Source organism: Sulfitobacter sp. HI0040 (assembly GCF_001634885.1).
GTDB lineage: Bacteria > Pseudomonadota > Alphaproteobacteria > Rhodobacterales > Rhodobacteraceae > Sulfitobacter.
On the sequence record NZ_LWEX01000003.1, the window covers coordinates 1 to 48,357 of the forward strand.

A 48,357-nucleotide genomic window follows, 5' to 3' on the forward strand; every position below is an offset into this window, starting at 1 on the left:
GCGCCGCATGACCCGTCTTGCCGCGACACTCATTCGAATTAGCAAGCCGGCGCCCTGAATTCAGGTTGCGCCGGGTCCGGGCGCGCAGATGACGCGCCGTCCGTTTTTCTGAACATTTCCACTTTGCCGAAGGACGCTCCCCATGTGCGCCGACACGCCCCCCGACTATAAAAATACGCTGAACCTGCCGAAGACGGATTTCCCCATGCGGGCCGGATTGCCCAACCGCGAGCCGGGCTGGCTGGAGCGTTGGGAGCGGATCGGCGTCTATGACCGGCTGCGGGAGAAAAAGGGGCGGGAGCCCTTCACCCTGCATGACGGGCCTCCTTATGCGAACGGCAACCTTCATATCGGCCACGCGCTGAACAAGACGATCAAGGACATGATCGTGCGCAGCCATCAGATGATGGGACGGGATGCGCGTTATATCCCCGGGTGGGACTGCCACGGCTTGCCCATCGAATGGAAGATCGAGGAGCAGTACCGCAAGAAGGGCCGGGACAAGGATCAGGTCCCCGTCAACGAATTCCGCGCTGAGTGCCGCCAGTTCGCGGCCTCATGGGTCGATGTGCAGCGCGAGGAGTTCAAGCGGCTGGGGATCACCGGGAACTGGGGCGATCCCTATCTGACCATGGATTTCCACGCCGAGCGCGTGATCGCCGAGGAGTTCATGAAGTTCCTCATGAACGGCACGCTTTATCAGGGCTCCAAGCCCGTTATGTGGTCGCCTGTGGAAAAGACCGCGCTGGCCGAGGCGGAGGTCGAGTATCATGACAAGGAAAGCTTCACGATCTGGGTGAAGTTCAAGGTCGTGGGTGAAAGCGAACTGGCTGGTGCCCATGTCGTTATCTGGACGACGACCCCATGGACGATGCCTTCGAACAAGGCGGTCGTTTACGGCGAGGGTATTTCCTACGGGCTCTATGAGGTTACCGGCACGCCCGACGAATGCTGGGCCGAGGTGGGGCAGCGCTATTTGCTGGCCGATAACCTCGCCGCTGACGTATTCGCGCGCGCCCGGCTTGAAGAGGGCCAGTGGAAGCGGGTGCGCGATGTCCCGGCGGAGGCGTTGCAGGGCCTGCAGTTGATGCATCCGCTCGCAGGTGTCGACGGCGGCAAGGGCGAATGGGACGGGTTGCGCGATTTCCGCGCCGCCGATTTCGTGACGGACACCGAAGGAACCGGGTTTGTCCATTGCGCGCCCTCCCACGGTCTGGAGGAATACGAGCTTTACCGTGACCTTGGCATGCTGGGCGAGGTGATCACCTACAACGTCATGGAAGACGGCCGTTTCCGGGACGATCTGCCGTTCTTCGGCGGGAAGGCGATCCTGAAGCCCAATGGCAAGGAGGGCAATGCCAACGCCGCGGTGATCGACAAGCTGGCAGAGGTTGGCGGGCTGCTCGCGCGGGGTAAGATCAAACACTCCTACCCGCATTCCTGGCGCTCCAAGGCGCCGGTCATCTACCGCAACACCGCCCAGTGGTTCGCCGCCATCGACAAACCCGTGGGCGACGGGCTGGACATGCACGGCAAGACGATCCGTGAACGGGCGCTGACAGAGATCGACAACGTGAACTGGGTGCCCCGGTCCGGTCGCAACCGGCTCTATTCGATGATGGAAGCGCGCCCTGACTGGGTGTTGTCGCGGCAGCGGGCCTGGGGCGTGCCCCTGACCTGTTTCGTGAAGAAAGGCGCCCTGCCGACGGATGAGGATTTCCTTCTGCGCAACGAAGAGGTCAACGCGCGTATCGTCGAGGCCTTCGAGGCCGAGGGCGCGGATGTCTGGTACGAAGACGGTGCCAAGGACCGGTTCCTGAGCGGTATCGTGGACCCCGAGGCGTACGAACAGATCTTCGACATTCTCGATGTCTGGTTCGATTCCGGCTCCACCCATGCCTTCGTTCTGCGCGACCGGGAGGACGGGTCCGAAGACGGCATCGCGGATGTCTACATGGAGGGCACCGATCAGCATCGGGGCTGGTTCCATTCATCCCTGTTGCAGTCGGTGGGCACAATGGGGCGTGCGCCCTATCGCAACGTGGTGACCCACGGCTTCACGCTGGACGAGAAGGGCATGAAAATGTCCAAATCCATCGGGAACACCATCGTGCCCGACCAGATCGTCAAACAGTATGGCGCCGATATCCTGCGGCTCTGGGTGGCGCAGACCGACTATACAGCCGATCAGCGCATCGGGCCCGAAATCCTCAAGGGGGTTGCCGACAGCTATCGCCGGCTCCGCAACACCATGCGATACATGCTGGGGGCGCTTTCCGACTACAGCGAAGATGACCGCATCGCCCCCGAGGACATGCCCGAGCTTGAACGCTTCGTGCTGCACCGGCTGGCGGAGTTGGACAAGACGGTGCGCGAAGGCTATGCCCGCTACGATTTCCAAGGGGTCTTTCAGGCGATCTTCACCTTTGCCACGCTCGACCTGTCGGCCTTCTACTTCGATATCCGCAAGGACGTGCTTTATTGCGATGGCGACACGGTGCAGCGCCGGGCCGCGCGGACGGTGCTCGACATCCTGTTCCACCGTCTGACGACCTGGCTCGCGCCGATCCTCGTCTTCACGATGGAGGAGGTGTGGCTCGACCGCTTCCCTGGGGACGACAGCTCCGTGCATCTTGTGGATATTCCCGAGACTCCGAAGCACTGGCTGAACGGTGAACTGGCGGCGAAATGGACGGCGATCCGCCGTGCCCGGCGCGTGGTGACGGCTGCGCTGGAAGTGCAGCGGACGGAAAAGGTTATCGGATCATCGCTCGAAGCGGCGCCGATCGTGCATGTGGAGGATGGGGGGACTCTTGACGCCCTGCGCGACGTGCCCTTCGCGGATATCTGCATTACCTCCGACGTGCAGCTGACGCAAGATCCCGCCCCGGCGGAGGCGTTCCGCCTGAGCGAGGTGCCGGGGATCGGCGTGGTCTTCGAGAAGGCGCAGGGCGATAAATGCCAGCGCTGCTGGAAGATCCTGCCGGACGTTGGCACGCATGAGCATCCCGGCCTGTGCAAACGCTGTGACGACGCCGTCTCGGAGTGAGATTGCCCAAGAGATCGCGCGCCAGCTTTCGGCGCGCGGTCCCGGCAAGAGCATCTGCCCCTCCGAGGTCGCGCGGGTGCTGGCGGACGACTGGCGCGGGTTGATGGATGAGGTCCGGGCCGCCGCGGGCGAGATGATGCGCGACGGGCGTTTACGCGTTACGCAGGGCGATGCCGACGTGGACCCCGAAGAGGCCAGCGGGCCGATACGCCTGCGGCTTCCACAGGATGAACGGCGCCCATGACACCGGGCAGAGCGATAGCGTTCAGGCGGTAGCGTCGCGCGGCGGAATGATTTGTTGGGCGATGCCGGCGAAGATCAGGTAGATCGAGGTCACGACCAGACCCCAATGCGCCCAGCTTTGCGGATGGAAATCGACCCATGCGGCCCAGCCGGCAAAGAACGTCCAGGCCAGCGCCATTGGCAATGTCACTGCCCGCCAACGCTCCGTCCGGACCGGGTGGACGAATTTCAAAGGCAGGAACATCGTGATCGCAAGGAAGGTCACAAGGATGAGGCTGATCCACCATTCGGGCTTCAGCGCGAAGAGCACCAGCACGAGCATGTTCCAGCAGCCGGGAAAGCCGGAAAAGGAATTGTCCTTTGTCTTCATCCGGGTATCGGCAAAATAAAGCGCACTGGCGAAGGTGATGATGATGATCATCACCCAACCGCTCCAGCCGTCCATCAGCCCGGATTCGAACAGGGCAAAGGCCGGGATGAAGACGTAGGTGAGGTAGTCGATGATGAGGTCGAGCAGAACGCCATCGAATTCCGGCGCATATTGTTTGACGTCGTATTTTCGCGCCAGCGGTCCGTCGATCCCGTCCACGAAGAAGGCGATGACCAGCCACAGGAACATCATGCTCCAGTCCAGATTGACGGCAGCGAGCATCGCCAGCATCGCGAAGACTGCGCCTGTCGCGGTGAACAGATGGACGAAGAGAGCGGACATTTCTTTTGACATGTGCCTGCATCGCAAATCCGCCGCCGGTATGCAAAAGGAAAAGCACGCGTGGCGCTGCCTGTCCGGGTTGACGACTGCGGCGATTCCCACTAAAGCCAGCGGACGAATTCAGGGTCGCCGTGCGCGGCCCCCCTGCGCCATTGCCCGGATCGCCGGCAAGTGGCGATAGCAAAAGGATAAACCCATGTCGCGCCGCTGCGAATTGACCGGAAAAGGCCCGATGACGGGCAACAACGTAAGCCACGCCAACAACCGCACACGCCGGCGGTTCTTGCCCAACCTGAACGACGTGACCCTGCAGTCCGAAGCACTGGGTCGCAGCTTCAAGTTCCGCATTTCGGCTTCCGCGCTGCGCAGCGTCGATCACCGCGGCGGGCTGGACAAGTACCTCGCCAAGGCGAAGGACGCTGATCTTTCCGCCAACGCGCTGAAGGTCAAGAAGGCGATTGAGAAGTCGGGCAGCGAAGCCGAAGTGCTTTCCTGATAGGCGCCTCCCGCGCTTGAAAATTTCGATAGCCCCGGCTGGTTTCAGCCGGGGTTTTTCTTTGTTCCCGTCGCCATGTCTGGGCAGTAGGGCGAGGGGGAACGCAGGCGGGCAGGAGGGCTAGAACGGCAGGTCGGTTCGGGACGCTACCGTGCCCTGTGCCTTGCCGGTCAGTTCTTCCACCCAGCGGGCAACCGTCTGCGATGCGGGGCCGGTGCGATGCTCCGCGAACTGGTTGCCGATCACGGACCGTTCGAGGTTGAATTCGATGGTATGGGCCCCGGCGCGCCGCGCCTCGGAGACGAAGCCCGCCGCCGGGTATACATTGCCGGACGTGCCGATGGAGGCGAAAACCTCCGCCTCTGACAGATGATCGAATATCTCTTCCATCCGGTAGGGCATCTCACCGAACCAGACGATATCGGGCCGGGCGGTGGGCTGTGCGCAGCGGGGGCAGGCGTCGCCCACCTTCATGACCGAGGGGGCTTCCCAGCGGTGCCCGCAGGTGGCGCAGAGGGCTGATTTCAGGCTTCCGTGCATGTGGATGACAGCGCGGGAGCCGCCCCGTTCATGCAGATCATCCACGTTCTGCGTGACGACCAGCACCTCCCCGGGGAAAGCCTCCTCCAGACGGGCGAGTGCGCGGTGTGCCGCATTGGGTTCCGCCTTTGCCGCCTGAGCGCGGCGGGTGTTGTAAAAGGCGATGACCGTTTCGGGGTCGCGCGCATAGCCTTCGGGGGTGGCGACATCCTCCACCCGGTGCTGCGCCCAGAGCCCATCTTCCGCCCGGAAGGTTTCCAACCCGCTTTCGGCGGAAATGCCCGCGCCCGTCAGTATCACGATCCTGCTCATCCGATTGCCTTTCCGCCCGGTTCCATGCAATTCAACCAGCAAGTACCGGAGCGTGCAAGCGCCGCCCCACGCACCGTTTTCCGCCGGAGGCTTTCATGAAAATCGCAACTGCCGCCTATCCGCTCGACGTGCTGCAAAGCTGGTCGCACTACGAAGACAAGCTGTCCGGCTGGGTGGGGGAGGCTGCCAGGGAGGGCGCGGATTTGCTCGTCTTTCCTGAATACGGCGCGATGGAGCTTGCCACGTTGGCGGGACAGGAAGTCGCCGGTGATTTCGAAGCATCGCTCTACGCAGTGTCGGACCGTATGGCGGATGCCAATGCGCTGCACTTTAGGCTCGCGGCTGAACATGGCGTTCATATCGTCGCCGCCTCAGGGCCTGCAGCCACGACGGAAAGACCGGTCAACCGCGCCCGGCTGATCACACCCTCGGGCAAGATCGGTGTGCAGGACAAGCAGATCATGACCCGTTTCGAGCGGGAGGAATGGGGCGTTATCGGCGGCGGGCCACTGCAGGTCTTTGATACCGAACTGGGCCGCATCGGCATTCTGATCTGCTATGACAGCGAATTTCCCCTCTTGGGGCGGGCCCTGCGTGATTGCGATATCATCTGCGTGCCCAGCGTGACGGAAGCCATGGCGGGATACTGGCGCGTGCGCATCGGCTCGATGGCGCGTGCGTTGGAAAATCAGTGCGTTACCGCGATGTCTTCGGTTGTCGGACCGGCGTCATGGTCCGACGCGCTGGGGGATTCCTTTGGCGCGGGCGGCATTTTCTGCCCGCCCGACACGGGATTTCCCGAAACCGGCGTGCTGGCCGCAGGCGATATCTGTGTGCCCGGCTGGACCTTTGCCGAAGTGGACCTTGCGCAGGTTGCTCATGTCAGGGCAGAGGGGGTCGTGCTCAACCGGGACCACTGGGCCGACCAGACCGGCCGTGACGGGACGGCGATAAACGTCACCTTGCGTTGAATCGCACTTGAAATACCCCTTAAATGTGCCCATCTAGGCCTGCGCCCCGAGTCCGAGGGCGGATAGGTAGAAGGAGAAACCATGGCCAAGGAAGATACGCTCGAATTTCCCGGTGTCGTGAAGGAACTCCTGCCGAACGCGACATTCAGGGTCGAGCTTGAAAACGGCCATGAGATCATCGCGCATACGGCAGGCAAGATGCGCAAGAACCGCATCCGCGTTCTGGCAGGCGACAAGGTGCAGGTCGAAATGACCCCCTACGATCTGACCAAGGGTCGGATCAACTATCGGTTCAAGTAACCTCTTGTTCATCTTGGGGTCCGGCAGTCCGCGCCGCAAGGAATTGCTGGCGCAGATCGGCGTCGTGCCGGATGAGATCCGGGCGCCGGACATCGACGAAAGCCCGCTGAAACAGGAACTTCCCCGTCCCTACTGCGCGCGGATGGCCCGTGAAAAGGCCGCCGCGGTTCCATGTACTGCAGATGATATCGTGCTCTGTGCCGACACCACCGTGGCCTTGGGTCGGCGTATCCTCGGCAAACCGGAAGACGCGGCGGAGGCGGAACGTTTTCTGCGTCTGATGTCCGGACGTCGGCACAAGGTGATCACGGCGGTCTGCGTCAAGCGAGGCGAGGATGTCTGGGAGCGCGACGTACAGAGCACAGTGCAAATGAAAGTCCTGAGCGATAATGAGCTGCGCGGCTATCTGGCGACCGGCGATTGGCAGGGCAAAGCAGGCGGCTACGGTATTCAAGGACCCGCCGGCGCGTTGATCCCATGGATTTCCGGTTCTTTCACGGGGATCGTGGGGCTACCCCTGGCTGAGACTGCCGGGCTTCTCGAAGCAGCCGGCGTGGCGACATGGGGGAGACCGCAATGAAGGGGCGCACGATCGTTCTGGATCACCTTGGCAATGCCGAGGCTGCAGCCCTTCTTGTCGACGGGAAGCTGGAGGATCTGCTGATCGACGGGGACGCCCCGCGCCCGGGCACGGTCTATCGCGCCATCGCGGACCGACCGGTGAAGGGGCAGGGGGGCATGTTCCTCAAGACCCCGGACGGCCCTGCCTTTTTGCGGCAGGTAAAGGGGCTCGCCCCCGGGCAGGCGCTTCTGGTGCAGGTCAGCGGTTATGCCGAACGGGGCAAGGCCATTCCCGTCACCCAGAAACTCCTGTTCAAGAGCCGCTACGCGATCGTTACACCCGATGCACCCGGCCTGAACATTTCGCGCGCTATCAAGGATGAAGCGGAGCGCGACAGATTGCTGGAGCTCGCCCATGAGGCCGCCGGAGAGACAGCGCATGGCTTGATCCTACGCTCCTCCTGTGCGGGGGCCGAGGGCGAAGATATCGCCGAAGACATTACCGCGATGCTAAGGCTTGCGGATACCGTTCTGGGCGATGAAGATACCGGCATGGAAACCCTGACGGAAGGTGACGGCCCGCATGTGCTGGCCTGGCGGGATTGGACCGCGCCAGCCGAAGTTGTCACCGATCCCGGTGGCTTCGAAGAGCTGGGTGTGCTGGACGAGATCGACGCCGCCCGCGGAACAGAAGTTCCGCTCGGCAATGGGGCGTCCTTTTTCGTGGAGCCGACCCGGGCGCTGGTCGCCGTCGACGTCAACACCGGCAGCGATGCGTCGCTCGCCGCGGGCCTGAAGGCCAACCTGGCGTGCGCGCGCAATTTGCCTCGGGCGTTGCGTGTGCGGGGGCTGGGCGGGCAGATCACGCTCGATCTCGCCCCTATGCCGAAGAAGGATCGCCGGGCATTCGAAAGCGCGCTGCGGCAGGCGCTGCGCGGCGAAGATATCGAAACCGCCCTCGTCGGCTGGACGCCCCTCGGCCATTTCGAACTCCAGCGCAAACGAACCCGCCAGCCGCTGGCAGAGACCGCGCCTTGAGCTGTCCGATCTGCCATAAACCGGCGCAAAAAGCCTACCGCCCCTTCTGCTCACGCCGCTGCGCGGACCTCGACCTCGCCCGTTGGCTCAACGGTGCCTACAGCACCCCGTCAACCGATCCCGAAGACATCGAAGCCGCGCTAGACGCCGCGCTTCAGGCCCGCGAAACGGACGAAAAGCCACACTGACCGGCGCTGTCGTCTGACCCCGCAGGAAAGGCCCAAAAAGAGGCTGGACACCCCGCCCGAGACCTCCTAGAACCCGCTCACCCGACCACTTAGGTGGCCTCCCGTGCCCGGGTAGCTCAGGGGTAGAGCAGTGGATTGAAAATCCTCGTGTCGGTGGTTCGATTCCGCCCCCGGGCACCATTTTTGCCAAAAATGTCAGAGGAAGACGCTCGGTCTTTTTCGGCCTGTTGTCTCTGATTTGTCTCTCAGTGTCTCGCTATCTGTCTCGATTGGGCCATGATTTTGTCCGTCAATAGCCCCCCGCCCATCTGCCTATTCGCCGTGTACCCCTCCCGAAGGCGTAGCGTAGGCCACCAGCGCGGCACCCCTCTGCATGACCGCAACCTCCCCTACTCCAAAAAATCTCGTACAAGGGGCTTGAGCTTCCAGTCACTGGAAGGACTATCTGGCATTTGTATTCGATAAAAGGATAGGATCATGTCCGGTTTCCAGACTGTAAAATTTTCCGTCGAAGGGATGAGCTGCGCCTCTTGCGTGGGGCGGGTGGACAAGGCGCTTGCGGGGGTGCCGGGTGTTGATGACGTTTCGGTCAACCTTGCCGCGGAAACCGCCACCTTTCGGGTGAATGCCCCCGAACGGGTGACCGACGCGGCAGGGGCGCTTGCGGCAGCGGGTTATCCCGCCCGCCACGTGAATGTTACGCTGGACGTGTCTTCGATGAGTTGCGCTTCCTGCGTTGGCCGGGTCGAACGGGTGTTGGCCAATGTGCCGGGCGTGTTGGAGGCGAGTGTGAACCTCGCCGCCGAAACGGCCAACGTTTCTTATATCGAGGGGGCGACCACCCCCGAAGAAATCGCCCGTGCGATCACCGAGGCGGGTTATGCCGCCAAGGTCCGCGGCGGGGTCTCTAGCGAGACCCAGGGCGAGCGCAAGGCGGGTGAGGCGCGCGCGCAGGCGCGGCGGACACTTATTGCCGCCGCCTTGACCGTGCCGGTCTTCGTTCTGGAAATGGGCGCGCATCTGGTGCCCGGCTTCCACGGGATGATCGAACGCAGCATCGGTATGCAGACATCCTGGGTCATTCAGTTCCTGCTGACGACGGCTGTTCTGTTCGGACCGGGTCGGCAGTTCTTTGCCAAGGGGTTGCCGGCGTTGGCCCGTGGGGCGCCCGATATGAACAGCCTCGTGGCGCTGGGTACGGGTGCGGCATGGGTCTTCTCTGTCGTCGCCACTTTCCTGCCCGGTTTGCTGCCGGACGGGATGGGCGCGGTCTATTTCGAAGCGGCGGCTGTCATCGTCGTGCTGATCCTTCTGGGGCGCTGGCTTGAGGCGCGCGCAAAGGGCCGTACCGGTGCGGCCATTCAGAAGCTTCTGGGGCTACAGCCCCGTACCGCGCGTGTATTGGTCGACGGTCAGCCGCAGGAAGTTTCCATCGACGCGCTGCAGCGGGGTGACTTGCTGCTGGTGCGCCCCGGCGAACGGCTACCGGTGGACGGTATTGTGACCGAGGGGTCCAGCCATGTTGATGAAAGCATGATCACCGGGGAGCCATTGCCGGTTTCGAAGGCAGACGGCGACGCCGTGACCGGCGGCACCGTGAACGGATCGGGCAGCCTGACTTTCAGGGCCACCCGTGTCGGTTCGGAAACTGCGCTCGCCCAGATCATCCGCATGGTGGAAGAAGCGCAGGGCGCGAAGCTTCCCATTCAGGGGCTGGTGGATCGAATTACGCTCTGGTTCGTGCCGGCGGTTCTGCTCTTTGCGACGCTGACGGTCCTTGTCTGGCTCTTCTTCGGGCCTGATCCCGCGCTCAGCTTCGCGTTGATTGCCGGTGTTTCCGTGCTGATCATCGCCTGCCCCTGTGCCATGGGGCTGGCGACTCCCACCTCTATTATGGTGGGGACCGGGCGGGCCGCCGAGATGGGCGTTCTTTTCCGGCGCGGTGATGCGCTGCAGGCCCTGAGCGAGATCGACGTCGTGGCGGTCGACAAGACCGGGACGGTGACCGAAGGCAAGCCGAAGCTTACCGATCTGCATCTCGCCGAGGGGTTCGCCCGGGAAGACGTGTTGCGGCTCGTTGCTTCGGTAGAGGCGCGGTCGGAGCATCCCATTGCTGAGGCCATCGTTGAGGCGGCGCAGGCGGAAGGTCTGTCGCTGGCGGAGCCATCCGCCTTCACCTCCCTTACCGGTTACGGCGTATCGGCGATCGTCGACGGGCGGCAGGTGCTCGTCGGGGCCGACCGGCTGATGGAGCGGGAAGGCATCCCCACCAAGACGCTGCTGGAGGAGGAGAACCGGCTGGCCGAGCGCGGCAAGACCGCTCTTTACGCTGCTGTGGATGGGGACCTTGCGGCGGTCATCGCTGTCTCGGACCCGGTCAAGGCGTCCAGCCGCGCGGCGCTTGCGGCGCTGCATGACATGGGCTTGAAGGTTGTGATGATCACCGGGGACAAGGAACAGACCGCGCGGGCCATCGCGGATGAAACCGGCATTGACGATGTGGTGGCCGGCGTGTTGCCCGACGGCAAGGTGTCCGCACTCGAACGGTTGCGGCAGGACGGTCGCAAGATCGCCTTTGTCGGGGACGGCATCAACGATGCGCCGGCGCTCGCCCATGCGGATGTGGGCATCGCCATCGGTACGGGGACGGACATCGCCATCGAAAGCGCTGACGTAGTGCTGATGTCGGGCGATCTGCGCGGCGTGGTGAACGCAACAACCGTTTCCCGCGCTACGATGCGCAACATTCGTCAGAACCTCGGCTGGGCCTTCGCTTATAACGTGGCGCTTATCCCCGTGGCTGCCGGGGTGCTGTATCCCGCGTTCGGGTTGTTGCTGTCTCCGGTCTTTGCGGCGGGTGCCATGGCGCTGTCGTCCGTGTCCGTGCTGACGAATGCGTTGCGTCTGCGCAGGCTCGCCCCGTCCATGGCGGAGCCGTCCCGGCCCGCCGGGGGCGCGAGCCTGCGCAGCTTTTCAGATCAACCCGCCGAATAGGAGTGTAACATGAACATCGGAGAAGTCGCGGAACGGGCGGGTCTGCCGCCGAAGACGATCCGCTATTACGAGGATATCGGCCTTATCCGGCCCATGCGCAGCGCCAACGGATACCGTGAATTCCGGGACCGTGATCTGCACAAGCTCGCCTTTCTCGGACGGGCCCGGGCGCTCGGTTTCTCGATCGAGGATTGCCGCACGCTGCTTGCGCTTTATGAAGATACTGAGCGGGAAAGCGCGCAGGTCAAGCAGGTGGCGCAGGAACATCTTGTACAGATCGATGCGAAGATCGCACAACTTGAATCCATGCGCGCCACCCTTGCGCATCTGATCGAGGAATGCCGCGGAGATCACAGGCCCGATTGCCCCATTCTCGAAGACCTGTCGGCCGCACTACAATAAAGGGCCGCGGTCCGGGTGCTTCATACAAAGGAGAACCACATGGTGAAGAAACAGTCGATGACGGCGCTCGCGCTGATCCTTTCTATCGGAGCGGGAGCGGGAGCGGGGGCCGCGGTGGCCCAGGAGCAGACCATTTCCTTTGACGGCAAATGGCGGGAGCAGGGGTTGCTCAGACTCTTTACCAATGATTACGAAACCAAGGGCCGAAGCCTTGAGGTGGTTTCCGACGGCACGGTTTCCGTGCTTTGGCGCCCCGTGGATGATGGGCTGGCCGACGCCCGCAAGGCACGCTGGCAATGGAGCGTGACCGAAGGCGTCACCCCTACCGATCTGACCAAACGGGGCGGTGATGACCGCAACCTCGCGCTCTATTTCGTCTTCGTCGATCCGCAGACGGCGGCCAACATGGGTCAAGTCTCGGCGACCAAGCTGCTGCGCGATCCCGCGACCCGGGGACTCGTCTATGTCTGGGGCGGGGACCACGCACCGGGCCAGCTGCTCAACAGCCCGTATTCGGATGGGCTGAAGACGAAGATCCTGCGCATTGACGCCAACGGTTCCTTTGAAGAGCAGGTCGATCTGGATAGGGATTTCAAGGCCGCTTTCGGTGACAGCGCGCGGGTGTTGGTAGGGCTTGCAGTGACGGCAGACAGCGATGACACCGATGGTTTCATCCGGGCTTCGATTTCCGATCTACGCGTTCAGTAATACGCGGCTGGAACCCGGTGTAAGGGAATCTATGATGATGACCCGTTGCTTGGCTGGCAGCACCGCAGCCGCCCTGTTGCCGAAAAGCACCACGAAAAAGTTTTGCCGAACCTGTAGCGGGTTCGGGCGTTAACCCCCAGATAAAGGACGGCATCCGGGGACGCGGCCAATACTGCTGTCGAGTTCATGAAGGGATAAGTACCAATGCTGACAAGACGCCATTTCATCCAAACAACAACCGCGCTGTTTTCCGTACCGCTGGCGACACCACTGCTCGCCGCGACACGTGCCCAAAAAGACGCTTGGGACGCGCAGGTCACGCCGCCGAACTTCGATCCGGCGACCACGAACCCGTGGGGGCTGCACCCCCGCTTCCTGCCGCAACGCGTGGCCGCGAAGGATAGCCTGAAGCCGGGAGACGTCCATGTGGATGCGGTTGCCCGTTATGTCTATCACATCGAAGAAGGCGGAACCGCGATGCGCTACGGCGTCGCCATCGCCCGCGGCAATCTTTACGAGCCGGGAACCTATACCATCAAGCGCAAAGTGCAGTGGCCCGGCTGGACGCCGACCCAGAACATGCTGAACCGCGATCCCGATCTTTACGGCGAATTCGCGGATGGTGTGGACCCGGGTCCGGAAAATCCGCTGGGCTCGCGTGCGCTCTATCTCTATGTGGGCAACCGCGATACCTACCTGCGGATCCACGGCACGCCGGAGCCCGAAAGCATCGGCGGCCGGGTCAGTTCAGGCTGCGTCCGGATGGTGATGGCGCATATCAACATGCTCTATCCCAACGTGAAGACCGGCTCGACGGCTTATCTCTATTCGGCTGAGGATAGTCTCGTACCGCGCAGCTGACCGCGCGGTACCGGGGGCGCATCAGGCGTCCACGTAGCCTTTGAGGCAAATGGGGCTTCCGCCTTCCGAACGCAGCGGTACGAGCGTCACTTCGACGGGACCGCTGTGTTCATACCAGTAACACCCATCTTCAACCATGAAACGCGCGGTCGAAAGATCTTGGTCGGGGGCGGCAAGGCGGACGACCGATTCCGGGATGTTCCCGACTTCGGTCAATGTTTCCAACGCCGTCTTTTCCACGGGCGGTGGGCCATCGGTAAATTCGGCCGAGGGTATCGCGCAGCCGGCGGCGAAAAGCAGCGCGGCGCCTGCGGTGATCGTTCTTTTGTGCATCAATGCCTCTGTCATTTCCGGGGGTACGGCGCAACTTGTCACAGGGGCGGACCCGCGACAAGTTGCAAGCCGTGTGGCAAGGTCATAATTGTGGCCGTGGGGCAGCAGGTAAGACCGCTTCACCCCAGCGATACATCCAGAAACAGCATGATGACGAGGCCGATGGCGAGGCCGAGCGTCGCGCGTCGCTGGTGGCCTGAGCGATGGGTTTCGGGAATGATCTCATGGCTGATGACATAAAGCATCGCACCCGCCGCGAAGGCGAGCCCCCATGGCAGCAGCGGTTCGGAAATGCTGACCACGCCGGCACCAAGTAACCCGCCTGCGGGTTCGGCCAGCCCGGTCAGGGCAGCAATGGCCCATGCCCGCCGCCGCGAGTACCCTTCACCCAGCAGTGAGACGGCCACCGCGAGCCCCTCAGGCGCGTTCTGAAGGCCGATGCCGAGCGCAAGCGGCAACCCGTCCGCCAGACCGCCCGACCCGAAGCCAACGCCGACAGCGAGACCTTCGGGAAAGTTGTGGATCGTGATGGCGATGATGAAAAGCCAGACCCGCCGGAGCGACGCGCTATCCGGCCCCTCGCGCCCCGACCCGAAGTGCTCATGCGGCAGTTTTTCATTCATCAGGGCGACGGCCCCCATCCCGAGAAGGATTGCGATACAGACGATCGCCGCCGGTGCATATCCGCTGGCGAAGTCCTCTTCGGCGGCGTCGAGTGCCGGAATGATGAGTGAGAAAAAGGAGGCCGCCAGCATGATGCCTGCCGCGAAGCCGAGAAGCAGGTCGCGGGTGGCACGGGACGGTTTTGACCCGAATAGCACGGGTACCGCGCCCACCGCCGTAAGCGACCCCGCAGCCAGGCTTCCGAGAAACCCGAGCATCATCGGCGAAAGTGTTTCCATTCCGTCTGGTTGGCCCTGCCTCGTTTCGGAAGGATACGAATGTGTCCGTTCCTCTATGAGAAGCCTTAGAAAACAATGCGCTGACGATTGCAAAGCAATTGCGCGGGGAGAGTGGCGGTGATTTGTCGGTTGGCAGAAAGGGACGGAGCTCCGAGTGAGCGGGCGGACCATCCATTTTTTAGGATACAGGCCCGAGCTGTACCTTGAGACCAATACGCCGCCACCCTATGGCGTTGCTAGTACGCAGCAGTCCAATTGGAACGAACTGAACCAGAGACTGCTAGGGGACCTTGTCGCTTGCTCAGGTCCATTATGCAGCCTATGCAAGACGGGAGGGTGTAGCACAGATTTTACTGTACTTCGCCGGGAAATGATCGCTTCTAGCGGTGGTTCATTACCGACGGTTGTCCGGGTCGGTCAGTAAAGTTGGTGCGAGGCGTATAATAATATGAAGTCCAAAACGGTTTCGGCAGATGGTCGTCAGAAGGCACCGTACCTCGGGTTTATGCTTGCAGTTGCTACGGCGGCAGGGATGGCAACAGCGGTATACCCGCAATCCACCACACCCCCTTTGTCAACCTATGGCACCCCGGGCCTTGTGGAACTGCCCACCGCTCAAGTGTTCTATGGCGGTGCCCTCGCTTTCAATGCGACAAAGCTTGGTTCCACCGAACGCTACAACGTCACGTTTCAAGTGCTTCCGCGGGTCTACGGAACTTTCCGGTACAGCTATGTTACAAACTACGATCGCAGTTTTGATATTCATTTCCAACTGGCTGATGAGGGTCGCCTTCGTCCGGCCCTAGCGATCGGACTGCGCGATTTTTTGGGCACAGGTATCTTCAGTAGCGAATACTTTGTGGCAACCAAGAGTTTCGGTTCCAGGGTGCAGGTTACTGGCGGTATCGGGTGGGGGCGATTGGCCGGTAGAAATTCTTTCGACAACCCTCTGAGCGTATTCGGTGATCGCTTTGACAATAGGAGTCCGGGTTTCTCAGGCCGGGGAGGCCAGCTCGAGACCGGGGATTGGTTCAGAGGACCAGTGTCGCTCTTCGGCGGGTTATCTTACAGGGTCAATGACCAGCTAAGTTTGACTGCGGAATATTCGCCTGATTTATATGCGTTCGAAACAAATGCAGGGATCGCTGACATCACCACCCCCCTCAACGTAGGCCTGCTTTATCGCTTCAAGAATGGCGTGGACCTCAAGGGTTTCGTGGTCGGCGGGAACGAGATCGGTGCGCAGCTGAGCTATGTTATCAACCCCGCAAAGCGGTCGATTCCGGGTGGGCTTGAACTGGCGCCGGTGCCGGTAGGGTCGCGGGCGCGGTTGGCGGTTGCGGATTGGAATAATTCCGCTGCCGGCGGGGGTGTCGCGGCCGTTACACGTGTTCTTCGCTCCCGGTTGGAGAACGAAGGTCTCGAACTGCAGGGCTATATCCCGGGGGCACGCTCCGCCACGATCCGTATCGAGAACCAGCGGTGGGACGTGGAGGCTCAGGCCGCTGGTCGCGCGGCGCGGATCATGGCGGAAACTCTGCCGCCGGAGGTCGAAGAGTTTCGCGTCGTCTTTCAAAAGGATGGCGTACCGAACAGTCGTGTCGTGACGCAGCGGTCCGATCTGGAAGAATTTCAGTACGATTATGACGGGGCGTGGCGCACCTTTGCGCGGGCGGACATTCAGGATGCGGCAGGCCTTGGGCGTCAGGGGGAACTCCAAGAGACCTTTCCGCGGTTCGATTATTCGCTGTCACCCTATGCGGCCTATTCCTTCTTCGATCCAGATCAGCCCATCCGGGTGGATGTAGGCCCCCAGCTAAAGTTTTCGTATAAGCCGCTGCCGGGTCTGAATTTTTCGGGGCGGCTGCGCTATCCGATTGCTGGAAATATCGAAGATTCTGTGCGGTTGTCCAATTCCCAATTGCCGGCGGTCCGGACGGACGCGGTGCTTTACGCGCGGGAATCCGATCTCGAACTCAATACATTGACGGCGGAATATATCTGGCGACCGGGTGAGAACCTCTTTGCCCGGACAACTGCGGGCTACCTCGAAAACATGTATGGCGGCGTGTCGGCTGAATTGCTTTGGTATCCGGTGAACAGTCGCCTCGCTTTGGGGGTCGAGGCGAATTATGCGAAGAAGCGGGAATACGACATCTTGTTCGGCTTCCGCGATTACGATGTTCTGACCGGCCATGCTTCTGCCTATTACGATTTTGGAAATGGTTTCGTGGGTCAGGTCGACGCCGGGCGCTATCTCGCAGGGGACTGGGGGGCGACCTTCTCTCTCGCACGGGAATTCAACAACGGATTCACCCTCGGCGGTTTCTTCACCTTGACGGATGTACCCTTCGACCAATTCGGAGAAGGCTCCTTCGACAAGGGTTTGAAGTTCGAGGTTCCATTGTCCTGGTTCACGGGTAAACCATCGAAAACCACACTCAGCGAAACGATCCGGCCGATCCTGCGGGACGGCGGCGCGCGGTTGAACGTGAACAACCGGCTGTTCGGCTATGTACGCGACGAACGGGGTAAGGAACTGCGTGACGGCTGGGGGAGATACCTGCGATGATCCGTAAATCGATTGCCATGCTGTCCCTGTTCGCTCTTGGAGCGTGCGGGGAAAGTCAGCTCGCGGCGCGTGCGCTCAATGTGTTTCTGGACGAACCTTCAACACAGGCTTCGGGGCCGTTTCCGCGATTTGCGCCCCTGTTGCAGATGCCGCAACCCTACGCCCTTCAGGCAACTTTGGTGCGGAGCTCTCTGAAGGGGGGCTTTCTGCTCGAAAGCAAACAGGGCTCGATTGAAAGCTGGTTGGGCAGCGATGGGGTTGCGCTGACCTTTGATCGGGGTCTTCTGCATGGCACTCGGGGTATTGGCGCGGGTCTGCTCGCTTCCGATGTCAGCGAAAGTGCCGCTCTGGTCCTGAGCGGGCGTAATGGTGTCGCTGACCGTATACACACCCGGCTTGATGGGAACGATCGGGCAGAATTGCAGGCCTATCGGTGCACGATCCGGTCCGAAGGGCCAGCCACGATCCAGTTGGACAATGGCCCCGCTTCGACCCTTAAGATGGTGGAGACGTGCGCCGGGTTGGATGACTCGTTCCAAAACACCTATTGGGTCGATACCCGCTCCGATCTCATCGTCCGCTCCCGCCAGTGGACGGGGGAAGAACTGGGCGAGCTGGACGTCCGGGTGGTTTACAACTTCCGCTAACGCCTCTGCCGGTCCTTTTTCTGTACGGGACCGGCAAGGGCGCTATGCTTTCCGGCATGTGGCGCTTTCTATTCCTATTGGTTCTGTCTGGCCTGCCGGGGCCATTGGCGGCTTGCGGGTTGGGGTTGGTGCTTGCTGTGGATGTTTCCGGCTCCGTGGACCGGCAGGAGTATCGCATCCAAATGGAAGGGCTGGCGGAGGCGTTGCGTGACGGTATCGTGGCCGAGGCGCTGGTGAGCCAGCAGGCTCAGGTGACGCTCATACAATGGTCGGGCATTTCCCGGCAGCGCCAGACATTACCCTGGACTGTGATGGCCGACCAGCAGGCGGTAGATCGTTTCGCCGACGCCATCGCAGGTGACGATCGGCTCTGGCGCAATTTCTCGACCGCCGTGGGCGAGGTTATGGACCTGGCGCTTCAGGCTTTGAAAGAAGTAGCTCATTGCCAGCGCCTTGTGCTGGATATTTCCGGGGACGGTATATCCAATGAGGGTGTCCCGCCCCTGGCCGTGCGGGGGGCACTGGCGCAGGCCGGGGTCGTGGTGAATGCGGTCGCCATCGAAACTGATGAGACCGATTTGACCGCATGGTTTTTCGAGAATGTCATCCTCGGGGAGGGGGCTTTCGTCGTTACCGCGGATGGATTCGAAGACTATCCGGCGCAGATCAGGCGGAAGCTCCAGCGGGAAACGGCCAAACAGGTGAGTATGCTGGGAAATCCGTGATCACAGTAATTTCTCATGTGATCACACCAGGTGCGAAATCTTCTGTTTAATCGGATATTCTGCGGTTCTGCGCCAATAAACCGCGCATCCTTCGCGGTTGGCCCCGTGACACTGCCATAAAAAACGCTATCAAGAATGTAACCTATGAAAGGATACCGTCATGGCCGATGTGAACCGGGGCAACCGGCCCCTGTCCCCTCATATGTCGATTTACAGACCCCAGCTGACGTCGATCACCTCCATCCTTACGCGGATCACAGGGAATGCGATGGGCATCACGGCCCTGCTGATTGTCTGGTGGTTTCTCGCTGCGGCGACGAACCTCGACTATTTTGAGACGGTTGACGGAATTCTCACCGGGTGGTTCGGCGATCTGGTGATGACGCTTTCGGTGCTCGGGCTTTGGTATCACACCCTCGCCGGGATACGGCATCTGATCTGGGATCAGGGCGTTGGGCTCGACCTTGGCCCGGCTTATATCCTCGGGTGGTCCTGCCTTGGCGGGTCGGTCGTGCTGACCATTCTGACCATCATCATCGTCTGAGGAACTGCACATGCGCTATTTGACTGACCGCAAACGGGCCGAGGGCCTCGGTTCTGCAAAATCGGGAACGGAGCATCACTGGCACATGACGCTAAGCTCGGCGGCCCTGCTGGTACTGATCCCGCTATTCGTTTTCACCTTCGGTCCGGCACTTGGTGGAAGCTACGAAGAAATCCTTGCCTATTATGCGCGCCCGTTCCCCGCGATCGTCGCGGCCCTTACGCTGGCGGTGGGCTTCAAGCATTTCGCCGACGGTGCCCAGATCATGATCGAAGATTACGTGCATGGGATCGCGGGCAAAATCACCCTGATTGTCGTGCGCGTCCTGTCCTACGGCGCCGCCGGGGTGGGCATTTTCGCCATTGCGCGGCTGGCGCTTTGACGTGGTCCTTCTGCGGACCGTTCAATAATTCGTCCTACGGGAGACCGAAACATGGCTGCTTATGATTATGAAACCCATGAATACGACGTTGTCGTCGTAGGGGCAGGGGGCGCCGGTCTGCGCGCGACGCTAGGGATGGCCGAGCAGGGGTTGCGCACCGCCTGTATCTCAAAGGTGTTTCCGACGCGGTCGCATACCGTGGCAGCGCAAGGGGGCATCGCCGCCTCGCTCAGCAATATGGGCCCCGACAACTGGCAATGGCATATGTACGACACCGTGAAGGGGTCGGACTGGCTGGGCGATACGGACGCGATGGAATACCTCGCCCGTGAAGCGCCCAAGGCCGTGTATGAACTGGAACACTACGGCGTGCCGTTCAGCCGGACCGAAGAGGGCAAAATCTATCAGCGCCCCTTCGGCGGTCATACCACCGAATTCGGCGAAGGCCCCCCGGTGCAGCGGACCTGCGCCGCCGCGGACCGGACAGGCCACGCCATTCTGCACACGCTCTACGGTCAGTCGCTGAAGCAGAAGGCCGAGTTCTTCATCGAGTATTTCGCCATCGACCTGATCATGTCGGACGACGGTGTCTGCCAGGGCGTGCTGTGCTGGAAGCTGGAAGACGGCACCATGCATCTGTTTACCGCCAAGATGACGGTGCTTGCGACCGGCGGGTACGGGCGCGCCTATTTCTCCGCCACTTCGGCGCATACCTGCACCGGTGACGGGGGCGGCATGACCGCCCGGGCAGGACTTCCCCTGCAGGATATGGAGTTCGTTCAGTTCCACCCTACAGGGATCTACGGTGCCGGTTGCCTCATCACCGAAGGGGCGCGCGGCGAGGGCGGATACCTCACCAACTCCGAAGGCGAGCGTTTCATGGAGCGTTATGCGCCGACCTACAAGGATCTCGCATCGCGGGACGTTGTCAGCCGATGCATGACGATGGAGATCCGCGAAGGCCGCGGGGTGGGCGAGAACAAGGATCACATCCATCTGCACCTTAACCACCTGCCGCCGGAAACGCTGGACCTGCGCCTGCCCGGCATCAGCGAGAGCGCCCGGATCTTTGCCGGGGTGGACCTGACAAAGGAGCCGATTCCGGTGCTGCCGACCGTGCATTACAACATGGGCGGAATCCCAACGAATTACTGGGGTGAAGTGCTCGCCCCCACGGACGACAAGCCCGACAACGTGACGCCCGGTCTGATGGCCGTGGGCGAGGCAGGCTGCGCCTCCGTGCACGGGGCGAACCGTCTGGGGTCCAACAGCCTCATCGACCTTGTGGTGTTCGGACGGGCGGCGGCCATCCGTGCCAAGGAAGTGGTAGATGCCGAAGCACCGGTACCCACGGCGAACCAGCGTTCCGTCGATGCGGCCTTCAGCCGGTTCGACGGGCTGCGCTATGCCAAGGGACATGTGCCCACCGCGGACCTGCGGCTGGAAATGCAGAAAACGATGCAGCAGGACGCCGCCGTTTTCCGCACCGACAAGACGCTGGAAGAGGGCCGCGAGAAGATGGTCGAAGTGGCCGGAAAGCTTTCGGACCTGAAGGTCACGGACAAGTCGCTGGTCTGGAACTCCGACCTCATGGAAACGCTGGAACTGACCAACCTGATGCCCAACGCGGTGGCCACGATCACCGCCGCCGCGGCGCGTAAGGAAAGCCGGGGCGCGCATGCGCATGAGGATTATCCCGAACGCGATGACGAGAACTGGCGCAAGCACAGCCTCGTCTGGTTCAAGGGGAACGAGGCGTCTCTGGGCTATCGCGGCGTTCATACCCAGCCCTTGACGAGCCACAATGACGGCGGCATCGACCTGAAAAAGATCGCCCCCAAGGCGCGGGTGTATTGATCCCATGCGTTACGTGATCCTTCTGACCCTCACCCTGGGCCTGACCGCTTGCGATCAGGTTCAGACGGCTGTCGACAACACCGCCCGCCAGACGGCAAAGGGCGCGGTGGCAGAGACATTGGCCACCCGCTTCCCGCAGGTGCCGCAGCCGCTGATCACGCCCTTCACGGATTGCATCATCGACAATGCCGGTGCGCTCGAGTTGCGCGAATTTGCCCGTGCCGCCGTCGTCGGCGTCACCGACGATACGGCAGCCGTGGCCCGCGAGGTTCTGTCGCGTCCCGAAACCCAGCAATGCCTGACCTCCGCCGCGCTGGCGCGGGGTCTGACCTAGGAGATACCGATGGTTCAGCTGACCCTTCCCAAGAACTCCCGCATGACCAGCGGCAAGACGTGGCCGAAGCCCGAGGGGGCCACCAACGTCCGCGAATTCCACATCTATCGCTGGAATCCCGACGACGGGAAGAACCCTGCGCTCGACACCTATTTCGTCGATATGGACACCTGCGGTCCGATGATTCTGGACGCGCTCATCAAGATCAAGAATGAGATCGACCCGACGCTGACGTTCCGGCGGTCCTGCCGCGAAGGCATCTGCGGGTCCTGCGCGATGAACATCGACGGGATCAATACGCTGGCCTGCACCTACGGGGTTGAAGAGGTGAACGGCACGGTAAAGATCTATCCGCTGCCGCATATGCCGGTGGTGAAGGACCTGATCCCGGACCTCACCCATTTCTACGCCCAGCACGCCAGTATCGAACCCTGGCTTGCCACCGAAACGCCTGCGCCCGCCAAGGAATGGAAGCAGTCGATCGAGGACCGGGCGAAGCTCGACGGTCTTTATGAATGCATCATGTGTGCCTGCTGCTCGACCTCCTGCCCCAGCTACTGGTGGAACGGGGATCGTTACCTTGGACCGGCCGCGCTGCTGCATGCCTATCGCTGGATCATCGACAGCCGGGATGAGGCGACGGGGGAGCGGCTGGACGATCTGGAAGATCCTTTCAAGCTGTACCGCTGCCATACGATCATGAACTGCGCACGGACCTGCCCCAAGGGGTTGAACCCGGCGAAGGCCATCCAGAACATCAAGAAGCTGCTTGTCGAACGCGCGGTCTAGCATCCGTTCCTGCATGACCGCCTGTCGCACCTGCTGAAGGGGAGCGGACGCCGATGCTCATCCTCGCGGGCGTGCTGATCGCCTTCATTCTGGTGGCGCTCTATACCCGGCGCCACCGGGCGACACGCAATTGCCGGTGGCGCAAGGACGCAACCGGCGACAAGGGCAACCTGCGCATGTACCGCTGTGTCACCTGCGGGGCAGAGGCCTTTACCGCCAATCCGGGCCCGCCCGATACCTGCAAATCGACGTTGCGGCCACCGCCGCTTTGAACACTCGACAGTCCCGCGTGCCGCGGTCTAGGTTTGCGGCGCGGGGGGACCATATGACTGAACTTTCCAAGAAATTCGACGTGATCATCGTGGGCGCGGGGCTTGCCGGGATGGTCGCTGCCCATCAGGCGGTACTGCGGGGACGCAGGGTGCTGATGCTCGATCAGGAAGGGCCGCAGAGCCTTGGGGGGCAGGCCTATTGGTCGTTGGGCGGTCTTTTCATGGTGGATACGCCCGAACAGCGCCGCATGGGCATCAAGGACAGTGCCGAGCTTGCGCTGGCAGACTGGATGGGATCGGCGCAGTTCGACCGGGCGGAAGATGCGAACCCGCGCGCCTATGCCGAACGCTTCGTCGAATGGGCAGCGGGCGACATGCGGGACTGGCTTTCCCGCATCGGGCTGACGTGGTTCCCGGTTGTCGGCTGGGCCGAGCGGGGGGGCGCACAGGCGCATGGGCACGGCAATTCGGTGCCCCGGTTTCACATCACATGGGGCACCGGCACCGGGGTCGTCGCGCCCTTTGCCAAGCTGATGACGGAACATGCGGCGGCGGGGCATCTGACGCTTGCCTTCCGCCACCGGGTCACCGCGCTCGACGTGACGGATGGTCGGGTGACCGGCCTCTCCGGCGAGGTGCTTGCCGATACAACCAAGCCCCGGGGGGAAAGCACGTCGCGCGAGGTGACCGGCGATTTCAGCTATGCGGCGGATTCGGTGATCCTCACCACGGGGGGGATCGGGGGGAACCATGACATGGTGCGCCGACACTGGCCGACGGACCGTCTGGGCCAGCCGCCGAAAACCATGGTCGCGGGCGTGCCCGATTACGTTGACGGGCAGATGCACGAAATCGCGCGCGCGGCGGGGGCCGACCTGATCAACGAAGACCGCATGTGGCACTATTGCGAAGGCGTGCAGAACTGGGACCCGATCTGGCCGAACCACGGTATCCGCATCCTGCCGGGGCCCTCCTCGCTCTGGTTCGATGCAAAGGGCGACCGGATGGAGGCGCCTTGCCTGCCGGGCTTTGACACGCTGTCGACGCTGCGCCGCATCCTGTCCGTGGGGGAACACAGCTGGTTCATCCTGACGCAAAAGATCATCGAGAAAGAATTCGCGCTTTCAGGGTCGGAACAGAACCCCGATTTCACTTCCGGAAAGTGGAGCGAGGTGTTGAAGACCCGCCTTGGCAAGGGCGCGACCCCCGCGGTCGAAGCCTTCAAGCAGAAGGGCGCCGATTTCATCGTAGCGGATGACATCGACAGCCTTATCACCCGCATGAACGCGCTGACCCCCGACGCCCCTGTCGATCCTGCGCATATCAAGGCGCAGATCGCGGCGCGGGACGGGCAGCTTACCAATCCGTTCGCCAAAGACGCGCAGATCACCGCCATACGCGGCGCCCGCGCCTATCGGGGGGACAAACTGATCCGCACCGCCAAACCCCATGCGATTCTCGATCCGGCCAACGGGCCGCTCATTGCGGTGCGGCTCAACATACTGACCCGCAAATCGCTGGGCGGGCTGCATACGGACATTCAGGGCAGGGTGCTCACCCCCGACGGGGCAGTCTTCGACGGGCTTTACGCTGCGGGTGAAGTATGCGGCTTTGGCGGTGGCGGCTATCACGGGTACAACGCGCTCGAAGGGACCTTCCTCGGGGGGTGCATCTTTTCGGGCCGTATCGCGGGGGACAACGCGTGAAACCGCCAGAGGATGCCGAAGCTCGCCGCGCCGTCACCCCCGTGATCTGCTACCCGGTCCAGACCTTGCCCAGACCGGACATGCAGCTTTACGAGGCCGCGCGCGATACGCTGGTGCCGTTGGATGAGGTCATCGTGCCCCCGCGCGATGCCCGGACCTTTCGCGTGCCCGCCGGGCATTTCTTTCGCATTCATTCCATCGAAGGGCCGCAGGTGGGGGATCTGAACCTGTGGAACGCAGATGATCTGTCCGAACGATTCTATTCGGGCAAGACCCGCGCGCTTCATGGGACGCATGTCAGCACCGGCGACAGGCTCTGGTCCAGTTTTCCGCATATGCGCCCACTGGCGACCATTACCCATGACACGTTGGACTGGTACGGAATGGATGCCTTTGGCGGGGGCGTGCATGACGTGATCGGCACGCGCTGCGATCCTTATACCCATGCCTTGCTTTCGGGCGGGCAGTATCACCACTGTTGCCATTCAAATCTGACCCGCGCGCTCGCCGGGCATCTAGGTCAGACCGCGCAAGAGGCCGAAGCCCATGTGCACGATGTGCTGAACGTTTTCATGTGTACGGGCTTCACCCGCGATACGGGCCAGTATTTCATGAAGGCAAGCCCGGTGCGCCCGGGCGATTACATCGAGTTTTTCGCCGAGCAGGACCTGCTGGGCGCGCTCAGCACCTGCCCCGGGGGGGATTGTTCGGCCGAACATTCATCGGATGTGGCCGCGTGCTATCCCCTGCGAGTCGAAATCCTCAGACCTGCGGATGGTGCGCCGGATGGATGGACGCCGCCGCCCCCCACCACCTACGACCGCACCCACGGCACCTGATCCGCGTTGTCAGCCCTGAGGAAACGCAGCCTCCAGCGCGATTTCGACCATATCGCCAAAGCTCTTTTCCCGCTGATCGGAGGGCAGCGCCTCACCGGTTTGCAGATGGTCGGAAACGGTCAGGACTGCCAGCGCGCGGCAACCATGCCGTGCCGCCAATGTATAAAGCTCTGCAGCTTCCATTTCGACGCCGAGTATCCCGTGGCGGACCATCTGCTCATCAAGGTCGGAACGCTCCGCATAGAAGACGTCAGACGAATAGATGCCCCCCACATGGGTGGGCGTGCCGCGGCGTTCAGCGGCTGCCACCGCCGCTTTCAGCAGGGGCCAGTCGGCGCAGGGGGCAAAATTGAGTTCGCGGAAAAAACCCGCCGAGGGGGAGGTGAGCGTGCTCGCCGTCATGGCGATGATCACGTCGCGGATGTTCACCTGCGGCTGCATGCCCCCGCAGGAGCCTATGCGGATCAGCGTTTTGGCCCCGTATTCGCGCATCAATTCGTTCGCGTAGATCGATAGCGAAGGCATCCCCATCCCGGAGCCCTGGATGGTGACGCGGTTGCCCCTCCACGTTCCGGTATAGCCCAACATGCCACGGACTTCGTTAACCAGCTTGGGAGCGGTCAGAAACGTTTCTGCGGCCCAGCGGGCGCGATAGGGATCGCCGGGCATCAATACGGTTTCGGCGATCTCGCCCTTTTGCGCCCCGATATGCACGGTCATTCGTCGTCCTCCTGCTGCAAGCCGCCAGATTGCCCGCAGGTACCGCAGACGGCAAGACGGGAACAACCCCCGGTTCCACCCGTTTTCCCAGGTAAATGCAGGAGACGGACATGAGCGATAAATCCCGCGACGAGATCTGGGACGAATGGCAAGAACGGGTCAACATGGCCCCCGCCGAGTTGGAAGATTGGCTGGAGACCGAAGAAAGCAAATCGGTAGGGGATTCAGACGGTGGCGAAAGTACCGGGCATAAATCCGGTCGGCGCATCGTCGAGATCAAGAACACCAACAAGGACGATTTGTCGGATAACGACTGGGATCACATGGCTAAAGTCGTGGGATACATCGCGCGTCACTGTGCGCAGGTGCCGAAGGACCCTGAACAAAGCGACTGGGAATATTCGTTGAAGAATTGGGGCCACGATCCGCTGAAGGACGATGGCTGCGCCTGATTTCAAAACGGCGGGCCGCTTTCCCCCGGTCCGCCGTTGAGCCGATCAATCAGGTGTCTTTTCTGATTTCGAGCTGTTCGGGTTTCATCCCGTCATCCATGGCCTGACGATACCATTTCGGCTGCCGCCCCTTTCCGGTCCATGTTTCGCTGGGGTCGGCGGGATTGGCGTATTTGGGCGGGGAAACGGTTTTCGGTGCGGATTTCTTGCCGCCCCGGCGCATGCCCCCGCTGCCACCTGTCAGGTCGTCGAGCGAAAAACCGAACTGCGCAGCAGCCTTTTCGGCCGCCGATTTCGCATCGGCACGATCTTTCTCTTTCGCCTTTTCAATAGCGTTATCCACATCGTCTCGCAGTTTTTCCAACTGATTACGCGACATGCTGCTTAAGTCGACAGCCATTAGGGTCCCTTCCTGTTTAATGCTATTTCGAAATACAGCAGTTCCTTTCCATTCGCAAAGACCTATTTGTGTCATTGTGCTATTCGGCTGCAACTGCAGCGGGATCCGCAAGGGCAACAATGTCTTTCATGATTACGTTCAATTCGAAATCTTTCGGCGTATAGACCCGTGCAACCCCCATAGCGCGCAGGCGAGCTGCATCTTCTTCGGGAATGATTCCCCCCACGATTACCGCGACATGGCCCAGCCCGGCATTCCTCATCCGTTCCATCAAATCCTCGATGAGCGGAATATGCGATCCTGAAAGAATGGAAAGCCCGACCACATGGGCCTCGTCTTTCAATGCCGCGTTAACGATTTCTTCTGGTGTGAGGCGAATACCCTCATAGGTAATGTCCATCCCGCAATCGCGAGCGCGAACGGCAATCTGTTCGGCCCCGTTGGAATGACCGTCGAGCCCGGGCTTGCCGACCAAAAACTTCAGGCGGCGACCCAGTTTCGCGCTGACCGTGTCAACTGCCTCGCGCAGATCGTCCAGTCCTTCGGTTTTGTTGGACCGCCCGGTCGCGACACCGGTGGGGCCGCGATACTCCCCGTGGGCGCTGCGCATTTCCGCAGCCCATTCGCCTGTGGTAACACCCGCCCTCGCAGCGGCAATGGAAGGGGGCATGATGTTGCGCCCCTCGGCGGCGGCGGCACGCAGATCGGCCAGCGCTTTCTCGACCGCTTCGGCGTCTCGCTCGGAGCGCCATTCTTCAAGCCGGGCGATCTGTTGCGCCTCGACTGCCGGATCAACGACCATGATGCCACCATCCCCCGTCATCAGGGGGGAAGGCTCACCCGCCTGCCACTTGTTCACACCGACGACGACGGTCTCGCCCGCCTCGATCCGGCCAAGGCGCTCCGAATTGCTTTCGACAAGACGGCCCTTCATGTACTCGATGCCGGAAATCGCGCCGCCAAGCCCATCGAGATGTGCAAGCTCCGCACGGGCGGCCTCTTTCAATTCGGCCACTTTGGCGTCTACTGCCGGGTTTTCGTCAAACAGGTCGTCGAATTCCAGAAGATCGGTTTCATAGGCGAGGATCTGTTGCATCCGCATGGACCATTGCTGGTCCCAGGGGCGCGGCAGGCCAAGCGCTTCGTTCCAGGCCGGCAATTGGACGGCACGGGCGCGCGCCTTTTTGGAAAGTGTGACGGCCAGCATTTCGATCAGAATTCGGTAAACATTGTTTTCCGGCTGCTGTTCGGTAAGGCCGAGCGAATTCACCTGAACCCCATATCGGAATCTGCGATATTTTGCATCTTCCACGCCGTAGCGATCCCTGCAAATCTCATCCCAAAGATCCACGAATGCGCGCATTTTGCACATTTCGGTCACAAATCGGATACCGGCATTCACGAAAAATGAGATCCGCCCAACCAATGCGGGAAAGTCCTCTTCGGGAACGCGGGGGCGCAATGCATCCAGAACCGCCGTGGCCGTGGCAAGTGCAAAGGACAATTCCTGTTCCGGCGTCGCGCCGGCTTCCTGCAGGTGATAGGAACACACGTTCATCGGGTTCCATTTCGGAACTTCGCGATAACAGTATTCCGCTACATCGGCGATCATCTTCAGGGACGGGGCGGGCGGGCAGATATAGGTCCCCCGGCTGAGGTATTCCTTGATCAGATCGTTCTGAACGGTGCCTTGAAGCGCCGAGACATCGGCGCCCTGTTCCTCTGCCACCGCGATATAGAGGGCGAGCAGCCATGGAGCCGTGGCATTGATCGTCATGGAGGTGTTCATCTTTTCCAGCGGGATGTCCTGAAAAAGGGTGCGCATGTCCCCCAGATGGCAGACCGGAACCCCGACCTTGCCCACCTCGCCCCGGGAAAGGACGTGATCGCTGTCGTATCCCGTCTGGGTCGGCAGATCGAAGGCCACTGAAAGGCCCGTCTGCCCCTTTTCGAGGTTCGTGCGATAAAGCGCGTTGGACGCTTCCGCCGTGGAGTGTCCGGCATAGGTGCGGATCAGCCAGGGGCGGTCTTTTTGCGGTTGGGACATCTCGAACCTCGTATCTGCGTTAGCAACAATATTGCGTCAGTCGCTTGATACGGGAAACTTTATGGCGGGTCAATTCGCTGCGTTGCGGCAAAAAATGAAGGCGCGCAACCTATGCTGCGCGCCTTCGGGCGATGCAAAAAGCGCTTGGCGCTTGCTTACATCTTGGACATCCAGTTCATGATGGCAGCGGCGCTTTCCTCGGGCGCTTCGAACACGGCGGCATGGGCCGCGCCTTCGATCACCGCGATTTCACCTTGGGGTGCGGCATCAGCCATCGCCTGTGAAATCGCCACGGGATAAAGCGTATCTTCACGGCCAACCAGAACGAGCACGGGGATATCCATGCTCTTCACTGTTTCTGTGCTGTCGGGGCGGTCCCGCAGCGCCACGGCACCACCGATGGCTCCGTCAAGAGACGCCTGCTTCATCGCTTCGGTCAGATAGTCGACCTGCGCGGGTGCCTCTACCAGACGGGTTTCGCCCGTCAGCATGTTGGGCATGAGGAAGGGAATGATCTTGTCGACGCCGCCATCTTCGCCCTTCAGCGTTTCCAGCGTGCCGTTCCAGATGCCCTTTTCAATCGCATTGGCGGGATTGTGGTTCGTATCGATCAGAATCGCGCCGGAAAAGACATCCGGGTTCTGACGGTACATCTCGAATACGATTGGCCCACCCATGGACATGCCGCCGATCACGGCTTTCTCGACTCCCAACTCCTTCAGTACGGCCAGCGCGTCTTCGGCATAGGGGCCGATGCCGTCCACCGGTTCGGGGGTGGTGGAATTGCCGTAACCGCGATGATCGATCGTGATCACCCGGTGATTGTCATCGAGCTTGTCGCGTACACGTTCAAATAGCGCGCCTGAAAGTGGATAGCCGTGCAAGAGCACGATGGCATCACCTTCGCCGGAGCTGGAATAGAAGATGTCCGTACCGTTCACGGAAACCGTTTCGCCATCACGGTCAGCAGGGGCGGGCAGGACAAGCCGTTCGGCGGCTGTCTGTGCGAGGGCGCCGGTGGCGATGCCAAGACCAAGGGCAGCGGAAAGAAACGTCTTCGAATAGGTTTGCATACTATATGTCCTTGTTACATTAACTACACCGGCCCAATCCGGCGCAGCCACTCTACGTTCCGTAAACTCCTTCACGAAGCCGTTAAAACTGGATGCAGGGGCGATTCCCTGTCAGTCTCGCGCCATGACACAGACCATCACCCTGCCGCTCTGGCTCTTTATCCTGATCATGCTCTTTGCCGCGGTGACGGCAGCCAGCCATCTTCTGTTTCCCTCGGTCCGCTGGTTTTTCCGCAGGCGGCTGGAGAAGGCGGTTGCACAGCTCAACACCCGCCTCACCCGCCCCATCGAGCCTTTCAAGCTCGCCCGGCGGCACGACATGATCCAGCGGCTGATCTACGATCCGGAAGTGACGCGTGAAATCGTGGCCTATGCCGAGCAAAACGGCGTGCCGGAAAACGTCGCCTTCGAGAAGGCGAAGGACTACGCGCGCGAAATCGTCCCGAGCTTTTCCGCCTTTGCCTATTTCAGTTTCGGCATCCGCGTGGCGAAGCTTCTGGCGAATTCGGTCTACCGGATCGAAACGGCGGACAGCAACGATGCCACGCTCGCCAATATCCCGCGCGATGCGACGGTCGTTTTCATCATGAACCACCGCAGCAACATGGACTATGTGCTGGTGACCTATCTGGCCGCGCGGTCCTCGGCCCTGTCCTATGCTGTGGGCGAATGGGCGCGGGTCTGGCCGTTGAGCAGGCTCATCAAGTCCATGGGGGCCTATTTCATCCGCCGCCGGTCCCGGGGCGCGCTCTACCGGAAAGTGCTGGCGCGCTATGTGCAACTGGCCATCGCGGGCGGCGTGACGCAGGCGATCTACCCCGAAGGGGGGCTCAGCCTCGACGGGCGATTGCAGCCGCCGAAGATGGGATTGCTCGCCTACGTGGTCGAAGGGTTCGACAGGGCCAATGCCCGTGACGTCGTTTTCGTACCGGTTGCGATCAACTATGACCGCGTTCTCGAAGACCGGGTGCTTATCGCGGCGCATGAACGGGGGGATCGGCGTTTCGGCGCGCGGATCACGGTTATCGTCCGGTTCATTTTGCGCAAGCTCTGGCAGCGGCTGCGCGGGCAGGACACACGTTTCGGAGTGGCCGCGGTGGCCTTTGGCGAACCGGTCTCGCTGCGATCGGCGGCCGAGGACGGCGTTGAAAACCTGTCCCGCCACCTGATGACCCGGATCGAGGATGCAATGCCCGTGCCTGCCGTGCCCTTGGTGGCACACATCCTGCTGCAGGACGAACTGCTGGACACCGATGGCGTCACGGGCGCTGTGCGCAGCCTGTTGGACCGGGTGCCGGAGCCAAACCGGGTGGTCAAATCCGCGAACCTCCAGGAAGAGGTGCAGCAGGCGATCCACCGTATGCTTAAGCGGGGGCTGATATTTTCCCACGAAGGTCATTGGAGAATCGCGGAAAACCAAAGCAAGGTCCTGCGGTTCTACGCCAATTCCGTCGCCCATTTCATGGAAGAAGATGCTGCACCTGCGGCGCAAATTTCTGCGTCCGCTCGGTCATAAAGTTACAAAATTACCCCTCATGAGGTTGCAATATTTCGTCCAGGGTCATATTGGATAAGCGCGGCCCCCGATTCTGCGGCGCGGCAAAACTGATGACGAACAGGAGGGCCTGATGGCACTGGATACGACAATCGCCGCCTATGAGGCGCCCGAAAAGGACCTCTACGAGGTTGGTGAAATGCCGCCCATGGGTCATGTCCCGAAGAAGATGTACGCTTGGGCCATCCGCCGGGAACGCCATGGTGAACCCGATACGGCAATGCAGGAAGAAGTCGTCGACGTCCCGACGCTCGACAGCAACGAGGTTCTGGTGCTCGTGATGGCCGCGGGCGTGAACTACAACGGCGTCTGGGCCTCGCTCGGAAAGCCGATCAGCCCCTTCGATGGCCACGGCCAGCCGTTCCATATCGCCGGTTCCGATGCCTCCGGCATTGTATGGGCCGTGGGCGAAAAGGTCACGCGCTGGAAGGTCGGCGACGAGGTTGTGATTCACTGCAATCAGGATGACGGCGACGACGAAGAGTGCAACGGCGGCGATCCGATGTATTCCTCCAGCCAGCGGATCTGGGGCTACGAGACGCCAGATGGCTCCTTCGCGCAGTTCACCAACGTGCAGAGCCAGCAGCTGATGCCGCGCCCCAAGCACCTGACCTGGGAAGAGGCGGCCTGCTATACACTGACGCTCGCAACCGCTTACCGGATGCTTTTCGGCCATGAGCCGCATGATCTGAAGCCCGGTCAGAACGTACTGGTCTGGGGCGCTTCGGGCGGTCTCGGCTCCTACGCGATCCAGCTGATCAACACGGCGGGCGCCAATGCAATTGGCGTCATCTCGGACGAAAGCAAGCGGCAGTTCGTGATGGATCTGGGCGCCAAGGGCGTTCTGAACCGGAAGGACTTCAACTGCTGGGGGCAATTGCCCACGGTGAACACGCCGGAATATGCCGAGTGGTTCAAGGAAGCGCGCAAGTTCGGCAAGGCGATCTGGGACATCACCGGCAAGGGTGTGAACGTCGACATGGTGTTCGAACACCCCGGCGAGGCGACCTTTCCCGTCTCCACCTTCGTGGTGAAAAAGGGCGGCATGGTCGTGATCTGCGCGGGTACCTCCGGTTTCAACCTGACCTTCGACGTGCGCTACATGTGGATGCACCAGAAGCGTCTGCAGGGCAGCCACTTCGCGCACCTCAAGCAGGCGTCGGCGGCCAACAAGCTGATGCTGGAGCGGCGCCTCGATCCCTGCATGTCAGAGGTGTTCACATGGGCCGATCTGCCCGATGCGCACATGAAGATGATGCGCAACGAGCACAAGCCCGGCAACATGTCGGTGCTCGTGCAGGCGCCCACCACGGGTCTGCGCACGCTTGAGGACTGCCTCGACGCGCGTCGCTGAACGACTGCCACGTAAGACATTCACCCGCGTGCCGGACCCCGGCGCGCGGGTTTTTAGTGAACCCGTCGCAGCAGACAGGCCTGTCGAGGCTGTCGGCTCTGGCCCCCCGGGCAGGGGTGGCATAGGGTTCGGCGATGAGTGAAACGGCAGTGACATATTCCCATGATCAGGCCACCGCCCATGACGCGGTGACCGCTCTTTTGCGCGACGCCGGGGTCGATCTGGACGAAAGTCTGCTGCACCCGCCGAAGGGCGGGACGGAACAGGTGATGGCGATCACCGGAAAGGCCGGGTCGGGCAAGACGCTCCTGCTCGCCGAGCTTTATCGCGCGCTGGACGCGGCGGGGGTGGAGGTCGTCAGCGGGGACTACGAATCCCGCAAGCGGCGCGACAAGCGGAGCCTTGCGATCCTTGCGCCCACCAACAAGGCCGCCAGCGTGCTGCGGTTGCGCGGCGTGCCGGCCACGACGATCCATCGCATTCTCTATACCCCGGTCTACGACCCCGAGTATGAACGCATTGCTGAATGGCTGGCGGGGCAGGGCGAGCGGCCCGAAATCGCGGGGCTGACGGAACTCGCGCTGGACAGGGCGGCGGCCTTCTACGCCAGCAACAAGTCGATCCCCGGCGCGCTGGCCGCCGCGGGGCTGCGGGGCAGCGATTTCATCACCGGCTGGAAGCGGCGGGAAGAGCCGCTGGACATCGGCTTCGTCGATGAAAGCTCGATGCTGGACGACAAGCAATTTGCCGATCTCAAGGAAATTTTCCCCACGCTTCTGCTGTTCGGCGACCCCGCGCAGCTTGCCCCGGTGAACCAGTCGGGGACCATGGTCTTCGACAAGCTGCCCAAGAAGCGGGTGATCCACCTCGACCGAGTGTTCCGTCAGGATGCGGACAACCCGATCCTCGATCTTGCCCATGCGCTGGGTGATCCGGATCTGAGCTTCGAGACCTTCGAGCGTATGGTCGAAGACGCGGCGCGTCGTGATCCACGCGTGGTCTGGGGCCAGCGGGTGGAGGTTGACCTGATGGCCCGCAGCCCTGTCCTTGTCTGGCGCAACGCCACGCGCATCCGCCTGATCAACGCCTTCCGGTCGGTACATGGCGCGCCGGAGGATGCTCTCCTCCCCGGGGAGCCACTCATTTGTGACGGGCTGGAGCTGCCGCTGAAGCACCGCAAGAAGCGGCTCGACCTCGAAGCGCGGGGCCTGATCAAGGGCGCGCAGGTCGTCTACCTCGGCGAGGGCCGAAAGCCCGGTTTCAGCCGATTGCACGTCATGGGGGCCGAGGACCCGCAGGTCAGCGCCGCCAGCATCGTCAAGATCGAGAAGCCGGAGGAGGAGGAACCCTTCATCCCTTTTGCCGCGCGCATGGGGGCCACCTTCCTGCACGGTGCGGCGGTAACGATCCACAAGGCACAGGGCAGCCAGTGGGACACGGTGCAGGTCTTTGCCCCCGACCTTTATGCCGCCGCCCGCATGGGCAGGATGGAGGCGGGGCAGCCGCTATGGAAACGCCTCGCCTATGTGGCGATTACCCGCGCGCAGGAACGGTTGGTCTGGGTCGTGCGCAACCGGTTGGCCCGGCCCACGGAACCCCTGCGTGTCGATGACCTGAAAGTGCAGGTGGCACCCACATTGACGCTGGAAGAGGATGACGCGGCGGCGGGGTGAGTATTTCGGATAAGTCGCCGGGACGGCTGCATCCTACCGCCGCAACAGACTGAAGACCGCGGAGGCGCCCCATCCCGCCGCGATGGCGATGGCCAGTGACATCAGCCCGTAAATCAGCGCGTTTTCCCGGCTGAGGGTGAAAAGCCAGCGTTCCAGCCCCACCTTGCGCACGTCGATGCTGGTGGAATGCTGGGCCACAACCTCGCCCCCCCGGGTGAGGAAAATTCGGGTCACGTAGTCGCCTTCGGTCAGGGCGGCAGGCAGCCTGATGGCGGCGCGGAACAGCGTCTGTTCGTCCACCACCACCCCGTTTTCGACCACTTGATAGAGGTTCGAACCGCTGCGGATACGGATCAGTGCATCGGTGAAACTGGCTGAATCGCTGATTGTCATGGGCGCGCCCACGGAGCGGATCGCCCTGGGGATCGAGATCTTGTAGCGCAGATCCTCGATCCGTTTCAGGATGTCGTTGAGCGGCGCACTGGTGGCCACCGCATAGAAGCTGGGCGCCTGATCGACTTCCACCGCATCTGTGTTGACCCAGATGCCGAAGCGGCGTTCCTTGCGGCGGACCATCACGGGCCGCGACGGGCCGGCGACGGTGATGATGACCTCCAGCGGGGGGCCTTCGGGGATCGCCTGTTCGCGCTTCACAGCCCCGTAGACGAGGATTTCTGAGCCGTTGAAGTTGGTGGTGATGGCCACTTCGGCCTGGCTGAGGCCCAGAACGATCTGTTCGGCCGGGGCGGCTTGGTCTTCCACGCCGTCCGCTTCCTGCGGAAGCGCCGCAGACGCAAGGCCGAGTGTGAGCGACAGGGCGACTGCCCCCAATATGCGCCGGAAAGACCCGCGCATCAGTGGTCGCCCCCTGTCCCGAGGGTGTAGAGTTCCGCCGGCTGCAACAGCAGGTCGAGCGCGAGCTTGCCACAGACGCCTAGCACCAGCAGTGCAAGCAGGATGCGCAGCTGTTCGGCCTGCATCTTCACGCCGATCCGCGTGCCGATCTGCGCCCCGATCACACCGCCGACCAGCAGCAGAACAGCCAGCACGATATCAACGGTGTAGTTCGTCGTGGCATGCAGCATCGTGGTGAAGGCGGTGACAAAGATGATCTGAAAGAGCGACGTGCCCACGACGACCTTCGTGGGCATGCCCAGCAGGTAGATCATGGCGGGTACCATGATGAAACCGCCGCCCACACCCATGATCGCGGCAAGGATGCCCACGGTGATACCCACCAGCACCGGCGGGATAACTGAAATATACAGGCCGGAGACCCGGAAGCGCATCTTGAAGGGCAGACCGTGGATCCAGTTGTGTTTCTTGCGCTTGCCCGCGCGGCCCCCTTTACGGGTCTTGCGAATGGCGTTGAGCGATTCAACGAACATCAGCGCGCCGATGATGCCCAGAAAGACGACGTAGGAAAGCTTAACCAGCAGATCGACCTGCCCCTGCGCTTTGAGGTAGTTGAAGACGGCAACGCCAAGCGCTGCCCCGATGAGCCCGCCGATCAGCAGCACGGTGCCCATCCTCAGGTCCACCGTCTTGCGTTTGAAATGCGCAAGCACCCCCGAAAAGGAGGAGGCGACGATCTGGTTCGCCTCCGTCGCGACGGCCACGGCGGGCGGGATCCCGATGAAGAACAGCAGCGGCGTCATCAGAAACCCGCCGCCCACGCCGAACATGCCTGACAGCACGCCAACCATCCCGCCCAAGCCCAGCAGCAGGAAGGCGTTGACCGAAACTTCGGCGATGGGCAGGTAAATTTGCATGGCGTCCACTATCGCGGGCGGGCGGACAAAATCAACTGTTTATGCTGCACTGCCGCGATCAGGACATAGCGGCGCGGTCCAACTGGCGTTATCTTTCCTTCACGTAGGGTTCGCCCCCGGCGCGGGGTGGAATGGCCTTTCCGACGAACCCGGCGAGGATGATCACTGTCATCACATAGGGTAACGCGCCGAGAAGCTGGCCCTGCACCTTCAATGAGGTCAACGCCTCGATCACATCGGGGCGGGTTTCCAGCGCGCCGAACAGCCCGAAGAGCAGGGTCGCCCAAAGCGCGTACCAAGGCCGCCACTTGGCGAAGATCAGCGCCGCCAGCGCGATGAAACCGCGACCCGCCGACATGTCCTTCACGAAACCGGCCTGCAGCGCGGTGCTGAGGTAGGCGCCCGCCAATCCGCAGAGCACGCCGCAGATCGCCACCGCGGCATAGCGCAGGCCGACGACGGAAACGCCTGCGGTGTCCACGGCGGCAGGGTTTTCCCCGACCGCGCGCAGGCGCAGGCCGAACCGCGTGCGGAACAGGATCCACCACGTGAGCGGCACACAGGCAAAAGCGATATAGACGAGGATCGGATGCCCCGAGATGAGGTCGGCGTAAAGCGGGCCGATGATTGGCACGGGGGCAAGGGCTTCGGCCCAGGGCAGGGTGATTGTCTCGAACCGGGCGCCGCCCATCAGGGAGGGGGTACGCCCGCCCTGCTTGAACCAGTCCTGCGCGATCAGAACGGTCATCCCGGCGGCGAGGAAGTTGATCGCCACGCCGGAGATAAGCTGGTTGCCCCGGAAGGTGATGGAGGCCACGCCGTGAATGGCCGAAAGGCTGAGTGAGGAAAGTATCCCCGCGCCCAGCCCCAGCCAGACAGACCCGGTCAGCGCGGCCACGGCGGCGGAAAAGAAGGCGGCGATCAGCATCTTGCCTTCGAGCCCGATGTCGAAAATGCCCGCCCTTTCGGAAAACAACCCGGCGAGGCAGGCCAGCAGCAGGGGCGTCGCCAGCCGGACGGTGGAATCGAGCAGTTGGATGAGGGTGGTGTAATCCATCAGTTCGCGGGCTCCACCGGCTTGCGTTCCGGCTTCGGCTCCCGGGGGAGGCGCAGGCTCAGGAATATGCGTTCAAGCGGCATGCGCACCATGTTGTCGAGCGCGCCGGTGAACAGGATGACCAGCGCCTGAATGACGACGATCAATTCACGGGGGATCGACGTCCAGAGCGCAAGCTCCGCGCCGCCCTGATAGAGAAAGCCGAACAGGATGGCGGAAATAAAAACCCCCAGGGGATGCGACCGGCCCATGAGCGCCACGGCGATCCCGATGAAACCCGCGCCCTCGGTCGCGTTGAGAACAAGGCGCTCGGCCTCGCCCATCACGTTGTTGATCGCCATCATCCCGGCCAGCCCGCCGGAAATCAGCATGGTGATCATCGTGATCTTTACCGGCGATATGCCCGCGTAGCGCGCGGCACTTTCCGAAAATCCATAGGCGCGGATCTGGTAACCCAGACGCGTGCGCCAGATCAGAAGCCACAGCAAAACACAGGCGAGGATCGCCACGAGGAAGGACACGTTGGCCGGGGCCGCGCGGGAAAAGCTGATACCCAGCGGGGCAAGCAGATCATGCAGCGTGGGCAGGTTCGTGGCCTCGGGGAAGCGCGCAGTCGCGGGGTCCATGCTGCCCTTGGGCCGCATCAGGTTCACCAGCACATAGTTCAGCAGGGCTGCCGCGATGAAGTTGAACATGATCGTGGTGATCACGATATGGCTGCCGCGTTTGGCCTGCAGCCACGCGGGGATCGCCGCCCAGGCCGCCCCGAAAAGTGCTGCGCCCGCCGTCGCCCCGAGAAGCGCAAGCGACCAATGCGGCCACGGGATATAGAGCGCGGCCAGCGCCACCCCCAGCCCGCCCAGCATTGCCTGACCTTCGCCGCCGATGTTGAACAGCCGCGCATGAAAGGCGATGGAAACGGCAAGCCCGGTGAAGATGAAGTTCGTCGCGTAGTAGAGCGTGTAGCCCCAGCCATAGGTGGACCCCAGCGCGCCCTGAACCATCAGCTTGACGGCGGCCACCGGGTCTTCCCCGATGCCCAGAATCACCAGCGCGGAGATCACAGCCGCCAACAGCAGCGAGATGAGCGGCACGAGGATGACCTCGGCCCATTTGGGCATCACGTCCATATCAGACCTCCTTGTGCGGATCGCCGCCCGCATGGGCGAGGTTGTCCTCCACCTCCGCGACGGAGTGAGGCCGATCGGTATCCGTAATGCCCGCCATCAGCAGACCCAGCTCCTTTTCATCCGTTTCCTGCGGCAGGCGTTCGCCCATGATCTTTCCGTCGAACATCACGGCGATGCGGTCCGACAGTGCCAGGATCTCTTCCAGTTCGACGGAAACGAGCAGGATCGCCTTGCCACGGTCGCGCAGCGCCACGATCTGCTGGTGGATGAATTCGATCGCACCAATGTCCACGCCGCGCGTGGGCTGGCCGATCAGCAGCAGGTCGGGATTGCGTTCGATTTCCCGCGCCAGCACGATTTTCTGCTGGTTGCCGCCTGAAAAGTTCTTGGCCGCAAGGCGGGGGTTCGGGGGGCGGACGTCGAAACGTTCCATCTTGCCGGCGGTATCTTCGCGGATCGCGGCGTTGTTCATAAGCCAGCCACTCCGATAGGCCGGGTCGTGGTGATAGCCGAAGGCGGTGTTCTCCCACGCCTGATAATCCATGATCAGACCTTCGCGCTGGCGGTCCTCCGGCACATGGGCGATCCCGCGCGCCCGGCGCGACTGTCCGTCTGCGCCGGCGCCCGAGAGGTCCAGCGGCTGGCCGTTCAGATGAATCCTGCCGGTGCCGGTCTTGTATCCGCCCAGCACTTCGAGCAGTTCGGATTGCCCGTTACCCGCGACACCCGCGATGCCCAGCACCTCGCCAGCGCGCACCTGAAGGTCGATCCCACGCAGCCGTTCGACGCCTTTGTCGTCCACAACGTGCAGGTTTTTCACGTCGAGCACGACGTCACGCGGGGCGGCGGGGGTCTTGTCCACGCGCAACAGCACCTTGCGCCCAACCATCAGTTCGGCCAGTTCTGCGGGCTCGGTTTCGGCGGTCTTTACCGTGGCCGTCATTTCGCCCCGCCGCATGACGCTGACGGTATCGGTGATTTCCATGATCTCGCGCAGCTTGTGGGTGATCAGGATGATGGTTTTGCCTTCGGAACGAAGCCGCCCGAGAATGCGGAAAAGCTGGTCTGCCTCTGCCGGGGTCAGAACGCCCGTCGGCTCGTCGAGGATCAGGATATCGGCGCGGCGGTAGAGCGCCTTGAGGATCTCCACCCGCTGCTGCATTCCCACGCCGATGTCCTGCACCAACGCATCCGGGTCCACCTTGAGGCCGTAGTCGTTCGCCAGTTCGATCAGGCTCTTGCGGGCCTTGGCGAGCGAGGGTTTCAGCAAGCCCCCGTCTTCGGCCCCCAGAATGACATTCTCGAGCACCGTGAAATTTTCCACCAGCTTGAAATGCTGGAATACCATGCCGATCCCGGCTGCGATGGCTGCCTGGCTGTCGGGGATGTCGGTCTTGCGCCCGCCGATGAAGATCTCGCCCTTGTCGGCCTTGTAGAAGCCGTAAAGGATCGACATCAGCGTCGATTTTCCGGCACCGTTTTCACCGATGATGCCGTGGATCGTACCGGGCTGCACCCGGATCGAAATATCCTTGTTCGCCTGAACCGGGCCGAAAGCCTTGGAAATACCCTTCAGTTCAATGGCAGGGGCAGCCGTTTCCGGCTGCCCCGATGTCTTCGCTGGTGTCACGATCAGAAGCTCAGATCGGGGCAGCTGTCATCCGACATGTAGTCGTGGACCTTCAACTCACCGGAAGCGATCTTCGCCGCCGCTTCATCGACCGACGCTTTCATTTCGGCGGAGACGAGGTCCTTGTTGTTGTCGTCCATCGCGACGCCCACGCCTTCATTTGCGACGCCCATCACGTTGAAGCCCTTTTCCATGCCGGGGCCGTCGGACATCGCCTGATAGACGGCGTTATCCACGCGCTTGAGCATGGAGGTCAGGACCTTGCCCGGGTGCAGGTGGTTCTGGTTGCTGTCCACGCCGATGGAAAGGATGCCTTCGTCGGCGGCTGTCTGCAGCACGCCCACGCCGGTGCCGCCCGCCGCGGCATAGATCACGTCCGCGCCCTGCGCGATCTGCGCCTTCGTCAGTTCGGACCCTTTGACCGGATCGTTCCATGCGGCAGGGGTGGTGCCGGTCATGTTGGCGATCACCTCGGCATCCGGGTCGATGGCCTTGACGCCCTGTGCGTAGCCGCAGGCGAATTTGCGAATGAGCGGGATGTCCATGCCGCCGATAAAGCCGACGGTGCCGGATTCGGATGCTTGCGCGGCCATCATGCCCACGAGGTAGGACCCTTCGTGTTCGTTGAACACGACGGAGCGGACGTTCGGTTCGTCAACGACCATGTCGATAATCACAAAATCGGTCTCGGGATAGTCGGCGGCCACCTGACCCAGTGCGTCACCAAAGGCAAAGCCGGTCATCACGATGGGGTTGGCGCCGGATTCGGCAAAGCGGCGGAGCGCCTGCTCCCGCTGGGCTTCGGACTGAAGCTCGATCTCGCGGAATTCGCCGCCGGTTTCTTCGGCCCAACGCTGCGCGCCGCTGAACGCCGCTTCGTTGAAAGACTTGTCGAACTTGCCGCCCAGATCGAAGATCAGGGCCGGTTCGGCCATCGCGGCACCGGCACCCAGTGCCAATGCGGCACTCGCGCCGAGGAATTTCGTCATGAGGGTCATATGGTCTCTCCCTTGGTCATTATTTTGGGGCGTGGCGCTGCCACTGCCCATCGTCCACGCTGTCGCGCGATCAGATGCAAATTAGGACGCAGCCGCGCTTCGGGGTCAACCGCTTTCTTGGCGGCAGCCGCGCGATTCAGCCCCGTGCAGCGGCCTATTTCTTGCGGTTCCGCCTGTCCAGTTCGAGGCGCATGACCAGTGCATCCGCCGGGGCCGCATCCCTGCGGGCGTAGTAGCGAGGACGGGTCCCCACAATCGCGAAGCCGAGGCTGTCATAGAGGTTTCGCGCCGCCACATTATCCGCCGCGACCTCGAGAAAGGCGCAGGTGGACTGATCCCCGATCGCTTCCAGCCAGTCCTGGACGAGACGGCGGGCAATGCCTTTGCGGCGCATCTGTGGGGCCACGGCGATCGTCAGCAATTCGGATTCGCCAGCGACGGTGCGGGTCAGCGCAAACCCGCCCCCAGCCGTCCAGAGCCCTACGCCGGGGCCGGTGAGCAGGTCGCTGAATTCACGGGCCGTCCAAGGCCGGTCGCGATCGTTGGCTGCAGCATGAAGCTGCGCCAGTTCAACGGGGGTCATGACAACAGGGCGGGGGCGGTATCCCGCGCCGGGGCGGCATCTGCGGGGCGCAGATAGAGCGGCGCGGGCCGGGGCGGCGCATCGCGGTAGCGGGTGGCGGCGACACGTGCGGTGGCCTCGGCCACCCCATGGGCGGGGGCCTGTCCGGTCGCCCCGATCAACGGCCCGTCGAACGGGGGCAGGTTGCCTTCGTCCAGCAGCGCGGGTTCTGCCAGATGCGGATTGCCAAAACCCTGCACGAACAACTGTCCCCGGCGCGCATCCACGGCACAGACACAGGGGCCTTCATGCCCGTAGCGCAGCGCCTCGAAGGCGGAAACTCCCACCGCGGGTCTGCCTAGCCCCAAGGCCAGACCGCGGGCCGCCGCCACTGAAATGCGAATGCCGGTAAAATTCCCCGGCCCGATCCCTACTCCGATCGCGGAAAGGTCGCCATAGGCTGCGCCTGCCGCGTTCAACAGTTCTGCACAAAGGCCCATCAGCCGTTCGGCCTGACCCTTCGCCATCTCTTCCCGCGCGCTTTCGATGATCCGGTCGCCGGAGAGCAAAGCGGCCGCGCAATGCGCGGCCGATGTGTCGAAAGCGAGGATAAGCGGCGCGTCAGGCAACCGGACGCACCTCTGTGACCTCGGGGATGTAGTGCCGCAGCAGGTTCTCGATGCCCATCTTCAGCGTCAGCGTGGAAGAGGGGCAACCCGCGCAGGCACCCTGCATGTGCAGATAGACGACACCGCGCTCGAAGCCATGGAACGTGATGTCGCCCCCGTCCTGCGCCACGGCGGGGCGGACCCGGCTGTCCAGCAGTTCCTTGATCTGGCCGACGATCTCACCGTCTTCGCCGTCATGGGCCGCGTGGCCGGAGGCATGTTCATGACCCGAAGCCATGACCGGTTGACCGGATTGGAAATGCTCCATGATCGCACCGAGCAGAGCGGGTTTGATATGGTCCCATTCGACATTGTCGGCTTTGGTCACGGTGACGAAATCATTGCCGAAGAACACCCCGGCCACACCGTCGACGGCGAAAAGCCGGGTCGCGAGCGGAGAGGCATCCGCCGCATCGGGGGAGGGGAAGTCAGCGGTTCCCATCTCAAGCACGGTCTGGCCCGGCAGGAACTTCAGCGTCGCCGGATTCGGCGTGGATTCTGTTTGTATGAACATTGTTCTATTCCTTGCATCGGGATGCGACTGATATGCGCAGCATGCCATGACGAGTCAAGGTTTGGAACGATTCTAAAAGCTGGTCCCGCAATAGGCGCCGCAGCGCCGAATGGCGGGCCCGGGCTGAATAATTCGCTTTGAGCGCAGTGCATTACAGGGTAAATAGCAGCCATCGATGCATGAGTCGTCCGGCCCGATGGCCAAAGCGGCTGCGCTGCATCTTTTCTGGATCATATCATGGACATATTGCTTGGTTTGGGTGTGCTGTCCGCCAGCACGCTTCTGTTTGCCGCGGGGTTCGCCGCGCATCGCCGTCCCGTGCCCGCCCGCTGGACGCGCCTTCCCGGTCTCAGCATGCTGTTCTGCGTGACGCTGACGATGATGGCACCCGTCGGTCTGGGCTTTCTCGTGAAGGCGGCGCTGACGCCGCAGACCTTCACCGCGGGCACGGTCATGTGGTTCCTTCCGGTGGCGGCACTGGCAGCAGCAGCGGTCGTTTTCACACCCGTTCTCATCCGTAGTGTGCGCAAGGCAGGCACGCCTCCGGTCGTGCCCGCGTCCCAGCCGCTGGCGGTCGAACCCGGCCTCGCTGCCTGACGCCCGGTCGCGCCGCCCTCAGGGACGGCGCGCCTGATCAGGTGATCGCTTCCAGCCGTTCCTTGCTGAGATTGCCCGGCACGATGGTAATGGGGACGGGCAGCGTGCCCGCATTGCGGGACAACTGGGTTACCAGCGGGCCGGGGCCTTTTTTCTTGTCCGAACTGGCGCCCAGCACGAGAACGCCAATCTCGGTATCGTCCATCACCTGTTGGACGATCTCGTCCGCAGGCACGCCTTCGCGGATGACAAGCTCCGGCTCCACACCCTGCTTGTCGCGCATCCACTTGGCGAAAACCTCGAAATGTACCTCGATCCTTTCGCGGGCCTCTTCGCGCATCACCTCGCCAACGCCGATCCAATGATTGAATTCATCCGGCGGAATGACGGAGAGAACCGCGACACCGCCCCCCGTGCGCGCCGCGCGCAGGGCCGCGAACCGCATCGCGTTCAGACATTCCGTGCTGTCGTCCAGCACCACCAGAAACTTCCGCATGTCGTACTCCGAAAAGGGCCGCGGCGATAATGGCGCGCCGGGCACCGGCTGGCAATGGCTCCCGCGCGTCAGTTGCCGTGGCCCGTCGTATCAGCTTCCGGCAGCGTCGGAGGAGGCGGCCCAGTCCCAGTACATCTCTCGTACCCGGCGGGTGACAGGGTTCTGATTGGCACCGGTGCCATAGCGCGTTTCATCGAAGGCGCTGACCGGCGTGACCTTCATCATGTTGCCGGACAGGAAAACTTCGTCCGCGGCGTGGAAATCATCGAAGGACAGCACGGATTCATGCACCGTCATTCCGTCGGCGCGCATGTTGGCGATATGACGCGCCCGGGTGATCCCGGCAAGGAATGTGCCGTTGGGAATGGGGGTAAAGACCTCTCCATCGCGGACCATGAAGACATTGGCGGAGGCGGTTTCGGCCACGTTGCCCGCCGCGTCCGCCACCAGAGCGTTGCCGAAGCCCTTGGCGCGCGCCTCGACCATCATGCGGGCATTGTTGGGATAGAGGCACCCGGCCTTGGCGTTGACCACGTTGTCCTCCAGCACCGGGCGGCGGAAACGGGTGCGCGTCAGCGTGGTGGCGGCCTCGGGAGGGGCCATGGGGATCTCTTCGAGGCAGAGGGCGAAGCCGGTGGCGCCTTCCTTCGGCACGATGCCCAGATCGCCGCCCTCTATCGCCCAGTACATGGGGCGAATGTAGACCGCCGCCTCCTTCGGGAACCGCGCGAGGCCATCGCGCGCGATGGCGACGATATCATCGGTGGTCACGGTCGGCGTGATCATCAGCGCGGCGGCAGAGCGGTTCACCCGGGCGCAATGCGCCTGCAGGTCCGGCGCCAGCCCATCGACCATTCGCGCCCCGTCGAAGACCGTCGTCCCCAGCCAGGCGCCGTGATCGGCCGCCTTCATGATGGGTACATCGCCTTCGTGCCAAGTGCCCTCGTAATAGGTGCGAATGTTTGTGCCTGTGGCCATGGGAATGTCCTGTGCTCAGGGCGCGCTGCGATAGGTGCCTTCGGGAAGATTCAATGCCGCAGCCAGATCACGCAACTGGGCCGGGGACAAGGTGATTTTGGCGACCCGATCTGTCCTCGGGTCCCATTGCTCGAACGTGACCTCGCTGTCGAAGGCATGCACGGTCACATCTTCCCGAAGCGGGGATTCCCCTTCGTCGATCAGGGTGATCACGGTGGCGTCGAATTCGTGCTCGATGGTAAACATGGGGGCAGACTATGCCTTCGGCGGATCAATGCAAGCGGCTGGGTGAAATCGCCGTGAACGGGGTGGCGGCCCTCGACGGGCGTGTTAGTTTGAGCGCCAGAGATACCGATGGAGGACCGCCCGATGATGAGGACCGTACTGGCCGCGCTGGCAACTACCGGATTGCTCGCGGCCTGTGACGTGGCGCCGGTGCCGCAACAGCCGGTGCCGACCGGTGGCCAACCGGCCCCTGTGCCCGCCCCCGCGTCCCGCCCGGACCAGCGGCCCAACACCCTGTCCACCGCCGAGGCCGCACGTACATTCGTCAGCGTGGTGCGCACGGTCGAACCCGTGGCGGAGCGCGAGTGCCGCGCGCGCACATCGCAGATCAACTGCGATTTCAACATCGTGGTGGATGACCGCCCGAACCAGCCCGCCAACGCCTACCAGACCGTCGATCGCGCCGGTCGACCGGTGATCGCCTTCACGCTGGGGCTGATCTCTGACGCCCGCAACGCGGATGAACTGGCTTTTGTGATGGGCCATGAGGCCGCGCACCATATCGCGGGTCATATCGACAGGCAGCAGCAGAATGCCGTGGCCGGTGCCGTGATCTTCGCCGGGCTGGCGACGTTGAGCGGCGGCAATGCCTCCGCCGTGCAATCGGCTCAGCGGCTGGGCGCGCAGGTCGGGGCGCGGAGCTATTCCAAAAATTTCGAACTGGAGGCCGACGCGCTGGGCACCATCATCACCGCGCGCGCGGGGTATGATCCGTTGCGCGGGGCCGAATTCTTCGCGCGCATCCCCGATCCGGGTGACAAGTTCCTCGGGACCCATCCGCCCAACGCATCCCGCCTCGATACCGTGAGACGCACTGCAGCCGGTCTTTGATCCGGCGCGGGGCGTGTTGCGCGAACTGGGCGTCGTTCTGTCTGACCGGGGATCGCGCTATGCGGTTTCCGGTGCCACTGTCGCCGACCGGGGGCAGATCGATGCAGTTGTCGCGGAACTCGCAGGGCGCAAACCCTACAGCAAGGCCACCCATAACACCTGGGGCGCAATCCTGTCGGACGGGGGTGCCGCCAAGGCGGATGACGGCGAAAGCGGTGCGGGAATGGTCATCCTGCGGATGCTGGAACGCGAAGGGTTGGAGGATCACCTTGTCGTCGTAACCCGTTGGTATGGGGGCAAACATCTGGGCGGCGACAGGTTTCGCCACGTGCAAAGTTGCGTGCGGGCCTATCTGGACACTCTGGCGGGCGACACAAGGTAGCCTTTGTCAGATCATACGGGCTGCAGACTGATCGCGATGGCCGCGAAGAAGGCGGCGGAGGCGGTCAGGACGAAACCGTGCCAGATCGCGTTCTGATAGCGCATCCCGGCGTGCGCATAGATGATCGTACCGAGCGAATAGATCAATCCGCCCGCCGCGATAAGGCCGAGCGCCGTTCCCGGCAGACGTTCCCACATGGGCCAGACAAGCAGCACGCTGAGCCAACCCATCCCGAGATAGAGCGCAAGCGAGCCACGCGCATCGAGCCGCCAGAACCAGAGCTTCGCCACCGCACCGATCACCGCAAGCGTCCAGATCACGCCCAGGATGCCATAGGCAAAGCCCGACCCGATCAGCACCACGAGCGGTGTATAGGTCCCGGCGATCTTGAAGTAGATCGCCGCATGGTCGATCCGGCCCAGAAAGGGGCGCGTCCTGTCGAAAGGCAGCAGATGGTAAATGGCGGAGGCCACGAAAGACAGCAGAATGCTGCCCACGTAAAGCGCCGTCGCCGTCACCGGGGCCCCGGTTTGCGAGGCATGGAGCAGCAGCAAGATGCTGGCGGGAATGGCAAATGCCAGCCCCAGCACATGCACCGTGCCGTCTGCGACCGTTTCGGCGATGGAAGTGGGATAGGCCATGAAAAGCGACCTAATCTTTTCGCGGAAACTTGCCAGATCTGACCTTGAGTAAAGTGCGCTCAGCGCGGTTTGTTGCCGTCGATCCAGCGCGACATCATCGTCCGGTCCCGGAAACATTCGGGGGGAATTTGCTGCCTTTTGAGCCGGGCGATCCGCTCGGCAAAGGCCACCTGTTTGGACGACGGGTAGTTGGTGAACTTGCATGCGGGGGCGGACTTTTGCGCATCGATCCACCGGGACAGGGCCGCGCGGTTCCGGGCCAGATCGGCGGGGAACTTCACGCCGGTCTTGAGGGCCAGCGCCTGCGCATAATGGATCTGCTTTTCGGTCGCGGGCAGGGCGTCGGGGGTGGCGGCATCTTCAGCCGCTGCGTTCTTTGCGACGGGGGCATCGAAGATGCCGGGAAACTGGGGCTGGAAAGACATTGACCGTTCTCCGTTTCGTTCTTTCGCATATAGAACGTTTAGGGAACAAATTCAAGGTCGTTGTGTTTTCGCTGCGCTGGACCCCTATATCTAGGGGCGGCAATGTTCTGTGACAGGGGCGAAGTCAGACCCGGCGACCCCACAGATCGTATTCGCCTGCTTCCTCGACCTCTACCGTGACGATGTCACCGACGCGCAGCGTTTCGTGCCCTTCGTCGATGAAGAGGTTACCGTCGATCTCGGGGGCGTCGGCCTTTGTCCGGCATGTGGCGGCGTCCTCCTCCACCTCATCCACGATGACTTCGATGCGGCGGCCGACTTTCGCTGCAAGCTTGGCTTCGGAAATGGCCTGTGCCTTGGCCATGAACCTGTCCCAGCGATCCTGTTTTACCTCGTCGGGGACGTGATCCGGTAGATCGTTTGAGCGGGCACCCGCCACGTTTTCGTACTGAAAGCAGCCCACACGGTCGAGCTGCGCCTCATCCAGCCAGTCCAGAAGGACCTGAAACTCTGCTTCAGTCTCTCCCGGGTAGCCGACGATGAAAGTGGAACGCAACGTCAGATCGGGGCAGATCGCGCGCCAGGCCGCGATCTCATCCAGCGTTTTCGCGGCGGCAGCGGGCCGCGCCATCCGCCTGAGCACCTCCGGATGGGCATGCTGGAAAGGAATGTCGAGATAGGGCAGAACGCCGCTCTGCCCGTCGGCCATCAGCGGGATAAGCTGGCGCACATGCGGATAGGGATAGACGTAATGCAGCCGAACCCAAGCCCCGAGCGATCCAAGGTCGCGCGCAAGATCGGTGATATGCGCGCGATNTTGGATCGCTCGGGGCTTGGGTT

53 protein-coding genes and 1 tRNA gene are annotated in these 48,357 nt (G+C 62.3%); 31 read left to right on the forward strand and 23 right to left on the reverse strand.

Annotated features, from left to right (window positions below):
* Positions 1-142: 142 nt before the first annotated feature.
* The gene (gene ileS, locus A3728_RS00175) at positions 143-3,049 is read left to right on the forward strand and encodes an isoleucine--tRNA ligase (protein WP_067919138.1); all 2,907 of its coding nucleotides are present in this window, start codon (positions 143-145) and stop codon (positions 3,047-3,049) included.
* Entirely contained in the window at positions 3,027-3,293 is a 267-nt protein-coding gene (locus A3728_RS00180; protein ID WP_236628185.1) for a DUF3253 domain-containing protein, read from the forward strand. Before ileS ends, A3728_RS00180 begins: the two co-directional genes overlap by 23 nt.
* A 21-nt stretch (positions 3,294-3,314) precedes the next feature.
* Here A3728_RS00180 and A3728_RS00185 read toward each other — a convergent pair whose 3' ends face one another.
* Complete coding sequence (locus A3728_RS00185; protein ID WP_443069381.1) at positions 3,315-4,004, reverse strand: CDP-alcohol phosphatidyltransferase family protein; 690 nt, start codon at positions 4,002-4,004, stop codon at positions 3,315-3,317.
* 196 nt (positions 4,005-4,200) lie between these two features.
* On the opposite strand from A3728_RS00185, the gene rpmB reads away from it, so the two are divergent.
* Positions 4,201-4,500, forward strand: a complete 300-nt coding sequence (gene rpmB, locus A3728_RS00190) for a 50S ribosomal protein L28 (protein ID WP_067919144.1) — start codon at positions 4,201-4,203, stop codon at positions 4,498-4,500.
* 120 nt (positions 4,501-4,620) lie between these two features.
* On the opposite strand, the gene A3728_RS00195 is transcribed toward rpmB, so the two are convergent.
* Positions 4,621-5,352, reverse strand: a complete 732-nt coding sequence (locus A3728_RS00195; protein ID WP_067919146.1) for an NAD-dependent deacylase — start codon at positions 5,350-5,352, stop codon at positions 4,621-4,623.
* Between the two features lie 95 nt (positions 5,353-5,447).
* Here A3728_RS00195 and A3728_RS00200 point away from each other — a divergent pair, with 95 nt between their 5' ends.
* The 10 genes from A3728_RS00200 to A3728_RS00245 all read left to right on the forward strand — a co-directional run bounded on the left by A3728_RS00200 (position 5,448) and on the right by A3728_RS00245 (position 13,375).
* Complete coding sequence (locus A3728_RS00200) at positions 5,448-6,323, forward strand: carbon-nitrogen hydrolase family protein (protein WP_067919147.1); 876 nt, start codon at positions 5,448-5,450, stop codon at positions 6,321-6,323.
* 81 nt (positions 6,324-6,404) lie between these two features.
* Complete coding sequence (gene infA, locus A3728_RS00205) at positions 6,405-6,623, forward strand: translation initiation factor IF-1 (protein ID WP_005978431.1); 219 nt, start codon at positions 6,405-6,407, stop codon at positions 6,621-6,623.
* A gap of 4 nt (positions 6,624-6,627) precedes the next feature.
* Positions 6,628-7,203 carry a Maf family protein gene (locus A3728_RS00210; protein WP_067919150.1) on the forward strand — a complete coding sequence of 192 codons (576 nt, stop codon included), beginning with the start codon at positions 6,628-6,630 and terminating at the stop codon, positions 7,201-7,203.
* A complete protein-coding gene (locus A3728_RS00215) occupies positions 7,200-8,222 on the forward strand; it encodes a ribonuclease E/G (protein ID WP_067919153.1) in 1,023 nt (340 codons plus the stop codon). Before A3728_RS00210 ends, A3728_RS00215 begins: the two co-directional genes overlap by 4 nt.
* A complete protein-coding gene (locus tag A3728_RS00220) occupies positions 8,219-8,410 on the forward strand; it encodes a DNA gyrase inhibitor YacG (RefSeq protein WP_067919154.1) in 192 nt (63 codons plus the stop codon). Before A3728_RS00215 ends, A3728_RS00220 begins: the two co-directional genes overlap by 4 nt.
* Before the next feature lie 105 nt (positions 8,411-8,515).
* A tRNA-Phe gene (locus tag A3728_RS00225) sits at positions 8,516-8,590 on the forward strand.
* A 297-nt stretch (positions 8,591-8,887) separates the two neighbouring features.
* A complete protein-coding gene (locus A3728_RS00230) occupies positions 8,888-11,404 on the forward strand; it encodes a heavy metal translocating P-type ATPase (protein ID WP_067919156.1) in 2,517 nt (838 codons plus the stop codon).
* A gap of 9 nt (positions 11,405-11,413) precedes the next feature.
* Positions 11,414-11,806, forward strand: a complete 393-nt coding sequence (cueR, locus tag A3728_RS00235) for a Cu(I)-responsive transcriptional regulator (protein ID WP_067919159.1) — start codon at positions 11,414-11,416, stop codon at positions 11,804-11,806.
* 39 nt (positions 11,807-11,845) lie between these two features.
* Positions 11,846-12,514, forward strand: a complete 669-nt coding sequence (locus A3728_RS00240) for a DUF3047 domain-containing protein (RefSeq protein WP_067919161.1) — start codon at positions 11,846-11,848, stop codon at positions 12,512-12,514.
* A 204-nt stretch (positions 12,515-12,718) separates the two neighbouring features.
* Positions 12,719-13,375, forward strand: a complete 657-nt coding sequence (locus A3728_RS00245) for a L,D-transpeptidase (RefSeq protein ID WP_067919163.1) — start codon at positions 12,719-12,721, stop codon at positions 13,373-13,375.
* 21 nt (positions 13,376-13,396) lie between these two features.
* Here A3728_RS00245 and A3728_RS00250 read toward each other — a convergent pair whose 3' ends face one another.
* On the reverse strand, positions 13,397-13,708 hold the full coding sequence (locus A3728_RS00250) for a hypothetical protein (protein ID WP_236628226.1): 312 nt from the start codon (positions 13,706-13,708) through the stop codon (positions 13,397-13,399).
* Positions 13,709-13,827: 119 nt separating this feature from the next.
* Positions 13,828-14,610 (reverse strand): ZIP family metal transporter, encoded by a 783-nt coding sequence (locus A3728_RS00255; RefSeq protein ID WP_067919165.1) that lies wholly within the window; start codon positions 14,608-14,610, stop codon positions 13,828-13,830.
* A gap of 448 nt (positions 14,611-15,058) precedes the next feature.
* Between A3728_RS00255 and A3728_RS00260 the strand changes: the two genes are divergently transcribed.
* The 11 genes from A3728_RS00260 (at position 15,059) to A3728_RS00310 (ending at position 25,277) form a co-directional block, all read left to right on the forward strand.
* Positions 15,059-17,182 carry a YjbH domain-containing protein gene (locus tag A3728_RS00260; protein WP_236628227.1) on the forward strand — a complete coding sequence of 708 codons (2,124 nt, stop codon included), beginning with the start codon at positions 15,059-15,061 and terminating at the stop codon, positions 17,180-17,182.
* Entirely contained in the window at positions 17,179-17,829 is a 651-nt protein-coding gene (locus tag A3728_RS00265) for a YjbF family lipoprotein (protein WP_067919167.1), read from the forward strand. The genes A3728_RS00260 and A3728_RS00265 overlap by 4 nt, the downstream gene beginning before the upstream one ends.
* Before the next feature lie 44 nt (positions 17,830-17,873).
* On the forward strand, positions 17,874-18,554 hold the full coding sequence (locus tag A3728_RS00270; protein WP_236628228.1) for a DUF1194 domain-containing protein: 681 nt from the start codon (positions 17,874-17,876) through the stop codon (positions 18,552-18,554).
* A gap of 160 nt (positions 18,555-18,714) precedes the next feature.
* Positions 18,715-19,098 (forward strand): succinate dehydrogenase, cytochrome b556 subunit, encoded by a 384-nt coding sequence (gene sdhC, locus A3728_RS00275; protein WP_067919169.1) that lies wholly within the window; start codon positions 18,715-18,717, stop codon positions 19,096-19,098.
* A 10-nt stretch (positions 19,099-19,108) separates the two neighbouring features.
* The gene (locus tag A3728_RS00280; protein ID WP_067919171.1) at positions 19,109-19,480 is read left to right on the forward strand and encodes a succinate dehydrogenase, hydrophobic membrane anchor protein; all 372 of its coding nucleotides are present in this window, start codon (positions 19,109-19,111) and stop codon (positions 19,478-19,480) included.
* A gap of 51 nt (positions 19,481-19,531) precedes the next feature.
* Positions 19,532-21,337: a succinate dehydrogenase flavoprotein subunit gene (sdhA, locus tag A3728_RS00285; protein WP_067919172.1), complete on the forward strand. Its 1,806-nt coding sequence runs from the start codon at positions 19,532-19,534 to the stop codon at positions 21,335-21,337.
* 4 nt (positions 21,338-21,341) lie between these two features.
* Positions 21,342-21,671, forward strand: coding sequence for a hypothetical protein (locus A3728_RS00290; RefSeq protein WP_067919174.1), 330 nt, complete (start codon positions 21,342-21,344; stop codon positions 21,669-21,671).
* 9 nt (positions 21,672-21,680) lie between these two features.
* Positions 21,681-22,460, forward strand: a complete 780-nt coding sequence (locus A3728_RS00295) for a succinate dehydrogenase iron-sulfur subunit (RefSeq protein WP_067919176.1) — start codon at positions 21,681-21,683, stop codon at positions 22,458-22,460.
* 53 nt (positions 22,461-22,513) lie between these two features.
* On the forward strand, positions 22,514-22,732 hold the full coding sequence (locus tag A3728_RS00300) for a hypothetical protein (protein ID WP_067919178.1): 219 nt from the start codon (positions 22,514-22,516) through the stop codon (positions 22,730-22,732).
* 53 nt (positions 22,733-22,785) lie between these two features.
* Positions 22,786-24,438, forward strand: coding sequence for an FAD-binding dehydrogenase (locus tag A3728_RS00305; protein WP_067919180.1), 1,653 nt, complete (start codon positions 22,786-22,788; stop codon positions 24,436-24,438).
* Positions 24,435-25,277: an urea carboxylase-associated family protein gene (locus A3728_RS00310; RefSeq protein ID WP_067919183.1), complete on the forward strand. Its 843-nt coding sequence runs from the start codon at positions 24,435-24,437 to the stop codon at positions 25,275-25,277. Before A3728_RS00305 ends, A3728_RS00310 begins: the two co-directional genes overlap by 4 nt.
* A 9-nt stretch (positions 25,278-25,286) precedes the next feature.
* Here A3728_RS00310 and deoD read toward each other — a convergent pair whose 3' ends face one another.
* Complete coding sequence (gene deoD / locus A3728_RS00315) at positions 25,287-25,997, reverse strand: purine-nucleoside phosphorylase (protein ID WP_067919185.1); 711 nt, start codon at positions 25,995-25,997, stop codon at positions 25,287-25,289.
* A gap of 110 nt (positions 25,998-26,107) precedes the next feature.
* Here deoD and A3728_RS00320 point away from each other — a divergent pair, with 110 nt between their 5' ends.
* Positions 26,108-26,449, forward strand: a complete 342-nt coding sequence (locus A3728_RS00320; protein WP_067919188.1) for a DUF3140 domain-containing protein — start codon at positions 26,108-26,110, stop codon at positions 26,447-26,449.
* 49 nt (positions 26,450-26,498) lie between these two features.
* On the opposite strand, the gene A3728_RS00325 is transcribed toward A3728_RS00320, so the two are convergent.
* From A3728_RS00325 to A3728_RS00335, 3 genes are all read right to left on the reverse strand, one after another.
* Entirely contained in the window at positions 26,499-26,924 is a 426-nt protein-coding gene (locus tag A3728_RS00325; RefSeq protein WP_330220248.1) for an H-NS histone family protein, read from the reverse strand.
* A gap of 4 nt (positions 26,925-26,928) precedes the next feature.
* Positions 26,929-28,896, reverse strand: coding sequence for a protein meaA (locus tag A3728_RS00330; protein ID WP_067919192.1), 1,968 nt, complete (start codon positions 28,894-28,896; stop codon positions 26,929-26,931).
* Between the two features lie 155 nt (positions 28,897-29,051).
* On the reverse strand, positions 29,052-29,969 hold the full coding sequence (locus tag A3728_RS00335; protein ID WP_067919194.1) for an alpha/beta fold hydrolase: 918 nt from the start codon (positions 29,967-29,969) through the stop codon (positions 29,052-29,054).
* A gap of 124 nt (positions 29,970-30,093) precedes the next feature.
* On the opposite strand from A3728_RS00335, the gene A3728_RS00340 reads away from it, so the two are divergent.
* The 3 genes from A3728_RS00340 to A3728_RS00350 all read left to right on the forward strand — a co-directional run bounded on the left by A3728_RS00340 (position 30,094) and on the right by A3728_RS00350 (position 34,551).
* On the forward strand, positions 30,094-31,485 hold the full coding sequence (locus A3728_RS00340) for a 1-acyl-sn-glycerol-3-phosphate acyltransferase (protein ID WP_067919196.1): 1,392 nt from the start codon (positions 30,094-30,096) through the stop codon (positions 31,483-31,485).
* Between the two features lie 112 nt (positions 31,486-31,597).
* On the forward strand, positions 31,598-32,878 hold the full coding sequence (ccrA, locus tag A3728_RS00345; RefSeq protein ID WP_067919198.1) for a crotonyl-CoA carboxylase/reductase: 1,281 nt from the start codon (positions 31,598-31,600) through the stop codon (positions 32,876-32,878).
* Between the two features lie 134 nt (positions 32,879-33,012).
* Complete coding sequence (locus A3728_RS00350) at positions 33,013-34,551, forward strand: ATP-dependent DNA helicase (protein ID WP_067919200.1); 1,539 nt, start codon at positions 33,013-33,015, stop codon at positions 34,549-34,551.
* Between the two features lie 33 nt (positions 34,552-34,584).
* On the opposite strand, the gene A3728_RS00355 is transcribed toward A3728_RS00350, so the two are convergent.
* The 9 genes from A3728_RS00355 to A3728_RS00395 form a co-directional block, all read right to left on the reverse strand.
* Positions 34,585-35,406: a TIGR02186 family protein gene (locus tag A3728_RS00355; protein ID WP_082851110.1), complete on the reverse strand. Its 822-nt coding sequence runs from the start codon at positions 35,404-35,406 to the stop codon at positions 34,585-34,587.
* The gene (locus A3728_RS00360) at positions 35,406-36,323 is read right to left on the reverse strand and encodes a sulfite exporter TauE/SafE family protein (RefSeq protein WP_067919202.1); all 918 of its coding nucleotides are present in this window, start codon (positions 36,321-36,323) and stop codon (positions 35,406-35,408) included. The genes A3728_RS00355 and A3728_RS00360 overlap by 1 nt, the downstream gene beginning before the upstream one ends.
* Before the next feature lie 88 nt (positions 36,324-36,411).
* Positions 36,412-37,380 (reverse strand): ABC transporter permease, encoded by a 969-nt coding sequence (locus tag A3728_RS00365; RefSeq protein WP_067919204.1) that lies wholly within the window; start codon positions 37,378-37,380, stop codon positions 36,412-36,414.
* Positions 37,380-38,510: an ABC transporter permease gene (locus A3728_RS00370; protein WP_067919206.1), complete on the reverse strand. Its 1,131-nt coding sequence runs from the start codon at positions 38,508-38,510 to the stop codon at positions 37,380-37,382. Before A3728_RS00370 ends, A3728_RS00365 begins: the two co-directional genes overlap by 1 nt.
* 1 nt (position 38,511) lies before the next feature.
* Positions 38,512-40,140 carry an ABC transporter ATP-binding protein gene (locus A3728_RS00375; protein ID WP_067919208.1) on the reverse strand — a complete coding sequence of 543 codons (1,629 nt, stop codon included), beginning with the start codon at positions 40,138-40,140 and terminating at the stop codon, positions 38,512-38,514.
* Between the two features lie 2 nt (positions 40,141-40,142).
* On the reverse strand, positions 40,143-41,138 hold the full coding sequence (locus A3728_RS00380; RefSeq protein ID WP_067919210.1) for a BMP family lipoprotein: 996 nt from the start codon (positions 41,136-41,138) through the stop codon (positions 40,143-40,145).
* A 154-nt stretch (positions 41,139-41,292) separates the two neighbouring features.
* Positions 41,293-41,721, reverse strand: a complete 429-nt coding sequence (locus A3728_RS00385; protein ID WP_067919212.1) for a GNAT family N-acetyltransferase — start codon at positions 41,719-41,721, stop codon at positions 41,293-41,295.
* Positions 41,718-42,329 carry a tRNA (adenosine(37)-N6)-threonylcarbamoyltransferase complex dimerization subunit type 1 TsaB gene (gene tsaB / locus A3728_RS00390; protein WP_067919214.1) on the reverse strand — a complete coding sequence of 204 codons (612 nt, stop codon included), beginning with the start codon at positions 42,327-42,329 and terminating at the stop codon, positions 41,718-41,720. Before tsaB ends, A3728_RS00385 begins: the two co-directional genes overlap by 4 nt.
* Positions 42,322-42,882, reverse strand: coding sequence for a NifU family protein (locus A3728_RS00395; RefSeq protein WP_067919216.1), 561 nt, complete (start codon positions 42,880-42,882; stop codon positions 42,322-42,324). Before A3728_RS00395 ends, tsaB begins: the two co-directional genes overlap by 8 nt.
* Before the next feature lie 237 nt (positions 42,883-43,119).
* Here A3728_RS00395 and A3728_RS00400 point away from each other — a divergent pair, with 237 nt between their 5' ends.
* Positions 43,120-43,479, forward strand: coding sequence for a hypothetical protein (locus A3728_RS00400; RefSeq protein ID WP_067919217.1), 360 nt, complete (start codon positions 43,120-43,122; stop codon positions 43,477-43,479).
* Positions 43,480-43,516: 37 nt separating this feature from the next.
* On the opposite strand, the gene A3728_RS00405 is transcribed toward A3728_RS00400, so the two are convergent.
* The 3 genes from A3728_RS00405 to A3728_RS00415 form a co-directional block, all read right to left on the reverse strand.
* Positions 43,517-43,975: a universal stress protein gene (locus tag A3728_RS00405; RefSeq protein WP_067919219.1), complete on the reverse strand. Its 459-nt coding sequence runs from the start codon at positions 43,973-43,975 to the stop codon at positions 43,517-43,519.
* 90 nt (positions 43,976-44,065) lie between these two features.
* Positions 44,066-44,953 carry a branched-chain amino acid aminotransferase gene (locus tag A3728_RS00410; RefSeq protein ID WP_067919222.1) on the reverse strand — a complete coding sequence of 296 codons (888 nt, stop codon included), beginning with the start codon at positions 44,951-44,953 and terminating at the stop codon, positions 44,066-44,068.
* A gap of 15 nt (positions 44,954-44,968) precedes the next feature.
* On the reverse strand, positions 44,969-45,199 hold the full coding sequence (locus A3728_RS00415) for a hypothetical protein (protein WP_067919224.1): 231 nt from the start codon (positions 45,197-45,199) through the stop codon (positions 44,969-44,971).
* Positions 45,200-45,322: 123 nt separating this feature from the next.
* Here A3728_RS00415 and A3728_RS00420 point away from each other — a divergent pair, with 123 nt between their 5' ends.
* Together A3728_RS00420 and A3728_RS00425 are read left to right on the forward strand one after the other, a co-directional pair.
* Positions 45,323-46,069 (forward strand): M48 family metalloprotease, encoded by a 747-nt coding sequence (locus tag A3728_RS00420; protein WP_082857942.1) that lies wholly within the window; start codon positions 45,323-45,325, stop codon positions 46,067-46,069.
* 16 nt (positions 46,070-46,085) lie between these two features.
* On the forward strand, positions 46,086-46,451 hold the full coding sequence (locus tag A3728_RS00425) for a YigZ family protein (RefSeq protein WP_067919238.1): 366 nt from the start codon (positions 46,086-46,088) through the stop codon (positions 46,449-46,451).
* Between the two features lie 11 nt (positions 46,452-46,462).
* On the opposite strand, the gene trhA is transcribed toward A3728_RS00425, so the two are convergent.
* The 3 genes from trhA to A3728_RS00440 form a co-directional block, all read right to left on the reverse strand.
* Positions 46,463-47,092, reverse strand: coding sequence for a PAQR family membrane homeostasis protein TrhA (trhA, locus tag A3728_RS00430; protein ID WP_067919226.1), 630 nt, complete (start codon positions 47,090-47,092; stop codon positions 46,463-46,465).
* Positions 47,093-47,151: 59 nt separating this feature from the next.
* Entirely contained in the window at positions 47,152-47,517 is a 366-nt protein-coding gene (locus A3728_RS00435; protein ID WP_236628069.1) for a hypothetical protein, read from the reverse strand.
* A 124-nt stretch (positions 47,518-47,641) separates the two neighbouring features.
* A partial coding sequence (locus A3728_RS00440) for a radical SAM protein (protein WP_150120589.1) occupies positions 47,642-48,357 on the reverse strand: 716 nt, incomplete at its 5' end.

Coding starts and splice junctions, on each gene's coding strand:
- A3728_RS00215 (WP_067919153.1), top strand. CDS start 7,200: ATGAAGGGGCGCACGATCGTTCTGGATCACCTTGGCAATGCCGAGGCT.
- A3728_RS00295 (WP_067919176.1), top strand. CDS start 21,681: ATGGTTCAGCTGACCCTTCCCAAGAACTCCCGCATGACCAGCGGCAAG.
- A3728_RS00200 (WP_067919147.1), top strand. CDS start 5,448: ATGAAAATCGCAACTGCCGCCTATCCGCTCGACGTGCTGCAAAGCTGG.
- A3728_RS00420 (WP_082857942.1), top strand. CDS start 45,323: ATGATGAGGACCGTACTGGCCGCGCTGGCAACTACCGGATTGCTCGCG.
- A3728_RS00195 (WP_067919146.1), bottom strand. CDS start 5,352: ATGAGCAGGATCGTGATACTGACGGGCGCGGGCATTTCCGCCGAAAGC.
- A3728_RS00270 (WP_236628228.1), top strand. CDS start 17,874: ATGCTTTCCGGCATGTGGCGCTTTCTATTCCTATTGGTTCTGTCTGGC.
- deoD (WP_067919185.1), bottom strand. CDS start 25,997: ATGACCGTGCATATCGGGGCGCAAAAGGGCGAGATCGCCGAAACCGTA.
- sdhC (WP_067919169.1), top strand. CDS start 18,715: ATGGCCGATGTGAACCGGGGCAACCGGCCCCTGTCCCCTCATATGTCG.
- cueR (WP_067919159.1), top strand. CDS start 11,414: ATGAACATCGGAGAAGTCGCGGAACGGGCGGGTCTGCCGCCGAAGACG.
- A3728_RS00415 (WP_067919224.1), bottom strand. CDS start 45,199: ATGTTTACCATCGAGCACGAATTCGACGCCACCGTGATCACCCTGATC.
- A3728_RS00240 (WP_067919161.1), top strand. CDS start 11,846: ATGGTGAAGAAACAGTCGATGACGGCGCTCGCGCTGATCCTTTCTATC.
- A3728_RS00410 (WP_067919222.1), bottom strand. CDS start 44,953: ATGGCCACAGGCACAAACATTCGCACCTATTACGAGGGCACTTGGCAC.
- A3728_RS00435 (WP_236628069.1), bottom strand. CDS start 47,517: ATGTCTTTCCAGCCCCAGTTTCCCGGCATCTTCGATGCCCCCGTCGCA.
- A3728_RS00245 (WP_067919163.1), top strand. CDS start 12,719: ATGCTGACAAGACGCCATTTCATCCAAACAACAACCGCGCTGTTTTCC.
- A3728_RS00360 (WP_067919202.1), bottom strand. CDS start 36,323: ATGCAAATTTACCTGCCCATCGCCGAAGTTTCGGTCAACGCCTTCCTG.
- A3728_RS00385 (WP_067919212.1), bottom strand. CDS start 41,721: ATGACCCCCGTTGAACTGGCGCAGCTTCATGCTGCAGCCAACGATCGC.
- trhA (WP_067919226.1), bottom strand. CDS start 47,092: ATGGCCTATCCCACTTCCATCGCCGAAACGGTCGCAGACGGCACGGTG.
- sdhA (WP_067919172.1), top strand. CDS start 19,532: ATGGCTGCTTATGATTATGAAACCCATGAATACGACGTTGTCGTCGTA.
- A3728_RS00365 (WP_067919204.1), bottom strand. CDS start 37,380: ATGGATTACACCACCCTCATCCAACTGCTCGATTCCACCGTCCGGCTG.
- A3728_RS00355 (WP_082851110.1), bottom strand. CDS start 35,406: ATGCGCGGGTCTTTCCGGCGCATATTGGGGGCAGTCGCCCTGTCGCTC.
- A3728_RS00405 (WP_067919219.1), bottom strand. CDS start 43,975: ATGCGGAAGTTTCTGGTGGTGCTGGACGACAGCACGGAATGTCTGAAC.
- A3728_RS00290 (WP_067919174.1), top strand. CDS start 21,342: ATGCGTTACGTGATCCTTCTGACCCTCACCCTGGGCCTGACCGCTTGC.
- A3728_RS00340 (WP_067919196.1), top strand. CDS start 30,094: ATGACACAGACCATCACCCTGCCGCTCTGGCTCTTTATCCTGATCATG.
- rpmB (WP_067919144.1), top strand. CDS start 4,201: ATGTCGCGCCGCTGCGAATTGACCGGAAAAGGCCCGATGACGGGCAAC.
- infA (WP_005978431.1), top strand. CDS start 6,405: ATGGCCAAGGAAGATACGCTCGAATTTCCCGGTGTCGTGAAGGAACTC.
- A3728_RS00255 (WP_067919165.1), bottom strand. CDS start 14,610: ATGGAAACACTTTCGCCGATGATGCTCGGGTTTCTCGGAAGCCTGGCT.
- A3728_RS00380 (WP_067919210.1), bottom strand. CDS start 41,138: ATGACCCTCATGACGAAATTCCTCGGCGCGAGTGCCGCATTGGCACTG.
- A3728_RS00370 (WP_067919206.1), bottom strand. CDS start 38,510: ATGGACGTGATGCCCAAATGGGCCGAGGTCATCCTCGTGCCGCTCATC.
- A3728_RS00335 (WP_067919194.1), bottom strand. CDS start 29,969: ATGCAAACCTATTCGAAGACGTTTCTTTCCGCTGCCCTTGGTCTTGGC.
- ccrA (WP_067919198.1), top strand. CDS start 31,598: ATGGCACTGGATACGACAATCGCCGCCTATGAGGCGCCCGAAAAGGAC.
- A3728_RS00265 (WP_067919167.1), top strand. CDS start 17,179: ATGATCCGTAAATCGATTGCCATGCTGTCCCTGTTCGCTCTTGGAGCG.
- A3728_RS00280 (WP_067919171.1), top strand. CDS start 19,109: ATGCGCTATTTGACTGACCGCAAACGGGCCGAGGGCCTCGGTTCTGCA.
- A3728_RS00350 (WP_067919200.1), top strand. CDS start 33,013: ATGAGTGAAACGGCAGTGACATATTCCCATGATCAGGCCACCGCCCAT.
- A3728_RS00330 (WP_067919192.1), bottom strand. CDS start 28,896: ATGTCCCAACCGCAAAAAGACCGCCCCTGGCTGATCCGCACCTATGCC.
- A3728_RS00305 (WP_067919180.1), top strand. CDS start 22,786: ATGACTGAACTTTCCAAGAAATTCGACGTGATCATCGTGGGCGCGGGG.
- ileS (WP_067919138.1), top strand. CDS start 143: ATGTGCGCCGACACGCCCCCCGACTATAAAAATACGCTGAACCTGCCG.
- A3728_RS00230 (WP_067919156.1), top strand. CDS start 8,888: ATGTCCGGTTTCCAGACTGTAAAATTTTCCGTCGAAGGGATGAGCTGC.
- A3728_RS00395 (WP_067919216.1), bottom strand. CDS start 42,882: ATGTTCATACAAACAGAATCCACGCCGAATCCGGCGACGCTGAAGTTC.
- A3728_RS00185 (WP_443069381.1), bottom strand. CDS start 4,004: ATGTCCGCTCTCTTCGTCCATCTGTTCACCGCGACAGGCGCAGTCTTC.
- A3728_RS00320 (WP_067919188.1), top strand. CDS start 26,108: ATGAGCGATAAATCCCGCGACGAGATCTGGGACGAATGGCAAGAACGG.
- A3728_RS00260 (WP_236628227.1), top strand. CDS start 15,059: ATGAAGTCCAAAACGGTTTCGGCAGATGGTCGTCAGAAGGCACCGTAC.
- A3728_RS00300 (WP_067919178.1), top strand. CDS start 22,514: ATGCTCATCCTCGCGGGCGTGCTGATCGCCTTCATTCTGGTGGCGCTC.
- A3728_RS00250 (WP_236628226.1), bottom strand. CDS start 13,708: ATGCACAAAAGAACGATCACCGCAGGCGCCGCGCTGCTTTTCGCCGCC.
- A3728_RS00325 (WP_330220248.1), bottom strand. CDS start 26,924: ATGACACAAATAGGTCTTTGCGAATGGAAAGGAACTGCTGTATTTCGA.
- A3728_RS00400 (WP_067919217.1), top strand. CDS start 43,120: ATGGACATATTGCTTGGTTTGGGTGTGCTGTCCGCCAGCACGCTTCTG.